Origin of the sequence: Pseudomonas cannabina (assembly GCF_900100365.1) — a bacterium.
GTDB lineage: Bacteria > Pseudomonadota > Gammaproteobacteria > Pseudomonadales > Pseudomonadaceae > Aquipseudomonas > Aquipseudomonas cannabina.
On the sequence record NZ_FNKU01000001.1, the window covers coordinates 4,777,501 to 4,835,171 of the forward strand.

The 57,671-nt window shown below is 59.4% G+C and carries 39 protein-coding genes, 3 rRNA genes and 3 pseudogenes (1 of these 45 running past the window's edge); 20 read left to right on the forward strand and 25 right to left on the reverse strand.

What is annotated here, in order from left to right:
* From BLT55_RS22655 to rrf (BLT55_RS22665), 3 genes are all read left to right on the forward strand, one after another.
* A 23S ribosomal RNA gene (locus BLT55_RS22655) occupies window positions 1–2,157 on the forward strand (it extends 736 nt beyond the left edge of the window).
* A gap of 162 nt (window positions 2,158–2,319) precedes the next feature.
* Window positions 2,320–2,435, forward strand: a 5S ribosomal RNA gene (gene rrf, locus BLT55_RS22660).
* Window positions 2,436–2,542: 107 nt separating this feature from the next.
* A 5S ribosomal RNA gene (gene rrf / locus BLT55_RS22665) occupies window positions 2,543–2,658 on the forward strand.
* Between the two features lie 94 nt (window positions 2,659–2,752).
* Here the strand turns inward: rrf (BLT55_RS22665) and BLT55_RS22670 are convergent.
* The 7 genes from BLT55_RS22670 to BLT55_RS22705 form a co-directional block, all read right to left on the reverse strand.
* The gene (locus BLT55_RS22670; RefSeq protein WP_055002020.1) at window positions 2,753–3,229 is read right to left on the reverse strand and encodes an SRPBCC family protein; all 477 of its coding nucleotides are present in this window, start codon (window positions 3,227–3,229) and stop codon (window positions 2,753–2,755) included.
* 34 nt (window positions 3,230–3,263) lie between these two features.
* Window positions 3,264–6,713 (reverse strand): non-ribosomal peptide synthetase, encoded by a 3,450-nt coding sequence (locus BLT55_RS22675; protein ID WP_055002021.1) that lies wholly within the window; start codon window positions 6,711–6,713, stop codon window positions 3,264–3,266.
* Entirely contained in the window at window positions 6,710–7,657 is a 948-nt protein-coding gene (locus BLT55_RS22680; RefSeq protein ID WP_055002022.1) for a diiron oxygenase, read from the reverse strand. The genes BLT55_RS22675 and BLT55_RS22680 overlap by 4 nt, the downstream gene beginning before the upstream one ends.
* Before the next feature lie 40 nt (window positions 7,658–7,697).
* The gene (locus BLT55_RS22685; protein WP_055002023.1) at window positions 7,698–8,474 is read right to left on the reverse strand and encodes a DUF3050 domain-containing protein; all 777 of its coding nucleotides are present in this window, start codon (window positions 8,472–8,474) and stop codon (window positions 7,698–7,700) included.
* 793 nt (window positions 8,475–9,267) lie between these two features.
* Complete coding sequence (locus tag BLT55_RS22690) at window positions 9,268–10,005, reverse strand: GntR family transcriptional regulator (protein WP_055002024.1); 738 nt, start codon at window positions 10,003–10,005, stop codon at window positions 9,268–9,270.
* Window positions 10,006–10,320: 315 nt separating this feature from the next.
* Window positions 10,321–11,328: an aldo/keto reductase gene (locus BLT55_RS22700; RefSeq protein WP_055002025.1), complete on the reverse strand. Its 1,008-nt coding sequence runs from the start codon at window positions 11,326–11,328 to the stop codon at window positions 10,321–10,323.
* A gap of 20 nt (window positions 11,329–11,348) precedes the next feature.
* Window positions 11,349–12,038 carry an HAD-IA family hydrolase gene (locus tag BLT55_RS22705; RefSeq protein WP_055002026.1) on the reverse strand — a complete coding sequence of 230 codons (690 nt, stop codon included), beginning with the start codon at window positions 12,036–12,038 and terminating at the stop codon, window positions 11,349–11,351.
* 277 nt (window positions 12,039–12,315) lie between these two features.
* Here BLT55_RS22705 and BLT55_RS22710 point away from each other — a divergent pair, with 277 nt between their 5' ends.
* Window positions 12,316–13,797, forward strand: a complete 1,482-nt coding sequence (locus BLT55_RS22710; protein WP_055002027.1) for a YdgA family protein — start codon at window positions 12,316–12,318, stop codon at window positions 13,795–13,797.
* Window positions 13,798–13,851: 54 nt separating this feature from the next.
* Here the strand turns inward: BLT55_RS22710 and BLT55_RS34900 are convergent.
* The 3 genes and pseudogenes from BLT55_RS34900 to BLT55_RS22720 all read right to left on the reverse strand — a co-directional run.
* Window positions 13,852–14,208, reverse strand: a pseudogene (locus tag BLT55_RS34900) (methyl-accepting chemotaxis protein); the annotation flags it as partial.
* Window positions 14,209–14,763: 555 nt separating this feature from the next.
* Window positions 14,764–15,870, reverse strand: a pseudogene (locus BLT55_RS34905) (FIST signal transduction protein); the annotation flags it as partial.
* A gap of 114 nt (window positions 15,871–15,984) precedes the next feature.
* Window positions 15,985–16,785 carry a mechanosensitive ion channel family protein gene (locus BLT55_RS22720; protein ID WP_054999737.1) on the reverse strand — a complete coding sequence of 267 codons (801 nt, stop codon included), beginning with the start codon at window positions 16,783–16,785 and terminating at the stop codon, window positions 15,985–15,987.
* 299 nt (window positions 16,786–17,084) lie between these two features.
* Here BLT55_RS22720 and BLT55_RS22725 point away from each other — a divergent pair, with 299 nt between their 5' ends.
* Together BLT55_RS22725 and BLT55_RS22730 are read left to right on the forward strand one after the other, a co-directional pair.
* The gene (locus tag BLT55_RS22725; RefSeq protein WP_054999475.1) at window positions 17,085–17,531 is read left to right on the forward strand and encodes a hypothetical protein; all 447 of its coding nucleotides are present in this window, start codon (window positions 17,085–17,087) and stop codon (window positions 17,529–17,531) included.
* Window positions 17,532–17,725: 194 nt separating this feature from the next.
* Entirely contained in the window at window positions 17,726–18,703 is a 978-nt protein-coding gene (locus BLT55_RS22730; RefSeq protein ID WP_007247761.1) for an IS5 family transposase, read from the forward strand.
* 134 nt (window positions 18,704–18,837) lie between these two features.
* Here the strand turns inward: BLT55_RS22730 and BLT55_RS22735 are convergent, their stop codons facing one another.
* The 15 genes and pseudogenes from BLT55_RS22735 to tssA form a co-directional block, all read right to left on the reverse strand.
* Window positions 18,838–19,440 carry an Imm43 family immunity protein gene (locus tag BLT55_RS22735; protein ID WP_054998911.1) on the reverse strand — a complete coding sequence of 201 codons (603 nt, stop codon included), beginning with the start codon at window positions 19,438–19,440 and terminating at the stop codon, window positions 18,838–18,840.
* Between the two features lie 159 nt (window positions 19,441–19,599).
* A complete protein-coding gene (locus BLT55_RS22740; protein WP_007247761.1) occupies window positions 19,600–20,577 on the reverse strand; it encodes an IS5 family transposase in 978 nt (325 codons plus the stop codon).
* Between the two features lie 39 nt (window positions 20,578–20,616).
* Window positions 20,617–25,146 carry an RHS repeat-associated core domain-containing protein gene (locus BLT55_RS22745; protein ID WP_074800917.1) on the reverse strand — a complete coding sequence of 1,510 codons (4,530 nt, stop codon included), beginning with the start codon at window positions 25,144–25,146 and terminating at the stop codon, window positions 20,617–20,619.
* Between the two features lie 12 nt (window positions 25,147–25,158).
* On the reverse strand, window positions 25,159–25,584 hold the full coding sequence (locus BLT55_RS22750; protein WP_055002067.1) for a DcrB-related protein: 426 nt from the start codon (window positions 25,582–25,584) through the stop codon (window positions 25,159–25,161).
* A 15-nt stretch (window positions 25,585–25,599) separates the two neighbouring features.
* Window positions 25,600–27,534: a type VI secretion system Vgr family protein gene (locus BLT55_RS22755; RefSeq protein ID WP_055002068.1), complete on the reverse strand. Its 1,935-nt coding sequence runs from the start codon at window positions 27,532–27,534 to the stop codon at window positions 25,600–25,602.
* A 45-nt stretch (window positions 27,535–27,579) separates the two neighbouring features.
* Window positions 27,580–30,267 carry a type VI secretion system ATPase TssH gene (gene tssH / locus BLT55_RS22760; RefSeq protein WP_055002069.1) on the reverse strand — a complete coding sequence of 896 codons (2,688 nt, stop codon included), beginning with the start codon at window positions 30,265–30,267 and terminating at the stop codon, window positions 27,580–27,582.
* Window positions 30,260–31,312, reverse strand: coding sequence for a type VI secretion system baseplate subunit TssG (tssG, locus tag BLT55_RS22765; RefSeq protein ID WP_055002070.1), 1,053 nt, complete (start codon window positions 31,310–31,312; stop codon window positions 30,260–30,262). The genes tssH and tssG overlap by 8 nt, the downstream gene beginning before the upstream one ends.
* Complete coding sequence (gene tssF, locus BLT55_RS22770) at window positions 31,276–33,135, reverse strand: type VI secretion system baseplate subunit TssF (protein ID WP_055002071.1); 1,860 nt, start codon at window positions 33,133–33,135, stop codon at window positions 31,276–31,278. The genes tssG and tssF overlap by 37 nt, the downstream gene beginning before the upstream one ends.
* Complete coding sequence (gene tssE, locus BLT55_RS22775) at window positions 33,132–33,644, reverse strand: type VI secretion system baseplate subunit TssE (protein WP_375233509.1); 513 nt, start codon at window positions 33,642–33,644, stop codon at window positions 33,132–33,134. Before tssE ends, tssF begins: the two co-directional genes overlap by 4 nt.
* Window positions 33,641–34,078 carry a hypothetical protein gene (locus BLT55_RS22780; protein ID WP_055002072.1) on the reverse strand — a complete coding sequence of 146 codons (438 nt, stop codon included), beginning with the start codon at window positions 34,076–34,078 and terminating at the stop codon, window positions 33,641–33,643. Before BLT55_RS22780 ends, tssE begins: the two co-directional genes overlap by 4 nt.
* A pseudogene (locus BLT55_RS22785) lies at window positions 34,078–34,522 on the reverse strand (T6SS effector amidase Tae4 family protein). Before BLT55_RS22785 ends, BLT55_RS22780 begins: the two are co-directional and overlap by 1 nt.
* A 78-nt stretch (window positions 34,523–34,600) precedes the next feature.
* Window positions 34,601–35,089 (reverse strand): Hcp family type VI secretion system effector, encoded by a 489-nt coding sequence (locus BLT55_RS22790; RefSeq protein ID WP_007252917.1) that lies wholly within the window; start codon window positions 35,087–35,089, stop codon window positions 34,601–34,603.
* Between the two features lie 114 nt (window positions 35,090–35,203).
* Entirely contained in the window at window positions 35,204–36,700 is a 1,497-nt protein-coding gene (gene tssC, locus BLT55_RS22795; protein ID WP_055002073.1) for a type VI secretion system contractile sheath large subunit, read from the reverse strand.
* A gap of 15 nt (window positions 36,701–36,715) precedes the next feature.
* On the reverse strand, window positions 36,716–37,231 hold the full coding sequence (gene tssB / locus BLT55_RS22800) for a type VI secretion system contractile sheath small subunit (RefSeq protein WP_007252919.1): 516 nt from the start codon (window positions 37,229–37,231) through the stop codon (window positions 36,716–36,718).
* A gap of 95 nt (window positions 37,232–37,326) precedes the next feature.
* Window positions 37,327–38,334, reverse strand: a complete 1,008-nt coding sequence (gene tssA, locus BLT55_RS22805) for a type VI secretion system protein TssA (protein WP_055002077.1) — start codon at window positions 38,332–38,334, stop codon at window positions 37,327–37,329.
* Window positions 38,335–38,728: 394 nt separating this feature from the next.
* On the opposite strand from tssA, the gene tagH reads away from it, so the two are divergent.
* The 14 genes from tagH to BLT55_RS22875 all read left to right on the forward strand — a co-directional run bounded on the left by tagH (window position 38,729) and on the right by BLT55_RS22875 (window position 57,445).
* Window positions 38,729–40,165 (forward strand): type VI secretion system-associated FHA domain protein TagH, encoded by a 1,437-nt coding sequence (gene tagH, locus BLT55_RS22810; protein ID WP_055002074.1) that lies wholly within the window; start codon window positions 38,729–38,731, stop codon window positions 40,163–40,165.
* A 43-nt stretch (window positions 40,166–40,208) separates the two neighbouring features.
* Window positions 40,209–40,712: a type VI secretion system lipoprotein TssJ gene (gene tssJ, locus BLT55_RS22815; RefSeq protein ID WP_055002075.1), complete on the forward strand. Its 504-nt coding sequence runs from the start codon at window positions 40,209–40,211 to the stop codon at window positions 40,710–40,712.
* 14 nt (window positions 40,713–40,726) lie between these two features.
* Entirely contained in the window at window positions 40,727–42,061 is a 1,335-nt protein-coding gene (gene tssK / locus BLT55_RS22820) for a type VI secretion system baseplate subunit TssK (RefSeq protein WP_074800920.1), read from the forward strand.
* Window positions 42,062–42,067: 6 nt separating this feature from the next.
* Complete coding sequence (locus BLT55_RS22825; protein WP_074800923.1) at window positions 42,068–43,381, forward strand: DotU family type VI secretion system protein; 1,314 nt, start codon at window positions 42,068–42,070, stop codon at window positions 43,379–43,381.
* Window positions 43,378–46,881: a type VI secretion system membrane subunit TssM gene (tssM, locus tag BLT55_RS22830; protein ID WP_055000406.1), complete on the forward strand. Its 3,504-nt coding sequence runs from the start codon at window positions 43,378–43,380 to the stop codon at window positions 46,879–46,881. The genes BLT55_RS22825 and tssM overlap by 4 nt, the downstream gene beginning before the upstream one ends.
* Entirely contained in the window at window positions 46,878–47,531 is a 654-nt protein-coding gene (gene tagF, locus BLT55_RS22835) for a type VI secretion system-associated protein TagF (protein ID WP_055000407.1), read from the forward strand. Before tssM ends, tagF begins: the two co-directional genes overlap by 4 nt.
* Window positions 47,532–48,260: a PP2C family protein-serine/threonine phosphatase gene (locus BLT55_RS22840; RefSeq protein ID WP_042914251.1), complete on the forward strand. Its 729-nt coding sequence runs from the start codon at window positions 47,532–47,534 to the stop codon at window positions 48,258–48,260.
* A gap of 11 nt (window positions 48,261–48,271) precedes the next feature.
* On the forward strand, window positions 48,272–51,310 hold the full coding sequence (locus tag BLT55_RS22845) for a serine/threonine-protein kinase (RefSeq protein WP_055000408.1): 3,039 nt from the start codon (window positions 48,272–48,274) through the stop codon (window positions 51,308–51,310).
* A complete protein-coding gene (locus BLT55_RS22850; RefSeq protein WP_055000409.1) occupies window positions 51,310–52,026 on the forward strand; it encodes an ABC transporter ATP-binding protein in 717 nt (238 codons plus the stop codon). Before BLT55_RS22845 ends, BLT55_RS22850 begins: the two co-directional genes overlap by 1 nt.
* Window positions 52,026–53,219: an ABC transporter permease gene (locus tag BLT55_RS22855; protein WP_055000410.1), complete on the forward strand. Its 1,194-nt coding sequence runs from the start codon at window positions 52,026–52,028 to the stop codon at window positions 53,217–53,219. Before BLT55_RS22850 ends, BLT55_RS22855 begins: the two co-directional genes overlap by 1 nt.
* Window positions 53,212–54,936 (forward strand): formylglycine-generating enzyme family protein, encoded by a 1,725-nt coding sequence (locus BLT55_RS22860; RefSeq protein WP_074800926.1) that lies wholly within the window; start codon window positions 53,212–53,214, stop codon window positions 54,934–54,936. The genes BLT55_RS22855 and BLT55_RS22860 overlap by 8 nt, the downstream gene beginning before the upstream one ends.
* A gap of 86 nt (window positions 54,937–55,022) precedes the next feature.
* On the forward strand, window positions 55,023–55,964 hold the full coding sequence (gene tagQ / locus BLT55_RS22865) for a type VI secretion system-associated lipoprotein TagQ (protein ID WP_007252932.1): 942 nt from the start codon (window positions 55,023–55,025) through the stop codon (window positions 55,962–55,964).
* Window positions 55,965–56,036: 72 nt separating this feature from the next.
* Window positions 56,037–56,942 carry an Ssp4 family T6SS effector gene (locus BLT55_RS22870; protein WP_074800929.1) on the forward strand — a complete coding sequence of 302 codons (906 nt, stop codon included), beginning with the start codon at window positions 56,037–56,039 and terminating at the stop codon, window positions 56,940–56,942.
* The gene (locus BLT55_RS22875; RefSeq protein WP_054998929.1) at window positions 56,939–57,445 is read left to right on the forward strand and encodes a hypothetical protein; all 507 of its coding nucleotides are present in this window, start codon (window positions 56,939–56,941) and stop codon (window positions 57,443–57,445) included. Before BLT55_RS22870 ends, BLT55_RS22875 begins: the two co-directional genes overlap by 4 nt.
* Window positions 57,446–57,671: the final 226 nt, after the last annotated feature.

Here is a 57,671-nt window from a genome sequence, read left to right on the forward strand (position 1 = left end):
TTGAAAAGTTAGCGGATGACCTGTGGATCGGAGTGAAAGGCTAATCAAGCTCGGAGATAGCTGGTTCTCCTCGAAAGCTATTTAGGTAGCGCCTCATGTATCACTGTAGGGGGTAGAGCACTGTTTCGGCTAGGGGGTCATCCCGACTTACCAAACCGATGCAAACTCCGAATACCTACAAGTGCCGAGCATGGGAGACACACGGCGGGTGCTAACGTCCGTCGTGAAAAGGGAAACAACCCAGACCGTCAGCTAAGGTCCCAAAGTCATGGTTAAGTGGGAAACGATGTGGGAAGGCTTAGACAGCTAGGAGGTTGGCTTAGAAGCAGCCACCCTTTAAAGAAAGCGTAATAGCTCACTAGTCGAGTCGGCCTGCGCGGAAGATGTAACGGGGCTCAAACCATGCACCGAAGCTACGGGTATCACCTTTGGTGATGCGGTAGAGGAGCGTTCTGTAAGCCTGTGAAGGTGAGTTGAGAAGCTTGCTGGAGGTATCAGAAGTGCGAATGCTGACATGAGTAACGACAATGGGTGTGAAAAACACCCACGCCGAAAGACCAAGGTTTCCTGCGCAACGTTAATCGACGCAGGGTTAGTCGGTCCCTAAGGCGAGGCTGAAAAGCGTAGTCGATGGAAAACAGGTTAATATTCCTGTACTTCTGGTTATTGCGATGGAGGGACGGAGAAGGCTAGGCCAGCCTGGCGTTGGTAGTCCAGGTTTAAGGTGGTAGGCTGAGATCTTAGGTAAATCCGGGATCTCAAGGCCGAGAGCTGATGACGAGTGTTCTTTTAGAACACGAAGTGGTTGATGCCATGCTTCCAAGAAAAGCTTCTAAGCTTCAGGTAACCAGGAACCGTACCCCAAACCGACACAGGTGGTTGGGTAGAGAATACCAAGGCGCTTGAGAGAACTCGGGTGAAGGAACTAGGCAAAATGGCACCGTAACTTCGGGAGAAGGTGCGCCGGTGAGGGTGAAGCATTTACTGCGTAAGCTCATGCCGGTCGAAGATACCAGGCCGCTGCGACTGTTTATTAAAAACACAGCACTCTGCAAACACGAAAGTGGACGTATAGGGTGTGACGCCTGCCCGGTGCCGGAAGGTTAATTGATGGGGTTAGCGCAAGCGAAGCTCTTGATCGAAGCCCCGGTAAACGGCGGCCGTAACTATAACGGTCCTAAGGTAGCGAAATTCCTTGTCGGGTAAGTTCCGACCTGCACGAATGGCGTAACGATGGCGGCGCTGTCTCCACCCGAGACTCAGTGAAATTGAAATCGCTGTGAAGATGCAGTGTATCCGCGGCTAGACGGAAAGACCCCGTGAACCTTTACTATAGCTTTGCACTGGACTTTGAATTTGCTTGTGTAGGATAGGTGGGAGGCTTTGAAGCGTGGACGCCAGTCTGCGTGGAGCCAACCTTGAAATACCACCCTGGCAACTTTGAGGTTCTAACTCAGGTCCGTTATCCGGATCGAGGACAGTGTATGGTGGGTAGTTTGACTGGGGCGGTCTCCTCCTAAAGAGTAACGGAGGAGTACGAAGGTGCGCTCAGACCGGTCGGAAATCGGTCGTAGAGTATAAAGGCAAAAGCGCGCTTGACTGCGAGACAGACACGTCGAGCAGGTACGAAAGTAGGTCTTAGTGATCCGGTGGTTCTGTATGGAAGGGCCATCGCTCAACGGATAAAAGGTACTCCGGGGATAACAGGCTGATACCGCCCAAGAGTTCATATCGACGGCGGTGTTTGGCACCTCGATGTCGGCTCATCACATCCTGGGGCTGAAGCCGGTCCCAAGGGTATGGCTGTTCGCCATTTAAAGTGGTACGCGAGCTGGGTTTAGAACGTCGTGAGACAGTTCGGTCCCTATCTGCCGTGGACGTTTGAGATTTGAGAGGGGCTGCTCCTAGTACGAGAGGACCGGAGTGGACGAACCTCTGGTGTTCCGGTTGTCACGCCAGTGGCATTGCCGGGTAGCTATGTTCGGAAAAGATAACCGCTGAAAGCATCTAAGCGGGAAACTTGCCTCAAGATGAGATCTCACTGGAACCTTGAGTTCCCTGAAGGGCCGTCGAAGACTACGACGTTGATAGGTTGGGTGTGTAAGCGCTGTGAGGCGTTGAGCTAACCAATACTAATTGCCCGTGAGGCTTGACCATATAACACCCAAGCAATTTGCGACTCCCCTAAGGAGCATCAGATTGCGGTGACTGTGGAGATGACACGAACCGAAGGTTTGCGTCACGAACGACACCAATGCTTGCTATCACATACCCGATTTGCTGAAGCGCGCCGCAAGGCGCGACTCGGTACCCGAATTTCTTGACGACCATAGAACATTGGAACCACCTGATCCCATCCCGAACTCAGTAGTGAAACGATGTATCGCCGATGGTAGTGTGGGGTTTCCCCATGTGAGAGTAGGTCATCGTCAAGATTAAATTCCAAAAACCCTCATCGCTTACGCGTTGAGGGTTTTTGTTTAAGTAGAAGTCACCAAAATTCGCTGACACGTTACCTTGTAACGGATCGGCAACAGAATTTCTTGACGACCATAGAGCATTGGAACCACCTGATCCCATCCCGAACTCAGTAGTGAAACGATGTATCGCCGATGGTAGTGTGGGGTTTCCCCATGTGAGAGTAGGTCATCGTCAAGATCAAATTCCGAAACCCCTCATCGCTAACGCGATGAGGGGTTTTGTCGTTATGGCTTTCAACATGGTCACCGAGCAGTGCTGTCAGACCATGACATCAGGCAAACAGACTGTGCACATTGCTCATGGCACCGTCAGCAAAGCCCTGAAGAAACGCTTCGAATGCAGCTCCCTCAGGCCCGCCCGCAACGGAGTCCGCTACGATCGTCCAGCTGGCAATGCAAGCTTGTTCGCTGATCGCTTCAACAGTCATCGCCGCCCATAAATTGCTGACAGGCAAACTTGTGTGGATCAGCGACCAGGTCATGTACAACGCCTGATCATCACGCGAGTTCAACTGCTCGATGGCCACGTTGCCGTCCTTGAACAGCTTCTTGCGAACCGAGCCTGCACCTGTGCCGGTAACCTCAGTGCTTTCCAGTGCCGTAATGAAAGCCTGAAAGCCGCCAAAGTTACCTACGACAGCCCAAACACTGTCGGCATCACCGGGGATTTCCACCGCTGAAACCACTCGGCATTGCTCAGGGTTTTTAATCAGGGTGTCTGGCTTCAAATTGCTGTGAAGTGTGTTCATGTGTTTCTCCATTTACGTCAGTAGAGGTGTCGACTCAGATGAAGTCGATGTCCTTCAGGTAATCGCAGCCCTTGCGCAGCAGCGCCGGGGTTTTCTGCGGGTACTGCGCGCCCATGTGGCGGATGCCGGCCAGGGTGTTCTGGTACTCGATCATCGAGATATCGCTGATGTCCTCTTCGAATCCATCGAGGTAAAAGCCCAATACGCCGAACAGTGCGTTTTGGCTGTCGACCCGACTGAGCTGCGTCTGCCATTGCGCCACGCTGACCAGTTCGAATTGGCGCCCGGCCTCGCGGAAGGCCTCCACGTAGCTGTTCCAGCTCAATGGCTCCGGGTTATGCAGATTGAACACCGCACGCTCGGGCTGATAACGGCTGGTATGAAAGCCGATGAAGCGCGCCAGAAAGTCCACCGGCATAAGGTCGAAGGTGATGTCGAACTTCGGGACCTGACCTAACTGCAAGGACCCCTTCAGCATCAGCATCAGACGGTTTTTTTGCGGCTGGCAGACGCCGCTGACACTGTTGAAGGCAATGTTCCCAGGACGATAGATATTTACCCACGCGCCCTGATCCCTCGCACGCTGCAGGACGCGCTCAGCAACCCATTTGGACAGGTTGTAACCATTCTTGATGTAGATCGGCGGGGTCTCGGCAGCCGGCTGCTCAAGCACATGCCCGGTCGCATCGATAGCGCTGGAGGCAGAGAGCGTCGAGACGAAGTTGAAGACCTTCTTGCTGCGCCCTTCACACAGTTTCAGGCACTCGAACACCGGTACGACGTTATCCCGGGCGAGGGTTTCGTAGTCCTGAACGTGGTTCACATTGGCCGCGTTGTGCACCAGTGCACCGAACTCCCGATCAAGCTTTTCATAAACGGCATCGCTCAGCCCCAGCCTGGGCTTTGTGACATCGGCCGAATAGACCTTCACCCTACTCAGGTCCAGATGATCCAGCCGGTTCTCCCGCAGTGCATGCTCGAAGCGCTGCTGTGCGCTTTGCCCCGATCCTTCACGAACCAGACAGGCGATCTCGGTTGCGCCCCAATTCAGTAGCGCTTCCACGATGTGCACACCGAGAAAACCGTTGGCACCGGTGACAATGACCTTGTGAACATCTCCCAGCTTGCCGATAGGCAACGTCGCAAGCTGGAACTGCGCACTGGCATCCCGCAGCGCCTGTGGACTGATGGTGTGGGCTGATGTGCCGTCGCTATCGATCAGGCTGGCCAATGTCAGAACAGTAGGGGCTTCGATGAAGCGGTTGATCGGAATGCTGCGCCCGAACCGTTCCCGAATGCCCAGTAGCAAGCGCGACAGCAGAATCGAATGGCCGCCCAGATTGAAAAAGCTTTCGTCGGTCGAGATATCTCCCGGCGGCAGTTCCAACAACCCTGCCCATAACTCCACCAGTGCCTGTTCCTGTCCGGTCGCAGGTAAACGGCGGTCGTGTTGTTCGGTAAAGCTCAGTGGTATGTCCAGCAGCGCCTTGCGGTCGATCTTGCCGTTACTGGCAAATGGCATGCCGGGCAGCAGCGTACAAACGGCAGGGTGCATGTAGTCCGGCAGCATACGCTGCACGTGAGCCCTCAGCGCCTGTTCGTCATGAGAGCCATGCGGGTGCGCGAGAAACGCAAGAATCCGCCGCTGGCTGTCCACCACCACGGCCACCTGTCGATACAACTGACTGGCACGCAGGCAATGTTCGATCTCTTCAGGCTCGACCCTGAAACCGCGAATCTTCACCTGATTGTCGCGACGACCGATCAACTCGACACCGTCAGCCGTCCACTTCGCGATATCCCCGGTGCGATAGGCGCGCAGAGACTGCCCGTCCGGCGTGGGCAGCCGTACATAGCGCTCGGCTGTCAGCTCGGGATTGTTGATATAGCCCAGGCAAACGCCGGGACCGACGATGTACAGCTCCCCCGGCGTCTGTTCGGCGACCGGTTGCAATTGCTCATCCAGAATCCAGACCTGGCTGTTGGCAATCGGATGCCCGAGTGTGCGGTTGCTGCCGGATGACGAAAACTCGCAGGCGGTGACCAGCACCGTCGCTTCGGTGGGTCCATAGAGGTTGTGGAAATGACACTGCCCGGCCAGTTGCGCGATGACGTGCGGTTCACAGACGTCGCCGCCGGTCATCACGTGTTCCAGCCCCAGCGGCTGATCCAGCGGCAGAATGCTCAATAGCGCGGGCGGCAAAAACGCGTGGGTGATGCCTTGTTGCAGCACACCCAGCAGTTGCAACGGATCACGTCGCTGATCGTCATCGGGCACCACCAGTTCAGCACCACTGAGCCAGGTCGGGAAGATATCAATGATCGAAGAGTCGAAACTCAGCGTTGAAAACTGCAGCACCCGGCTGCGTTCGTTCAGGCTGACGTACTCGGCGTACCAGGCGGTGAAGTGGCTGAGGTTGCGCTGGCTGAGCGACACGCCTTTCGGCTGCCCGGTCGTGCCCGATGTGTACAGCGCCATGCACGGCGCATCCTGGTCGGGCCGAACCGGCATCAGGTCCGCAGACATTTCCAGCACGGTCATCGCACTGATGTTCAATGCCGGAAATTCGGCAGCCGCCAACGGGTGTGTTCCGTCGTGCAGCAACAGCATTGCCCCGGCGTTTTCCAGGATGTACTGCTGACGCTGCAATGGCTGACCGGGATCGAGCGGCAGATACACCGCGCCGCAGCGCAGAATCGCCAGAATGCCTGCATACAGCTCAACCGACCTGGTCAGACAAATCCCGATCACTGGCGGGGTGTCAGCCGCCCGGTGCTCGATCAGCAACGGCAGCACATGGAGTTGGATGGCGATGCTGTGCGCATGCAGTTCGCGATAACTGAACGAATGTCCGTGGACGGACAGCGCCGGGCGTTCGGCGAAGGTCAGCAGCGCCTGCTCCAGTCGTGTACTGATTGGCGTTTCGGCGATGTTCAGCAGGTGTGGTTGTGCGGTATGGTTCAAGCGATGTTCGAACAGCAACCGATCCACCGCCTGCAAACCGTCCTGCCGGTCACTCTGCGCAGGCTCGGTAGTGGTCAGACTCTCGAAATAGCGGTCATCCCTGGAAAAGCGGCTGACGTGCAACGCCGCAAGCTCCACCAGTCTGGCGACCGCCTCGTCACGCAGCATGCGCCCGTTGCCTGACTCATCTGCGGTCAGCCACTCCCGGGTGATTAGCCGTTGAGTGCTGACAGACCCATGCCAGCACAGTAATTCCAGCCGGGACAGCCCCGACGCCTGCGCAGGGCTGAAACCGACACGCAGACCAAGCTGCACACAGTGCCCGGATATTTCTGGCAGGGCTTCATTCAGGTCCAGGCTGCCATCTTCGATCAGCAGCGCGCCTGCAATGCCCGACCACGCTTGCAGAGCGTGCTGGTCAGGCAAGTGATGCACCGCATGTCCGTGTGCCTGCAACTCGGCACTCAGTTCACTCAGGGTCGGGCTGTGACCCATGAGCACAATCTCCAGGCGCTTCATTGCAGCGATCCCTGAGCCGGTAGATAGGCTGCCAGCTCACGCTGCACACAGGGATCGTCCAGCATTGAACTGCTCTTGAAGAAACGCACGATATTGCCGATCAGCGGGTGATGGCGGTTGACGGGGAAGCTCATGGCCAGGGTTTCGGCTTTGAGCGCCTGCTTGACCGGATCGGGCACCTGCAAGTGCTCGATCAGCGTGAAGTCGAAGCTGCTCTGGATATCGTTGGTCAGGTATTGAGCGATGAACACCGGCATGATGCGCGCGATACAGTCACGGTCCGGGCCGGGTGCCGTGTGCCAGTAGATTCTGACCAGCCGGGCCCAGAATCCGGAATGCCGGCCTTCGTCCAGCAAGTGATCGGCCATCAGCCCCTTCACCGACTGCTTGACCGAGTCATCCCTGGCGAACGCTGCAACATCGCTGGTTACCGTATTCTCCGCGATGGCGACGCAGATCAGTTCCACGGCACTGCGCAGATGGGCGGGCGCCAGTGCGAGCGCTGCGGGTATCGCCCTGCTCAGTTCGATTTCGTCGGGTAACATGATCGCCTCGATGCCGGTAAGGGCTATGGTTTGCTGCATGAAGTCCATCGCCACCAGCGCGTGGTAATCCTCGTCGACCACCACGGTCATCGCGTCATAACGGCAGGCGAACGGAAAGCGAATCGCGAAGTTGTCCTTGGCGATACTGCGTGCGGTCTTGTCGACTATTTCGGTTTCAAAAATCACCACGTCATTGATGAACTTGTAGAGGCTCTGCACCAGCGCGTAATCACGCAGATGCGCGCATTCGCGGGTGAACGTGTCGCTGAGCACCAGCGGCTGGCGGCTGAGGGGATAGATCAGTTTTTCATCGTTCTCGACGATCCTGCGCGGACGAGTGCGAATGGTCGCGCGGCCCTCCCACGCATCGATGAACGACCGGTAGTCTTCTGCTTTCATGATGGCTTCCTTGTAAGAGCTTCTGGATTGGCGACCGGCCTTACGCACTGGCCTGCATCAGCGGTGCTCGCAGGCTCATGCGCAGCGTGTCCCACAGTTGGAGCCGGCTTTCCACTGCTGCGATGGCCGCCTGATAAACCTCCTTTTCGCGCTGCGCATCGTCCGCCACCAGTCGCGCCAGCAATTGCTCTGCGGCCGGGCCGTGGTCTTCGGCGTCCACCTCGATGTGGCGCTCCAGGTAATAGCGAAAGGTTGGCGCCTGATCGGCGGTGATGCCCCAGTCATCGAGAATGCTCTGGAACATCAGCGGGATAACGCTCTCGCGGCCATGCAGGAATGCAGCAGCGACGCCGTGCGCAGGTGCATGACGCGCGGTGTCGAGTGTGTGGGTGACGAACGCGGCAGCGGCCTGGTCGGCATTGACCCGCTGCAACGCGGTTGCGTAATGCACGCCCTGTTTTTGCAGTTCGATGAAGCGCTCTATCTGCAGCGTGCTGGCGCCGATTTCACGCATGGCGTCCAGGTACAGTTCGAAATGGCTGTAATGACCGTGGCCCAATTGATCGTCGGATTCCTCACCCAGCACGATTTCATTGATCAGCCGGGCGGCTGAGGCATCGCTCGGCGGCAGCCAGGGCAATTGGGTACACGTCAGTTCCTGCTGCAGGCGCTTGGTCAGGGACATGAAATCCCAGACAGCGAATACATGCGTTTCCATAAAGCGCCGGAGGACCGGTAACGAGTTGATCTCCGCAAAAATCGGATGACGACTCAGTTCAACTTTCTTGTGGCTCAACAGTGTTTTTTCACACAGCATGGCAATACCCGCTCAGTCAGAGTTGCGATTAAGTGTTGTAGTAATCTTCGTTTTAAACAAACGCAGTTAGTGCAAATTCAACATCACGCTTTACCCGAAACTCAGGCGAGCGTCAGCCTGCCGTAAAAGACTTTTTTATCGAAAAGCCTGCAGGGTTTCTGCTGCCTGAGGTGCTTGTCAGTAAGCCCTATTCAAGGCTTTAGGCCTTGCAGGGAGAGCGATGAAGCGCTGATGGCACATGAGCTGCGTAGAAAACTTAGAGCATATCCAATCACCTGTGCAATCACTTTTTAATAATATTTAGTGGAGGGTTTTTTCGGAATATAAGTGTGCGTATAAAACTGAGCTAACATGTTTTATAAATGCGCAGGCAACCCTTCCGGCTTATTAGGCTGGAATTATAAATAATGAACGAATGCCTCGTTCAGCGTTGCCGTGATATCGAATAGTTTGGGTTTTTGAATTTTTGACGGGCGACGTTGGACATGACGTCCACTGTCTCTCTGCCCTGTTCAGCAACTCCTTATCCATTGAGTTCAGATGAACAGAGAACTGTCCCGGTCCTGCGTGGACAGTTCGGCCGTGGCCAAGATAGATCCTCCGGCTGGATTCTCTTGAGCCACGGCGGAGTTTGCCTCATTCCGGCAGCGGGGCACCCGGCGGATCAGGAAAATAGACGTAATGACACTGCGCCATGGTCTGGCCTGGCGGAGTAAGGCGAAGGGGAGGTGTGCAGCAGAGCGATCGACTGATCCACAGAGTCGACGCCCTGTGAATCAGCCGCGTCGTTGATTCAGACGGGTTCTTTCTTGCGCGGGCGTTTCTGTCGCGTGTCGTTGGCTTTTTTGTTGCTCAGGTAGTGCGTGACTGCCTGAACGCCGCGGTTAAGGTGCAGCTTGAGGGCTTCGACACACGGCTCGACGGCCTTCTGCTCGGCCAGCCGCAGCAGCTCCCAGTGGTCATCCTGAGAAAGCTTGCCCAGGCCCATGTCGGACAGGTTGAACCGTAAAAAGCGTTCTTCTTCGTTCAAGCCTTCTTCAACCAGACGCATCAGCCGTTTGTTGCGTGCCTTGGCGTACAGCGACAGGTGGAACATCCGGTTGAGCCGGCCGATCTGCGTAAAATCGGTTTCGACTTCAAGCTGCTTGATACAGCTGGCAGCCGTCGCCAGATCCTGCTCGTCCAGCAGAGGAATCGACATGCGCAATGCTTCGGATTCCAGCAGAATCCGCAGCGCGTAGGCATCCACAGCGTCTTCGGTAATGAGTGGCGCCACGACCGCGCCCTTGTGCGTCTCGACGCGCAGCAGAGACTGCGCTTCAAGCTGGCGCAGGGCCTCACGCACCGGCATGCGGCTGACGCCGAACAGCGTTGCCAGTTCCTGCTGGCGCAAGGCGGTACCGCTTGGCAGGCTGCCATCGATAATGGCGTTGCGCAGTTTTTCTTCAATCACAGCCCGGGCAAGATGCGCCGGAGGCTGTTCAGTGCCCAGTACCGAGCCCAGAAAGGCTTCTCTATCTGATTTACGCATCGGCCTACTTCTTCATCAACCTGGCTGGATGGGATCCGATTAATCGCTGGATTTCCGACAGACTAGTCAAGACTCTCCGGATAGTCGCGAAAACCAAGGCATTATTGTGCTCAGCCGTATGAAAACGGTTTGCCTGCCCTCTGGCAAGCTCATCAGCATGTGCGCGTATCTTACCGCCCATCTCGCCGATGTACCGAATATGCATTCGGCACCGACGGATTTTAACCGTGTGCTGGTGTGACGGCGCGCCCTGAAACAGGCATTCCAGAGCGCATGGCCTCACCTTTGCGGCATAAGGCCGCAGGCCGTGCCACCTCAGCGAAGCAGACGGCCCGAGACGAAATGCTGAACATCATTGAAGCCAGGCGTCGATGCATGCCCGGGCGTTACCAGTGAGTCGATGAACGCCTCGTCCTCAGCCGTCACATTGACCTGGAGTGCCTTGGTGTAGCTGTCCCACTGCTGCTCGGTTCTCGGCCCGACGATGGCTGACGTTACCGCCTTGTTGTTGAGAACCCAGGCAATTGCGAACTCGACGATGCCGACCCCTTTGTCCTGCACGTACGCCTGAATTCGCTGGGCGATACGCAACGATTCCATGCGCCATTCGGTTTCCAGCAGTCGCTTGTCCTGACGTCCGGCGCGGCTCTCGCTGTCTGGGGCGATATCCGGAGCATATTTGCCGCTGAGCACGCCGCGTGCGAGCGGGCTGTAAGGCACGACACCGAGGCCATAATGCGCGGCCGCCGTGATCTGCTCGACTTCAGCCTGGCGGTTGACGATGTTGTACAGCGGCTGGCTGATAACCGGTTTGTCGACGCCCAGGCGCTGCGCGACGTTGACGATTTCAGCGATCCGCCAGCCGCGAAAGTTGGACACGCCCCAGTAGCGGATCTTGCCCTGACGGATCAGATCGCCAATCGCCGAGACGGTCACCTCCAGCGGCGTATCGTGATCTTCCTTGTGCAGGTAATAAATATCCAGATAATCGGTATCCAGCCGCCGCAGGCTGTTCTCGATGGCATTGAAGATGTGCTTGCGGTTCAGACCTGCCCGGTTGGGCAAACCCTCTGCCGGGCCGATGGCGACTTTGGTGGCCAGCACCCAGTCACTGCGCTGTGCCGCGATGGCCCGGCCGACGATTTCTTCCGAGCGCCCGCCGTTGTAGACATCCGCCGTGTCGATGAAATTGATGCCCTGATCTCTGGCCTTGTCGATGATGCGCACTGATTCATCTTCAGCGGTCTGCTCGCCGAACATCATCGAGCCGAGGGTCAGAGTGGAAACCTTGAGGCCGGACTGGCCGAGGGTTCGATAATTCATGCTCAACATCTCCTTGTCATTCAATCGGGTTCAGGCAGCCCCCACGCCTTGAGCGGGAAGTCGGCCAGCGAGGCGAGCAGCAGGTCGGCATGTTTGTATTGCTCGACCGGCATGTGCGAATCCGGCACAGCCACGGCGTACATCCCGGCAGCCTTGGCGGCGGTCACGCCAAACGGCGAATCTTCGAAGACCAGGCAGTCCGCTGGCGAGACACCAAGGCGGCGGGCGGCGACCAGGAAAATGTCCGGAGCCGGCTTGGCAGCGCCGACTTCCGGGTCGTCGGCCGTCACGACGGTATCGAACAGCTCGAACCATGCCCGGTGCAGCGTCGTCTTGGCCTCGAAGTAATGCACCGAAGAACTGGTGCCCACCGCGATCGGGATATTGTGGGCGGCCAGATGGCGGACCAGCGCTTCGGCTCCGGGCATTGCCGGCGCTTTAGGGAAACGCTCGTCGAGCATCGGCTCACGAATTTCGAGAAACTCGTCGATCGACATCGGCAGTTCAAGCGCCTTGATCACGTAATCCGAGAAGTCCCGGGCGCCGCGGCCAATGGTGTGCTGCTTGATCGACCAGTCGAAGGTGCGCCCGTGACGGCTGGCAATCAGATGCGTGACTTCCGTGTAGACACCCTCGGTGTCCAGCAACAGACCGTCCATATCGAAAATGACGGCCTTGATAGGGCCTCGTTCGTTGTGCTGTTCGCTCATGTGATCCCGTCCGGTTTTCGAATTCGGTTTCAGCCTAACGTTTCCATGAATACCGTGGCTACCCTATGTTTCAGAAACCTGTGCGGAGAAATGTGGCGTACAACAAAAGGCCTCAGGCCACGCCCTTTCGCTTGCCATAATGCCGACGTGCTCACCGAAATGGCCGTGAATGCTGGGCTGTCGGGCTCCCACGGTGATAATCTCTTGCGGTTTTCAATCAGTGCTGCCGGTCCCGGTACGACTTCCTCCTCATCAGAACGGATATCTTCGAGTCATTATGAATAAAGCAGCAGGTATAGCGGTTGGCGTTATCGTCGTGGCGGGCGTATTGGTCACGGCGGGTGCCTGGTACACCGGCACTAAACTGGAGGGCGCGCTGAACGATTCGATCAGCAACGCGAATCAGGAACTCGCCAAATCGTTCAAGGGCGGTGAAACCAGCGTGACGCTGAAACTGGTCTCGCTGGACAAGCATTTTTTCAGCAGCACCGCGCATTACAGCGTCGACATCCAGAACCTCGCGGACAGCACGCAGAACAGCCAGTTTCTGCTGGTCGATCAGATCGAACACGGTCCGATCCCGTTGTCCCGCCTGAAAACCCTGAACCTGTTGCCGGTCATGGCCCTGAGCAATTTCCAGCTGGAAAAGAGCCCGAGTTCCGAAAAGTGGTTTGCCATGAGCAAAGACGTCACGCCACTCAAAGGGCAGGCCAGCATCGGTTACAACCGCGCCACCAAAGGCTGGCTGCAGATGGCACCGCTGGAAATGACCGACGTGGACGGCACGTTCAAGTTCTCTGGTCTTGATCTGAAAACCGACCTGTCAGCCGACGCCGAGAAATACAGCGCTGTCGGTAACATGGATAACCTGCAGCTCAACGTCGCTTCGCCGGACGGTCCGGTCAACGTCGAAATCAAAGGCATGACCTTTGACACCGGCGGCACCAAGGGCAAGTCCGGTTTCTATCTGGGGCATACCAACCTCAAAGCCCAAGGCTTCAACTTTCAGGTGGTTGGCAAGCCACAGGTGCAGATCAAGGATCTGGCCGCCGTCAACCTGACTCAGGAAGACGCGGGCAATCTGGCTGCTCAGGTCAGCTACGATGCCGGAATAATTGCCTACGGCGGCAAGGACGTCGGTGCCGCCCACATGGGCTTCAAATTCGCCAACGTCGACGCTGCGGCCAGCCAGGCGCTGGGCCAGTTCTATCAAGACAAGATCCTGCCACAGCAGCAAGCGGCAGCGGCGCAGAAGCAGCCTTTCCGACTGGAACTGAGCCCGGCCGATCAGGAACTGATGAACACCCAGTTGAAAAAGCTCTTCGCGGCCAAACCGCATGTCGAGCTGGAAAAACTGTCGCTCAAAACCAGCAACGGTGAGAGCCATGTGCGCATTGCCGTAGACCTGGCTGATCCAGGCCCGCTCGATCAACCCGCCAATGCCTTGGTGCTGAAAGCGCTGGGCGAGATCAACGCCAAGGTTGTTCTCTCCAAACCGATGATCCGCGATCTCGCCACTCAGCAGGCCATCCGTGAAGGTCAGACCGACCTCAAGGTGATTGCAGAGCAGGCCAAGGCTGCCAGCGACATGGCCAGCGTCATGGCCGAGATGATGCAGCTGGCCAAAGTGGATGGCGACAACATCGTTTCCGATCTGCACTACGCCAATGACATGGTCGATTTCAACGGCCAGAAGATGACTGTTCAACAGTTCATGAGCAACATTCTGGGCCGAATCGGCGCGCTGGGTCAGCAGTAAGCTGCCGGGCGTGTGATCGGGACGCCTGCAAGGGTGTCCCGAGCCCGGCGCAGGTTACTTCGTCAGCCCTACCAGCGTATCCGCCAGCTGCCGGGTACGTTGCGAGGTGCCTGCTGTCATGCCACTAGATCCTTCCAGCTCGGACAGCAAGCCGGTGAGCGTTCCGACTTCCAGGGACTGCTCCTCGATGTACTGCGCCACCTTGCGAATCTCTTCGGCAAGACGCTCGATATCGGTACCGATGTCGTTCGCGTTCTGCGAGGTTTTCTGCGCCAGCTGGCGCACTTCATCGGCTACCACGGCAAAGCCCCGACCCATTTCACCGGCCCGTGCAGCCTCGATGGCGGCGTTCAGCGCGAGCAGATTGGTTTGCCCGGCAATCTGCTGGATCGTTTGCACCACCGATTGAATGCGCAGGCTGGACTTGGCCAGCTCCCGCGAGCCGAGTACCACCTCGTCCGCCTGGCTGACCAGGCTTTTGACGGTGTTGCCTGCCTTGTCGATGACCGTTTCCTGCTGCGTGATGGTCTGCGATAACTCATCCATCGACACATGCAATTCGCCGGAGTAGTGGCGCAATTGACCGGCAATTTCTTCCTGATCGTGATGAGCCTTGACCAGCACGTCACCCAGATCACTCAGCCCGCTGAACACCGGACGAATCTGTTCATCGAGCCCGGTCGGATCAATGGACTGGACGAAATTGCGCTGCTTGAACTGGTTGATCTGTTTGACCACCACATGGCTCAGGCCGGCCAGCTTCTTGATCTGGCGCCGCAGAAAGAACGCCTTGAACTCGCCGTAGTAGGCAATGAAGTTGTCGATGTAATCATCGCGGAACGGATGGCCTTCCGGCACTTTGAAGAAAAATACGGCGGTGAGGGTCTGATTGAGGTTCAGGCCGAGGATCTCCCCGAACGTCGAAAAGCCCACTACCGGTGTTTCGCCGAACACGCCATTCATACGCCCCAGTTCGCTGCCGTTATTCAGACGGCGCAGAATGCAGTCGCTCAACAGACCGAGCAATGGCTTGCCGGATTTGCCCTGAAGGAAGCGCGCGAAGTCGTTGCGCGTGGTGTCGATCATCGACGTCCGCTTGACCATGACCAGCTCTTCGCCCGGCGCGACATCGCAAAACAGATGGACGCGCTCGCTTTCGTAATCAATACGCGCAATCGAACGTACGAATAGCTCTTCGCCCACCCGGATGGCGAACGAATAATGCGCCAGCTTGCCTTCCAGCTCGTGTCGCTCGCACTTCAGCGCGTCACACAGCGCCGCCACCATGGTGGCGATCTCGCCTCGGGCGTTGACCACCTGACTGATGTAACGCTCTTCCAGCGAGGCTGTCAGGACACTCAGGCTCAGTGGCGTAGCCTCGAAGTTCTGGCTTTTGAACACGCCGAAACGCACGTTCTTCGCGCTCTTGAGAAACACCACTTGCGCATGGTTTTCGTAGCTGCGTTTGCCGTCATGGATCAAGGTCTTCTTGAAGTCGCCCTTGCCGCCGGCCGAGCCGCCTACGAACAGGCAGGGGAAGCGGCCTGATTCATACAGCGCTTCCATGAAGAACGACTCGGACGCGGACAAACCGTCGAACGTGACGTAGGCCAGCGTATCCCGATGGTCGATAGGCGTGCTGACCTGCGTGCGCTTGATCGAGTCGGTCAACCGCGCAATCCGCTCACGCATCGACAGACGCTTGCCCGTGCCACGAATGTCTTCGCTGTGCAGCGGAATATGCACTATTTCCGCGCTCTGGATCACACTGGCGTCAAACAGTGCCAGCACAATGCGGTCCCACTGATTATCTGCGGCGCAATACAGCGAATCATTGCTGGAGCAGAGTTCGCCCGACGTCGTGCACAGGCTGATTTTCGCAGTGGGAAAGCGTGCTGCGACCGAGCGCGCAACCTGATCGAAATCAACATGCGGCGAAACGAAACCGGTCAGGTAAACTGGGTCAAAATTCAGCGTCGACAGTGTTTTATTCAATTCCCGGGCTGACGTAATGGCACTGAGTACGCCTCCGGTCCGCGACGTGCTGGCCCGGAAGCGAGATAGAAAGCTCATGGTTGAGTCCGTTGAGTAAAAGGCAGAGGCCAGAAAACAGGGCGATACCTTTTAATCGGCTGCCGACGGGTTCGGCTTAGCCAATGGACGATGAATTTTGCCTATACAGCCCGTTCAGGCCATGTGCAGCATCAACGCCCGGATCACGGCCAGCGTCTGACGGTGCACCGAATCATAATGGTCGTTGTGGCAATAAGGCCGCACGGACAGGGTGATGGAGTCGGCCGTCGTAGATGACAGATGCACATCGACCGGAGGGCTGATCAGCACATTGGGCAGGCGGGCGACCTGTTCCTTGAGGCGCGGGATGATCGTCTGTTCGTCCGCCGTGGCGGGCAGCGTTGCGGTCAGTTCTACGCTACGGAAGTCATTGCTGGAGAAGTTGATGATCGTATCAGCGAAGATCTTGTTGTTACCCACCAGGCTCAACACGTTGTCCGCCGTGTTGACCGACGTCACGAATAGCCCGATTTCCACCACGGTCCCTGTCACACCCGCTGCCGAGATCACATCGCCGACCTTGAACGGCCGCAGCACGATGATAAAGCCGCCCGCCGCCAGGTTGGACAGCAACCCCGACCACGCCATGCCGATCGCCAGCGCAACAGCCGCCAGCAACGCCCCGAAACTGGTGGTCTCGATACCGCAGTAGCTGAGAATGGCGATCACCAGAACGATATTCAGCGTCACCGTGATGAACGAGCCCACATAGCGCAACACCGTCGGATCGAACCGCTGCCGCGTCAGCGAGCGTTGCGCCATCCTCACCACAACACCGATCAGCCAGCGCCCCACGATCCACAGCAACGCAGCGATGACAAGCTTCAGGACAATCGCGACCCCGTACTGCAGAACAATGTTGAGCAACGAATTGATTCGGTCAGTGCCAATGTTGATAACATTCAGCGCATCCATAAACGCAACTCCTGAACGTAAGGCTCGCCCGGCAGATGGCCTGCAAAGCGGAGCCGTACATTGCCCGGAAGAACGCGATGCTGACTACTGGTAGTTTTGACTGGAGGCAAAAGGCCTGCTGCCACGATAGTTCGTGGTCTTGACGGTCCCGAACTTCGTTCAGAGTCAAAGCAGCCCTGAGATAACGATGAGCGCGCCGTTGTGGCACGAGAGCCAATGACAAGGCCAGCACTTCGATGTTGCGCCCGCCAGAAAATCGCTAGACTCGGCACCTCGTTCAGATAACGCAAGGACCTGGCATGCCGCTTTCTTCCGACACTCTTCGCCGCACGCTGGTGACCTGGTTATACGCCGTTGCAGGGGGGCACGTGCTCGGCAGTCTTGTGTTCACCTGGGCCGGCTATGCCGGTTTGCTTGATGGCTACCTGACCACGCTCGAACAGGCGTTCTGGACCGAAGCCGTTCCCGCCGCTGCCCGCGCGCAACAGGTCTGGTGGATGGCCTTGTTCGGTGCCACCCTGCAAACATATTCCGTGTACATGCTGGCGCTCGTGCACCTGGGCAACCGCCTGAAAAGCCCCATGCCGTGGGGCTGGCTGATGGCCGGGCTTCTGCTCTGGGCGCCTCAGGACATACTGATTTCGGTGCACGGCGGCGTGTGGTCGCATGTGTGGCTGGATCTGGCGGCGTTGCTGGCATTGTTGCCGCCGTTGGTTTGGTTGTGTTGGTTTGATCGTCGTGTCTGAGGTGGCCTGTGAAATTTGGCGCGAGCTTTGGTACTGACTCGCGCCAGTGTTATCAGCATCTGTTTATCCGCAGTTCCTCAAGCAATCAAGCGGGCTCTATGGCACCTAGGGAGGCGCTGCAAAAATAGCCAACTGTCCCCACCCTTGGCACACTAAGTTCCTTCAACAGCTCCCTCTCCGTGAGCGTTACGCGCGTGCAGAAGACCTTCTCCGAACTCGAATATACCGGCAAGAAAAAGCAGACTCGCCGAGATCGCTTCCTGGCTGACCTTGAACAGTTGGTGCCCTGGGCCCTGCTGGAGGCGCAAGTGGCGCCGTTTTATAGCAACACCGCAGGCAAGCGCGGACGCCCTGCGATAGGGGTGTCGCGCATGTTGCGCATGTACGTCGTGCAGCAGTGTTTCGGTTTCTCCGATGAAGGTTGCGAAGATGCCGTCTACGACAGCCAGGCCATCCGCGGTTTTATGGGTATCGACCTGGGTCGCGAGTCTGCACCGGATGCCACCACCTTGCTGCGTTTTCGCCGCTTGCTGGAAGTCCATCAGCTAACCCGGCTGCTGTTTGAAACGATTAACCAGCATCTGGCCAGCCGGGGGCTGCTGCTCAAGGAAGGCACTATCGTCGACGCTACTCTGATCGCCGCGCCGCCCTCGGTCAAGAACCGAGAAGGCAAGCGTGATCCTGAGATGCATCAGGCCAGGAAAGGCAATCAATGGCACTTTGGGATGAAGGCCCACATTGGTGTAGACGCCACGTCGGGGCTGGTGCACAGCGTAGTAGGGACGGCCGCTAACGTGGCGGATGTCACCCAGGTTGGCCAGTTGCTTCACGGTGACGAAACCTATGTTTCGGGTGACGCTGGATACACCGGTGCGGCCAAGCGACCGGAGCATGCTGAACGGGACGTTATCTGGTCGATTGCAGAACGGCCAAGCAGTTACAAGCAGCACGGCGAAGGCAGCGTGCTGTATCGGGTCAAGCGCAAAATTGAATATGCCAAGGCGCAACTGCGTGCCAAGGTCGAGCACCCCTTCCAGGTAATCAAGGTGCGCTTCAATCATCGCAAGGTTCGCTACCGTGGGCTGGAAAAGAATACAGCGCAGTTGTTCAGTTTGTTTGGGTTGGCCAATCTGATGCTGGCCAAGCGGTATTTACAACAGACGGCAGGATAAATCCGTCTGAAAGGCGGGACTGGCCCGCCTTTCAGCAAAATGAGGGCAGAAATCTGCTCGAGAAACGTAAAATAAGGCCGGCAGGTTGAAAAAAACCGGCTTGGAAATGGGGACGGTGCGAACGGGTTAATTGTTCAGCGTCTCCCTAGCTTTTCAGTACTTACGATTTCGACTCCTTTTAATCCCTGTTGATTGAGCAATTCGGCTGCGGCGGGTGAAAGAAAAACTATATCCAGTAAAGTCGTTTCGTCAATTTCAAAAAAGTCCAGAGTAGCTTCGCTTGTAAGAGTGAGACTCTCAACGCTTTTGATTTCTCCTGTTTTTCTGTACGTGATGGATGACTTTTCAATGTCGATCACGCTGGCAGGCACTAGCTCTGACATTTGTTGGCGAATGAAATAATATGCTCCTTGCTCCATAGGCGCTCCTTTTGGGGAAACGATATCAAGCTTTGCTACCTCCCAACGGCCGATATTCAGTGTTTTTATCACAGACCAAAAGCGGTCGCTTACAATATGGCCTTCGAAACTAGTTCGTAAGTCAAATTCAAATTGCTTGTCTTTAGTGATAAGTACAAGGTTTTTTGGTAATGTTGCTTTAGGCTCTCCAGGATCCGCGTAATGCCAGTCCTGAGTCATTCCTTTGTTGTACGCTCCAGGAACAAAGGTCTCATGAATAACACCATCAATAAAAATTGGGCAGTTTTTTTCTTTCCTGTAAGCAAGTGTATAGTGCATAAAAACCTCTTTAAGGAGACGCTGAACAATTAACCCGTTCGCACCGTCCCCATTTCCAAGCCGGTTTTTTTCAACCTGCCGGCCTTATTTTACGTTTCTCGAGCAGATTTCTGCCCTCATTTTGCTGAAAGGCGGGCCAGTCCCGCCTTTCAGACGGATTTATCCTGCCGTCTGTTGTAAATACCGCTTGGCCAGCATCAGATTGGCCAACCCAAACAAACTGAACAACTGCGCTGTATTCTTTTCCAGCCCACGGTAGCGAACCTTGCGATGATTGAAGCGCACCTTGATTACCTGGAAGGGGTGCTCGACCTTGGCACGCAGTTGCGCCTTGGCATATTCAATTTTGCGCTTGACCCGATACAGCACGCTGCCTTCGCCGTGCTGCTTGTAACTGCTTGGCCGTTCTGCAATCGACCAGATAACGTCCCGTTCAGCATGCTCCGGTCGCTTGGCCGCACCGGTGTATCCAGCGTCACCCGAAACATAGGTTTCGTCACCGTGAAGCAACTGGCCAACCTGGGTGACATCCGCCACGTTAGCGGCCGTCCCTACTACGCTGTGCACCAGCCCCGACGTGGCGTCTACACCAATGTGGGCCTTCATCCCAAAGTGCCATTGATTGCCTTTCCTGGCCTGATGCATCTCAGGATCACGCTTGCCTTCTCGGTTCTTGACCGAGGGCGGCGCGGCGATCAGAGTAGCGTCGACGATAGTGCCTTCCTTGAGCAGCAGCCCCCGGCTGGCCAGATGCTGGTTAATCGTTTCAAACAGCAGCCGGGTTAGCTGATGGACTTCCAGCAAGCGGCGAAAACGCAGCAAGGTGGTGGCATCCGGTGCAGACTCGCGACCCAGGTCGATACCCATAAAACCGCGGATGGCCTGGCTGTCGTAGACGGCATCTTCGCAACCTTCATCGGAGAAACCGAAACACTGCTGCACGACGTACATGCGCAACATGCGCGACACCCCTATCGCAGGGCGTCCGCGCTTGCCTGCGGTGTTGCTATAAAACGGCGCCACTTGCGCCTCCAGCAGGGCCCAGGGCACCAACTGTTCAAGGTCAGCCAGGAAGCGATCTCGGCGAGTCTGCTTTTTCTTGCCGGTATATTCGAGTTCGGAGAAGGTCTTCTGCACGCGCGTAACGCTCACGGAGAGGGAGGCTGTTGAAGGAACTTAGTGTGCCAAGGGTGGGGACAGTTGGCTATTTTTGCAGCGCCTCCTTAAGCAAAGTCGACCAGTACTTGACTTGGTTCGTATTTTTCCTGATACAGTTTTCTTGCGAAGGCTGCGTTGAAGTGACTCAACCTGTTGCCTTGCTTGCGCTCGAGATATTTCTTTCCGAGAGTAACGTCTAGAGATTCTTCTCAGTTTCTCATCAACAAGATTGGAATAGTCTTTGTGCGATCCGTTGTGGTAGACCTTCTTTCCAATCGCTTTTGCTTTAGCTTCACTATCAGGCATGAGCAACCCATTGCTTGCCTTGTCACGTGTTCCATCCATTCCAATCTTGTTCATAAACCCTTCGTGGCGATTCCATACCTGCACTGGAATAACATGCTGCGCCTGCATGTTGTCCCCTACAACCCCACCCAACGATCTATCCAGCGCAGAACTCGGACTCCATCCCCACGGGTCCACCCAACCAATAGGGTTAGGCCCATAAGCATAGGTATTCAACCCCCCCGCCAACCCAATCGGGTCCGGCGTGGTAAACCGGCCGATGTCCGGATCATAAAACCTGAAGGTGTTGTAATGCAGCCCCGTTTCGCGATCGAGGTACTGGCCCTGGAATCTCAGGTTCTGTTCTTCGATGTAGTAGGGCTCACGGATTTCTTCGACGGTGTTGCCCCAGACCCGGTAGCGTGCTTGCCAGACGGTCTGGCCGTCGTTTTCGGTCAGTTGTTCGGGCAGGCCGTTGAGGTCGTTGTGGTAGTAGCGGATCTTTTGCAGTGCGCCGGTGCCATCGACGCGGGCCAGAGGTTCGTAGCCGTCGTCGGGGTATACGTAGAGGCTGGTCTGACTGTGTTTCTGTTCTTGCAGCAGGCGCATGCCGTCCCAAGTGAAGTGCGTTTCGCCGAGCGGGAAGCCGTGCTCGTCATGCTCGGTCTTGGCGATTCGTCGCCCTAGCGGGTCGTAGGCCATTCTCACCACGGTGTTGCGCGCGCCGCCGTGGTTGCGCACTTCAATCAACTGATGTTCTGCGTCGTAGATAAAGCGCTGCACCCGCTGGCTGCCGCTACGCTTTTCGATCATGCGGCCGAAGGCGTCGTAGCGGTAGCGTTTGTCCTGATAGGTCAGCAGTTTGTTATGCACCACCAGCCCCGCGCTTTTCGGCGGTCCGTCGAGGAGGTTGGCTGCGGCGTCGTAAGCGAAGGTTTCGTTCTGACCCTGAACGTTGTCCTGACTGGCGATGATGCTGCCGGTGGCGTCGTAATGCAGCAACTGGCGATGGTCGCCGCGCGGCTGCTGGTCCAGGCGGCCAATCAGGTTGTCTGCCGGGTCGAAGTCGAAGTGTTTCTGCACGGTTGCCGGGAGAATCGGTGACTGGCTTGCGAGCCTGCGTTTGCGCGAGCGCAGTCGGCCGCTGCGGTCGTATTCGCTGCGGGTAATGATCTGACCCTGCGTGCGCAGCACTTCGCGATGCAAGCGGTCGCGCTCGAAATCGCTGATGACCTGGCCGTCCAGATTGATCTGGTGTAGATGCCCGCTGCCGTAATACAACTGATTGAGCCAGCGGCCGTCAGGCAGTTGCGTCTGGAGCAGATTGCCCAACTCGTCGTAATGGTATTTCAGGCTGCCTGCCGCGCTTTGCTCTTCCAGCAACTGGCCGAGCGCGTCATAGCTGAAACTCAGGCGCTGCGCCTCGCCCGCCTGGTTTGTGAACGTCACGCCGGTCAGTTGATCAACCGGGTTGTACTGGTAAGCCGTTCTGCCGTCGTCGGTGACTTTGGCCATCAATCGCCCGACCGCATCGCGCTCCAGCGCGTGAACGATGGGCGCAACCGGGTCGTCCGGAACCACGGCCAGCCCATTGCCGAAGGGAGCGGGGATGTATTCCAGGTGTATGACGCTGGCCAGTGCGTCGTAGGTGTAGCGCCGACCGCTGCCGTCCAGATCCTGCTGCTGCGTCAGCCGGTCGCCTGCGTCCCACGCAAACCGATAGCTTTCAGCGTTCTCGTTGGTCAGTGCCAGCAGGCGGCCGTACGCGTCGTAGCTGAATTGCACCGAACGCCCAACCGCGTCCAAGCGCTGACGCACGCGTCCAAGCCGGTCATAGTGATAGCGAGTGGTGTGCCCTGCGGGGTCGATATAGCCGATGAGCTGACCGCTGCCATCGCGCTGATACTGCTCGATGCGGTCATCGGGTAACTGACAGTGCAGCAGACGGCCCTGGCGATCGTGCTCATAGAGCGTGCGCTCGCCCAGCGCATCGGTCACGACCTGCAAATAACCTTGCCGGTCGTAACTGAACCGGGTCGGGTAACCCGAGCAGTCAATGTGCTCGATCAGTTGCCCGAGATCGTTCCATTCAAGGGTTTTGTGCTTGCCGGTGGCATCAATGATCTCGATGGTCTGGCCGCGTTCGTCGTAGCGGTATTGTGTTGCCTGACCCAGCGGGTCTGCCTCGGCAATGCAGTTGCCACGCTGGTCGTAGCGATAGCTCCACTGGTTGCCGGCCGCATCGGTTTCCACCAGCGGCAGTGACCAGAGTTCCAGCCACAGAACCGATTCGCGACGGCCGAGCGGGTCAAGCGTTTCGCTCAGATTGCCCGCTTCGTCGTAACTGTACTGATACTGCCCGCCCACGGGATCGATGGCGCTCAGCAGCTGGCGCTCGTCACTCCAGCTGAAGCGCCAGGTGTTGCCCAGCGCGTCGGTGTAGTCGGTGATCTGGTGCTGCGCATCCCAGTGGCGCACGCTGATACGTTGCAGGCCGTCGATGACGCGGGTGATGCCGTTGCGCAAATCGTAATCGAAGGTGTAGCTGTCGCCTTCGTCGGTCCAGTGCCGGACCACGCGCCACTCGACACCGTCCACCTGCGCCCACTCATAAAAACAGCGCAGGCCGGTGGGCAACTGGTGCTCGACCATGCGCTGACCCACGTCATAGGTGAAGCGTCGCTGGACCTGGCCCAGCGCATCGCGAACTTCGGCCAGATGGCCAAGACCGTCGTAGTCGTAGCTGACCAATACATCACGCTGCTGATCGGCAAACAGCCGTTCAACGCGCTGCACGCGGTCGGGCCATTGCGCGCTGTAGATCAGCTCAACCTGCACCAGGTCCAGCGTATCGCGCAGACGAATCAGTTTTCCTGCGGCGTCGTAATCCAGGTAAATCCGGTTGTCATTTCGGTCGCCCAGTTGGCTGAGGCGCAGGAGGGCAGAGTCTGCAAGTGTCGGTTCGAACAACCGGTATAGCCCGTCATCACTCTCGATCAGCAACTGGCCGTTGTCGTTGCGGCGCACCGCCAGCCCCTCGCCAGCGCTGAAAACCGCGCCGCCCAGAGCGATTGAGCCCATGTCGATGCGTCGGGCCTGCTCATCGGTGTAAATCAGCCGCTCGCCACCATCAGGATGCGGCTCGATCTGCACGCTGATTTCATAGGGGACGCTCCAGCCGGCACCGAGCAGGCTGTGACGTCGCTCATCGCGACTGTTGTAAAAGCGCTGCCAGTCGATGAGCAAGACGCCCGGCAGTACGAAGTCGAGTTCGTCGTCGCCCCCCAGTACCTTGGCACCTGTGGCAGCATGCACCGGATTGGGCGAGCCGGACATCGCGTTGTTCAGCGCCCCGGTGACCTGGCTGACGACATAACCGTTCACGGCCGACAGCAGCATGCAGGGCAGGTTGGCACGAAACTTACCCTTGCCGCCTTTGAGCATCATGAGGACGGTCAGCGCCAGGCCGACGCCAGGCGTCTTACCGCTGCGGATTTCCCGCACCACCACCGAATCGCCACCGATGGTCACGTTGGATGAGACCATTCCCGACGACACCACCTTAGCTTCGCAGGTGCTGCGGTCGCCGCTACGTACGGCGGGCTGGCCGTTGATGCTGACCTTTTCCGAACCTTCCGCGAGAAACTGCGGCGGCATCGGCGGATGCTTCATGCAGGTGACCAGATCCAGCGGCTTGGGCACCGCACCGGGCACCGGCTCTGCGACGGTGGGCTGCCAGAGCTGCGAGAAAAAGCCCTTGGCCATGTCCAGAAAGCCGGACTCTTCCGGCTTGCCGACGCTCATGAGGTTCGGCCCGGTGTGCGGGGCTTCTTCGTTTTCAGCGTCTTCCTGTTCGCTGTCCAGTGAGCGCAGCGGGTTCATCTGCGACGGCACGGCGCCAGCCGCGCGTGCAGCCGGAATCGAGTTGATCAGCGTGTCGGTAGAGCCGGTGAGAATCGTGGCCTGTACCGTGGGCGGGAACAGGCCATTGGCAATCGTTTCGCATAAATCAGTGAGCCCTCGGTCTGCCCCGGTCCTGCTCATCGCCAGACCGACGATCACCCCCACCACCGCACCGAGCACACAGGCACCCAGCCCGCCGGTGGCAACGGTAATGCCGGTAGCCGCCACCACCGCCATTGTGGCCAGCGACCCGATGGCGGCGTAAGCGGCGACCTCGAGCACGCCGCCCAGGATATCGGCCATCATCGAGCTGTGTTCGAGACCGTCGCCCAGTCGGGCAGCCCATAACGCGTCAGACATTCAGGGCGCTCTTCATGCGAGGGTCAGCGTCTGCTTGAGCGTCGCCCAATGGGCTGCCTCCGCATCCCCCAGCGGCTGAGCCTTGACGTAACTGAGGGCGATCATCTTGCGGGTGCCCGGCAGCACCAGCGCCAGCTGGAACTGAAAGACTTTTTCAGCGCCCTTGCTGAACTGGCTGCGCAGCTCGATCGCTTCAATCGACTGATCGGCACCCAGGCGTGTGCTTTGCACCGGTTGATAGCGCAGGTCCTGAACCTGCTGCTCCAGGCGCTTCAGTTGCGCGTCCAAGTTGCTGTGCAGGGTTTCGCCGTCGGCCAGTTGACTGCGGCTGACAATCAACGACGTTCCCAGCGCCGGAAACTTGAGAATGTTGATCGATGCGTCCAGCAGTTCGCTCTCGGGCAGTTGCAGCTGAAACTCATTGAGGCGGTAAACCATGGGGCTGACATCTCGTTATTGGGGCTTGGGAAAGGCGCTGGCGATATTCGCGTCGATGGTGGCTTTGATGCCCTGACCGTCAGGCGCGGCATCGGCACCCTTGCCATTGTTCAGGTGCAGCACGCCACCGGTATTGAATTGCGCGTCGCCGCTGGCGTGCAGGCTGATCTGCACACCGCAGATATTGATCTGGCCGCTGGCGTTGAGCTCCAGCACGCTTTTGCCGCATACCAGCCGCAGGTTTTCCCCCACTTCAATGATGTAGCTCTGGCTGACGCTGTCGGTCTTGCTCGATCCGACGGCCAACACATCGTCCTGTTTGACGATGCGGACGCGGTTGTTGCCGATCAATACGGTCTCGTCATGACCGATACTCTTGAACCGGTCGTGGCCCACCGAGTGGCTTTCATCCACCTCGACGATCACGTCCTGATTGCGCTCCGCATGAATGTACAACTGCTCTGCACCTTTCTTGTCCTCCATGCGAATCTCGTTGAAATTCGCAGGCGTGCCGCCCTTGCTGGAGCGGCTTTTCATGCCGCTCTGGGTGGCATTGGCGGGCAGGTCGTAAGGCACGGTCTGTTCGGCGTTGTACACACGGCCAGTGATGATCGGGCGGTCGGGATCGCCTTCCAGAAAACTGACGATCACTTCCTGGCCGATGCGCGGGATCTGCATCGATCCCCAGTTTTTGCCGGCCCAGGCTTGCGAAACGCGAATCCAGCACGAGCTGTTTTCGTTGGACTGATCGTGGCGGTCCCAGTGGAAATGCACCTTCACCCGGCCGAACTGGTCGGTCCAGATTTCTTCGCCAGCGGGACCTACCACCACGGCGGTCTGCGGGCCTTTGACGATCGGGCGCTGGGTCGTGGCCAGTGGCCGAAAGCTCTGCTGGGCATCAATGCAGCTCAGGCCGAGTTCAAATTGCACGCCGCCCCCGGAAGCGCCGCTTTCCAGGCTTTCCTGCGCCAGGTAATAGCGCGCGCCGACGATCAGGTATTCGCGATTCTGATCCTGACGGCCGAAACCGGTCAGGCTGAACAGGTGCCCGGCACCCAGCCCCCGCGCGTTGCCGCTGAGTTCGACCCGTTCGTGCAGGCTTTGCAGCGCTTCCAGGCGAGTGCGTGCGTAGTGCTCGCCATCCTGGCTCTGCACGTAAGTGCCGGGGTAGTCGTAAAGCGGATAATCGCCCGCGGTGTGCGGACGCGGCATGGCCGAGCGCACGTCGATGCTCGCGCTCGGTCGCTGGAAGTCGTAGTCATTCAGTTCCAGCGAGCCCGGCTGCACTTCCTGAGCCAGACGCCAGTCATTGATATGATCACGCTCACGATGCTGGCCGTCGGGTGGAAAGTAGGGTACCGACTCGTAACCGGCCGCCGGTTGATGAGCGCCGTAGGCATCGGCCAGCACCAGTACGTGACGATCCTTTTCGTGACGGAAAAAGTAATAAATCCCTTCCTGCTCCATCAAGCGGCTGACGAAATCGAAACTGCTCTCGCGATACTGCACACAGTATTCCCACTCGCGATACGGTTTGCTCAGGGCGTCCTCGAAGTCGGAAAAACCCAAGTCGCGGAACACCTGTTTGATGATCTGCGGGATGGTCAGGTTCTGGAAAATCCGGCAGTCGGATGTGCGGGTCAACAGCCACAGCCATGGGCGCAGCGTGACCTGATAACTGGCGAACTGATCGCGGGTCACGTTCTGGCTGCAGCGCGCCGCAATGCCATGAAAATAACGCGGTGCACCGCCCGCCAGTTGCACGGACAGGCTCATCGGCTTGCCCAGCAACTGGTTGAGGTCCAGCGCGCCGTCGACCGAGGTCAGTTGCAGGTCGTAACTGAACAGCCGCCCCAGCTCATCGCCGCCGCTCATTTCCTTGAGCAGCAGCACATCCGGGCCGAGTGGGCTGCTGACTTGTGCCAGACGCGTGAGTTGCTTGAAGTTCATGGGTTGTCCCGTTCAGCGTTCAACGGCTGCAGCGCGCCGAGCGTGTCAGGCCGTTGCATCACTGAACTCATAATGCAGTTCGTTATCGCGCTGGCTGATGCGAACGCCGGCAAGCGCCTTGCCTTCCAGCATGCGGGTCAGGAACTCGCGGCTCATGTCCGGCAGCAGCGTGTTGGTCAGAATCGTGTCGATCATGCGCCCGCCGCTTTCGGTTTTGGTGCAGCGCGATACGATCAGGTCGATTACGTCATCGTCGTAATCGAACGCAACCTTGTGGGTGCTCTCGACACGCTTTTTGATACGGTCAAGCTGCAAGCGAGTGATGGCCTTGAGCATGCTGTCGCTGAGCGGGTAATACGGGATGGTCACCAGTCGACCGAGCAGCGCGGGCGGGAAGATCTCCAGCAGTGGTTGACGCAGCGCCTTGGCGATGGCTTCCGGGTCCGGGACGTTCAGCACGTCTTTGCACAGGTGCGAGATCAGTTCGGTGCCAGCGTTGGTGGTCAGCAGAATCAGGGTGTTCTTGAAGTCGATCACCCGACCTTCGCCGTCCTCCATCACGCCTTTGTCGAACACCTGAAAGAAAATTTCGTGCACGTCCGGGTGGGCTTTTTCGACTTCATCCAGTAGCACCACGCTGTAGGGTTTGCGGCGAACTGCTTCGGTCAGCACACCGCCTTCGCCATAACCGACGTAGCCCGGCGGCGCACCCTTGAGCGTTGATACGGTGTGTGCTTCCTGAAACTCGCTCATGTTGATGGTGATGACGTTCTGCTCGCCACCGTACATGGCCTCGGCCAGCGCCAGCGCTGTTTCGGTCTTGCCCACGCCGGACGTACCGGCCAGCATGAACACGCCAATCGGCTTGCTCGGGTTGTCCAGCCCGGCGCGCGAGGTCTGGATACGCTTGGCGATCATTTGCAGGGCGTGGTCCTGGCCGATGATGCGCTTCTTCAGGTGCTGATCCAGATTGAGCACGGTTTCCAGCTCGTTGCGCGCCATACGGCCCACCGGGATGCCGGTCCAGTCAGCAACCACCGAAGCCACCGCCTGATAGTCTACGGTCGGCAGAATCAGCGGGTTTTCGCCTTGCAACGCGCTCAGACGCTGCTGCAAATCGACCAGCTGTTCGCGCAGCGCCTTTTGCTCGTGGTTATCCGGATCGGCAATCACATCCACGATCCCGGCGCTGTCACGCAACTGCGCACGCAGCGCCAGCAACTCGTCGACCAGCGTCTTTTCATCGGCCCAGCGGGTTTCCAGCACTGCCAGGCGTTCGCGCTCGGCGTTGAGCAAGGTTTCGCTGTGGCTCTGGCGGGTCGCTGTGACAATGCCGATGGCGTGTTCACGGGCGATGATCTGCAACTCAGTTTCCAGTGCTTCGATGCGGCGACGGCTGTCGTCCACTTCGGCCGGAACTGCATGCAGGCTGATCGCAACGCGCGCACAGGCGGTGTCCAGCAGGCTGACGGACTTGTCCGGCAACTGACGCGCCGGGATATACCGGTGGGACAGTTTCACCGACGCTTCCAGCGCCTCATCGAGGATTTGCACCTGATGGTGCTGCTCCATGGTCGAAGCCACACCGCGCATCATCAGCAGCGCCTTGTCTTCCGACGGCTCGGCGACCTGCACGACCTGAAAGCGGCGAGTCAGGGCCGGGTCTTTTTCAATGTGTTTCTTGTACTCGGCCCATGTAGTCGCCGCGACGGTTCGCAATGTGCCGCGTGCGAGTGCCGGTTTGAGCAGGTTGGCAGCATCGCCCGTACCTGCTGCGCCGCCCGCACCGACCAGCGTGTGGGCTTCGTCGATGAACAGAATGATCGGTCTGGGCGAGGCCTGAACATCTTCGATGACCTGATGCAGACGCTGTTCGAATTCGCCTTTCATGCTGGCGCCGGCCTGCAGCAGGCCGACATCCAGACTGCGCAGCTCGACATCCTTGAGCGCAGGCGGCACATCACCGGCAACGATGCGCAGGGCGAAACCTTCCACGACGGCGGTCTTGCCGACACCGGCTTCACCGGTCAGGATCGGGTTGTTCTGGCGGCGGCGCATCAGGATGTCGACCATCTGACGAATCTCTTCATCACGACCGACAATGGGGTCCAGCTTGCCGCTGCGCGCCTGCTCGGTCAGGTCGACGGTAAATTTGTTCAGTGCTTCCTGCTTGCCCAGCGCGCTGGGTGACATGGCGCCGCTGGCTTCACCCGGAACGGCACCTGCATTGAAACCGTCGCTGGCGCTCAAGGCGTTTTCCGGGGAGTCACCAATGTACTCGTCAAAACGTTCGCTCAGGGCTTCGACCTTGATCTTGTCGAATTCTGCCGACAGGCCCAACAGGGCATGGCGCAGGCTTGGCGTCTTGAGGATACCGATCACCAGATAGCCGGTGCGCACCTGACTTTCACCAAACATCAGGCTGCCGTACACCCAGCCGCGCTCGACCGCTTCTTCGACGTGGGAAGACAGATCGGTGATTGATGTCGAACCGCGTGGCAGGCGATCCAGCGCTTCGGTCAGGTCGCGGGCCAGGCGCGCCGGTTCTACGTTGAACTGACGGATGATGCGGTGCAGGTCCGAGTCCTGAAGCTGCAATAACTGATGAAACCAGTGCGCCAGTTCGACATACGGGTTGCCACGTAATTTGCAGAACACCGTCGCCGCCTCGATGGCTTTGTAGGCGACGCTGTTGAGTTTGCCGAACAACGCGGCGCGACTGATTTCACCCATGTTTCCTGCTCCTTGAAAGGTGTGCTGACGTTGCCTGGTCGGCGTAGTGCCGAGCCAGAATCAAATCCCTGGCGTCCTCTTCGGGCGTGCCGAGCCAAGTGTTGAAACCCAGCCGCTGACGCCCGTTGAGTTGAAAAGCCGGGACCTCGGGCTGTTCCAGGATCAGGTTCAGATCCCAGTCCAGTTCGTGGCCCAGATACTCCGCAACCCAGGCCACCAGCTCCTTGAACGGCTGGCCATCAGGCAACATGCCCATGTAGTCAGCGAACTTGAGCGGCCCGAGCCGTATACGAAACTTGTGCTGACGATCCCAGACGTGGCTGCCCAGACAAAAGTCCACCCCCAGTTGATTCGAACGGACACCGGCGCGGCTGCGCTCAGGCAGTTCAAGCCACTGGCCGACGTATTCTTCGATCTCTACCGGCAGGCCGAAGTACTCGGACAGAATCGCGCGCAGGCCATCCGGGTAGCGGGTCTGCGCCGCCAGATGGCCGCTGAAATGCAATTTGGCCGTGTCCGGAATCAGGCCCTGTTCAAGCAGGCTCTGCATGCCGCGTCCGCTGAGTGCGGCGAGCCGTGCCGACCAGTAATCATCGTCCGGGCGGTCATGGCTGACGGTCGGACGGGCTTCCGCCCAGGCGCGGTAGAACAGGCTCAGCAACCGATGATGGAACACGTCCAGAAAGCGTTTGCTGGTGCTGTCGGCGTTGTTGCGCTGACGTTCGCGCACGTACTCGGTGATGTGCAGCGGCAGCGCGCCGTTAGGGCCGCCGAGGCCGAAAAAGAACTGCTCCAGGCGTGCCGGGCTGTTTTCGCTCGCCGGCGTCATGGAGGCCAGTGTCGACGGGGCGAACGCGCTGTCCGGTTGTTGACCCATCCGTAACGGGTCGTCGGCCAGCCGCACGGAATGGCCGATTCTGGGCAAATCCGGCGATTCGCACTCGATACGCCGTAGCGCCTGGAAGAAATCGAATTCCCAGGGCTGCTCGTGCATGGCCGTCACAGTATTCAAAGGGTCGGACGGCGTCCGGGTCGGGCTTTCCATCGCATGATCTCGCCGCGTTCGGTGGTACGTAACACCGTCTCGGTAAAGCTGTTGATCGACACGTAACGTGCCAGGAAACGCTCGAACACCGTGCCGAGCAAAAACACTCCGGTGCCGCGAAAGGCGTTCTCGTCAAACTCCAGGGTAATTTCCAGACCCCGGCCAAATACGATCGGGCCCGGCATCGGCAGGCGGCGGGTGCAGGGTTTGCTGCTGACCTCGCGCAGGCCTTCGATCTGCAATTGCAGGGCAACGTCGTTGTCGTCGCCGTATAACCGGAGCAGTTCGCGCAATGCCGCTGCGCCCTGACCCTGTTCGCTCAATGACAGGTAATTCAGCGACAGCTGGCTGATCAGGCGCCAGGCCTTGTTGTCGTGGGCATGGCTGGCGCGCGGGCGGCTCGGGCCGGCCAGGCAGCGCACGGCGGACACCGGCGCGCTGTCGGCCAGTGTGAAGTCGGTCTTGCCGCTGCCGACGCTCATGAACAGGGGCAGATCACGATTGGTGCACAATGCAGTCAGGCCCAATTGGCGCAAATCATGTCCGTAAGGTGCCTGCTGGCTGTCGACCAGGCTGATGAACGTCTCGCTGCCCACATAGTTCGAGCGTGTTCCATTGCGTCGCTGCTCGCTGGACAACACCCGCGGCTCCCGGCGCAGCACGTAATACGCCTTGTCACGGCCGTAACGCGACGGGTCGCGCACCGTATAAAACGGCAGGAATGGCTGATCTGGCCCGGTGCCGTGCCCGGTCAAGCTCTTGAGCGAATGAATCTCGAAATCCATCGGTCGCGTACGGTCGGCAATTGCATGGTGCTCATGGACGCGATCGGTCAGGTGAATGCGGTCAAGACGGCGCGGGAACAGGTTGATGGCGGGTGTGCAGAACGGTACGAATTGCTCGGCGCCGATGCTGCTTTCCAGGCTTTGCTCGAAACTGTTGAACAGCACGATCAGTTCCAGCTCCTGCCCGGAGCAACGCTGCACGGCACGGGTCAGTTGGCTGAAATCGACAAACAGAAAGCGTTGCGGCAGGGCAAAATATTCCTGCAACAGGCGGTAGCCCTGAAAGGCTTGGGGTACCACGGGCAATGCCGCTTCACGGTCATCGAACCCGCAGGGGCGCAAGGCGTCGGCCGACAGGCGCTCCACCCAGTCGCCGCCGGGCTGGCGGGCAAACACGGCACAGGCGTTGCCGAGCAGTTGCTCATAAAGGCGAAAGGGTTGTTCGTCTGCGCCATGCAGAAACAACGGCAGGTTATCCAGCGCCAGCTTGTCAAAGGTCAGCTCTGCGCCCGTGCGCAAGGTAATGCGCAGCCCCGCCTTGGCTTTGGGTTCGCTGGCGGCCAGGCGTCCGAGCACGGCTGCCGGATTGCCGAAGTACTCCGCCTGGGTCACCTGCAATGGCCACAACGTCACGTCATGCGCGCTTCGATACTCACAGGGTGTTTGCGAGTCGCGACCCAGTGCGGCACGCATCACGCTGTCGCGGGGCAGGGTAAAGCCGCTGCTCAACGAACCCTCGTTCGGGTCCGTCTGCAGCTGCACGACGGTCATCGAGGGTGTGGGCGCCAGGTAGTGCGGATAGGCGATTTCCAGCAGATTATGGGTGAAGGTCGGGTATTCGGCGTCCAGTTTGAGTTGTACGCGAGCGGTCAGGTAAGCGAACCCTTCCAGCAGGCGCTCGACATACGGATCTGCGCAATCGAGGCCCGACAAGGTCAGACGCCCGGCGATTTTCGGGTATTCGCTGGCGAACTCGGCGGCGCTTTCGCGGATGTGCTGCAATTCCTGGTTGTACAGGCCCAACAGGCGCGGATTCATGAGCGCCTCCGCTGTTCGGCAGGCATCACGTAGACATGGCCGGATTCCAGATCCAGTTCGGTGCGCAGCAGCAAGGGCAGGGCGACCGGTTGAGCCCACAGGTCGCCCTGGATTTCGAAGCTCAATGCGTTGTGATTCATTTCGTCACGCCCCACTCGGGCCCTCACTTGCAGCGTCTGGGGCAGAATGCGCGGCTCGTACGTCACAATCGCACGGTGAATCAGGCTTTCCAGTTGGCTGACATCGATGCTCGACGCACTGTTGCCTGCCAGCGCCGGCAATCCGTAATTGACGACCGAAGTACCGGCCGGAGTGTGCAGCGTGGCATCGGCGTCCAGCAATGACGTAGTGTTCAGCAGCCAGGCCAGATCACGCAGTACCGAGGCCTTGAGCTGACTGAGAGACAACACGCGCTTGTCCGCACTTTCCTGCGGATTGCTCGGGTCTTCGTCGGTCAGCCGATCGAGCAGCGACGGCTGCAGGCGCTCGCGCAGAGTGATGTCGTTCACCAGTCGAACTGCCAGACGAACGCTTTCTGATCCCAGTGGGCTGGTCCGCACGCGGCGACCTGGCTGACGGGCGATGCCTCAAGCTTGCCGTTGAACAGGCGCACTGGCTGAAGATCAGTGACGCAGTTCTTGCTTGGCGCGGGCAACGGATCACTGCGCTCGACCATAACGATAAGAGCCTTGCGATACGTTTCTACGCGCACTTTTTTTTGCAGGTCCTCGCTGAAGCGGCAGGGCCACTGCATTTCCAGCGTCAGGGGCGCGTTTTCCGCGCGGTTCAGGGTACAACGTCCCTGCTCGTTGCTCAGGCTGAGTGGCTGGCCGCCGACTTCGGCCTGGATCAGGCCATTGGGGGGCGGGTCTGTTTGTTCGGCACACGCGTTGAGGCTGATCAGCATGGCAGTCAGCACGGGAATCACGACCGATTTACGCATCACGTCAGCTCCCAGAACCAGACAGCCTTGGCCCGGGCCGGTCTGGGTCTGGCCGCGATTCCACAGGTCGATATGGTCGCCGGTGGGATGGCCCTCTGCATCGTTCGGCTGTGCGTAGAAATCCTTGTAGAAGATAACGCCTGTCTTGTCGATCAGGCTGTTCCGGTCTGCCGAACTGTTGCTGTAGATTTTCGGCGCGCCGAGTTGTTTCTTTTTCCACAGCCAGTTGGCCAGAGATTCGGCACCTCGGGCATGCCCGTGAGCACAACGAGGCTCGCTGTAGGTAGAACTGTTAACCGCAAGCGAACGCTCATTGCACAGCGCTATGCTCAGGCGGATCGCACACTGATTGTCCCAAGGACCATCGCAGGGCTTGCCGCTGGGCGAAGTCCCCATCATGTCGTTGTACGCTTTCCACAAATTGATAAAAGCTGGCTTGGCCATCATTCAATCTCGAAACGGCATGGATCGGAGCTTCCGGATACCGATGGCCCCGGCATCTGCTGACGGGGCCGCATGCACTCAGCGCTTGGTGTTGGAGCGGATGTTCCAGCCGTATTTGACTGGGCCGCCTTCCTTGGTGCCGTCAGCTTTCTGTGGCTGATAGTCCACCAGCACCTGGGCGAAATTGAGGGTGACGTTTTCGATCAGGCGATCATCGCTGCCCGAGCCGCCGGTGCTCAATGAAGTGATGAGCACTTCTTCCAGATTGATGATCAGGTACTCGACCTGGCTTTCACCGCCAGCCTTGCGCACGGTCAGCTTGACCTTGTCGATGTGCTTGCCGCTGGAGCAATGCATCATCAGGTTCGGCGTGGATTTGTCGACGTACTTGGTAATCGACAGGTCCTGAATATTGACCTTGCCTGCACCACCGCCTGTGCCGGTGTGCATGTTGCCGGTCTGGGACATGCCCCAGCTCCAGTTCAACACATCGATCTCTTCCTTGTGGGCCTTGTCCATGGACTCGCCCTTGATGTCACCGATCTTGATAAAGATATCGACTGCCATGTTCTCTCCTGATGTGGCGTGGACCACTCATGTGTTGATTGGCTGCACACCGGTCTGGACGTGCAGCCTGTTCGCATTGCGCAAAACCGCTCGCAGCCCTGGCTGCGGACGTGGTCAGGCACCCTTGGCCGAGGGCAGCTTGGAAACCAGACGCAGTGATACGGTCAGGCCCTCGAGCTGATAGTGCGGGCGCAGGTAGAACCTGGAGTTGTAGTACCCCGGATTGCCTTCGACGTCTTCGACCACCACCTCTGCTGCCGCCAGCGGATGCTGGGCCTTGGTGGTTTCTGTGGAGTGCGCCGGGTCGCCGTCGACGTAGTTGAGAATCCAGTCCTGCAACCAGCGCTGCATTTCGTCCTTCTCTTTGAACGAGCCGATCTTGTCGCGCACGATGCATTTGAGGTAGTGCGCGAAGCGGCAGGTGGCGAACAGGTACGGCAGGCGTGCGGCCAGGTTGGCGTTGGCGGTGGCGTCCGGGTCATCGTATTCGGAAGGCTTCTGCAAGGACTGCGCGCCGATGAACGCTGCAAAATCAGTGTTCTTCTTGTGCAGCAGCGGCATGAATCCGTTCTTGGCCAGCTCGGCTTCACGGCGGTCCGAAATAGCGATTTCGGTCGGGCATTTCATGTCCACCCCGCCATCGTCGGTCGGGAAGGTGTGAGCAGGCAGATTTTCCACTTCGCCGCCCGATTCGACACCGCGAATCCGCGAGCACCAGCCGTAATGCTTGAACGAACGGTTGATGTTTACTGCCATGGCGTAGGCCGCGTTGGCCCAGGTGTACTTGGCGCTGTCGGCGCCGTCGGTGTTCTCTTCGAACGCGAACGCTTCCACCGGATCAGTCTTTGCCCCGTAAGGTAGGCGAGCCAGGAAGCGCGGCATGGTCAGGCCGATGTAACGTGCGTCTTCCGATTCACGCAGCGAACGCCAGCCTGCGTATTCCGGGGTAGTGAAGATTTTGGTCAGGTCGCGCGGGTTGGACAGCTCCTGCCAGGAACCCATGCCCATCACGGTGGGCGAGGCCGCCGCAATGAACGGCGCATGCATGGCGGCACAGACCTTGGACAGCTCGCCGAGCAGTTCGACGTCCGGTGGCGACTGGTCGAAGTAGTAGTCGCCAACCAGGCAGCCGTAAGGCTCGCCGCCGAACTGGCCGTATTCTTCTTCGTACATCTTCTTGAAAATCGGGCTCTGGTCCCACGCCGTGCCCTTGAATTTCTTCAAGGTCTTGTGCAGCTCCGGCTTGGAGATGTTCAGGACACGAATCTTCAGTTGCTCGTCGCTTTCGGTGTTGCTGACCAGATAGTGCAGGCCACGCCAGGCGCTTTCCACTTGCTGGAAATCCGGATGGTGGATGATCTGATTGACTTGCGCCGTCAGCTTGGCGTCGATCGCTGCAATGATCGACTCGATCGACTTGATGGCGTCGTTGGACACCAGATCGGTTTGCGCCAATGCCTGTTCAGCGAGGGTGCGTACGGCAGTTTCGACCGCTTCGCGGGCACGCTCGGTCTTGGGTTTGAACTCTTGCAGCAGCAACGACGCAAACTCGCTGGTCTGCTGGTTGGCAACGGCGGCTTGTGGCTGATTTTCGCGACTCGATTCGGTCATGATGTCTGGTCCTGATTACGCGTTGGGCTCGGAGTCCTGAGGCTTTGGCGCACTCGCCAGGGCCTGGAGCAACGCAGGATCCTTGATAGCCTTCATGATGATTTCTTCAGCGCCGGTCTTGCCGTCCATGTAGGTCAGCAGGTTTGCCAGCTGCGTCCGCGCTTCGAGGAGTTTTTTTAGTGAATCGACATTGCGCGCAACCGCCGCAGGGCTGAAGTCATCCATGCTCTCGAACGTGATATCCAGGCTCAGGTTGCCTTCGCCCGTCAGCTCGTTGGGCACGTTGAACGCGACACGTGGCTGCATGGCCTTGAGGCGTGAGTCGAAATTGTCGACATCAATTTCCAGAAACTTGCGATCGGCCACCGCTGCCAGAGGCTCTGCCGGTTTGCCGGCAAGGTCTGCCATGACCCCCATGACGAAGGGCAACTGGACCTTTTTCTCGGCGCCATAAAGCTCCACGTCGTATTCGATCTGAACTCGCGGCGCGCGATTGCGCGCAATGAATTTCTGAGAACTGGTTTTCGCCACGTTGCTCCTCCTGGTCGCTGCTGCGACGGTGTTGGCGTCATCGGTCGTTGCCGGTAACGGGATTGCGTGATCCGGACACAGACCCCATCAGGGAGTCAGTCAGCCTCGGGTCCGCGCAAGTTTTCGAACTGCGACATACCGTCTGGAATCAGGTTACGCACGATGGCTTCGAAATCGGCGTGCACCAGATTCTTTGCTCGGTTCAACAGCACCGGCAGCGGGCTCGAAGGCTCGTGGCGGGTGTAATAACTCAGAATTCGATCAAGGCTGCGCAGTACATCGTCGCGAGTGGCAATGTCGCCGGACGCGCTTGGCGTGATGGAGGCGGGCGCTTGCGCGGCAGACTCTGGCGCTTCGTCGACAGGCTCGCTGTCAGCACTGGCGACGCTCTGTTCGCCCAGAATCTGCATGGCTTGCCTGAGCAGCTGTTTCAGCGGGGAAAGGTCGACACCCTGTGCCGAACCGACCTGCTCGGACACGAAACGCTCGATAAATTCGGCGGCCGAGCGTGCTTCGCTCAGCGCGCTTCGGGTGGCGTCCAGTTGCTCGGGATCACTGTCGCGCAGAGCGGCAGACAAGGTATCGGCGGTCAGCGTCTCATCGGCAAAGCTCTGCAGGCCGCTGGCACTGAGCGCGGCGCGCAGGCTGACAGTGCCGAAAGCCCGGGAACGAATCAGAACGCTTTCGCGCAACAGGCGGATATTGGTGTCGCAGGTCAGACCTGACAGCGCATTAATGCGCACGGTGGGGTCGTTGTCGTCATCTGCATCAAGCTGCGGGTAGATATCGGCCCAGTATTGCTTGAGAAGCTCGCTGATGAGCGTGAGCACGTTGCCCAGGCCGGCAACGCCGTCGAGCGCCAGGGCACTTTGCAGAAGGAAATGGGTGATGCGCAGGTCTTTGCTGCGCTGCAGCAGCGCAACGCTCGATTGCTCGATGGCGCGCCATTGGGGGGGCTCGGCAGGTTGTATCGAGTCACCCATGACGCGTTCAGGACGGCCCTGGGCATCGCGCTCCAATTGCAGAAAATCCGGGTCGTATTCCAGATCATCGCCGCAAGGAAAGTTGGCGGAAACTGCAGCGAGCAGCAACGGTATATCCACCAAGATCGATCTCCTTATCAAATCAGTTGTTGTCGCGCGGCTCGTCAGGACGTTTCCTGAACAACTTCCATGAATGGCTGTTACTCGCCTGCGGTGATATCACTATGAAATCACCGGAGCTTGGGCGTTGTGCATTTTTGGTGTAGTACAGATGGCTTGTCAAGGTTAAGCTATGTCGGCTTTGCGCAGGTGTGACGGGGGTGGCAACCGAAATGTTGTTTTGCCGTCGCCTGTGTCACTGTCATGGAATTGTGTATAAAGTCGCGTGCTTTCATGTTCACCAATAATTTTTAAAATCGTTCTTTGAGCTTTTTTGCCTCATTCAGGCCGCTGCGCTCATCGTTTCAGGTTTTTCGTTATTGTTGTTCATGCGCGTTGTAAGCAAGGAGGCGCAATGACGCTGTGTCTGACGATCACCAGTTATCACAAGATAACCCCTGGCCAATGTCCTGAAAAATCAATGGACAATGGGGTGATGGCGATCGGTCGTGGTCCGGAGAATGACTGGGTGCTGCCTGATCCCGAGCGCCTGGTTTCCCAGAAGCATTGCGTCGTCCAGTACAAAGATGGCCGTTACTACCTCACCGACTACAGCACCAATGGTGTCGAGCTGATCAATGCCGGTATTCGTCTGCGGCGCGGCAACAGCGAACCGCTTCAGGATGGCGAAATCATCCGCATTGGTGAATATGAAATACAGGCACGCATCGACGCGGGTCTGAATTTTGCGGATGTCATGCCAGCGAGCTGGATCGACTCTCCTAACAGTTTCGAAGCGCTGATGGGGCGCCAGAGCGGTGCAGCGCAAACCGGTGCTGCGCCGGTAGGCAGCGCGCCGGCTACCGCTCATTTTCAGGGCGGATCAGCACACGATACCTTTCCTGATCTGTTCGACTTTCTGGCGCCGTCGAGCATCGCGCCGCCGACACAGCCTGATCATGTTCCTGCCGAGCAACATGACTTTCGAGCCCCGGTGCCCTCGATACCGATCCCCGCGCTGAAAATGCCTGAGCCCGCGCCCGCTGTCGGACTCATTCCCGAAGACTGGGACCTGTTAGCCGATACGCCCGCCCCGACACCGATACCGACACAACCGCGGCCCGATACTCTGCCTGAGCCTGAACTGACGAGGCCTGAAGCCGCGCCGCTCACGGCGCCCGCGCCCGCCGCCATCCCAGTCGCTCCAGCCGTAGCGTCAGTCGCTGCGCCGTTGCCAGCCGAAGCTGCCTCCGCTCATACGCCCGATCTGCTTCAAGCCTTTCTGCGCGGTGCAGGCCTTGATCAGCTACGTATCGACACTGCCCAGGCCGAGGCCCAGATGGAGGCGATAGGGCGCAGTTATCGGCTGATGGTTGAAGGGCTGATCGACGTATTGCGGGCGCGCACCAGCCTCAAGGGCGAGTTCCGCATGCAGCAGACCGTGATCGGCCCGGTGGAAAACAACCCGTTGAAATTCGCCCCGAATGCCGATGAGGCCCTGTTGCTGCTGCTGCGTCACGGCAATCAGGCGTTCATGGCTCCGGAGCAGGCGGTGACCGACAGTTTTGATGATTTACGCGCTCACCAGTTGGCTGTGATGGCCGGTGTGCAGGCAGCGATCAAACATCTGCTCAAACGCTTTGAACCTGCCGAGCTTGAGGCGCGCATGAGCGCACCGTCAGGTGCTTTATCGAGCCTGCTGGGCGGTTCCCGGCAAGCCCGTTACTGGCAGCAGTTCACCGAGCTCTACAGCAATATTTCGCGTGAAGCGGAAGACGATTTTCAGGAGCTTTTCGGGCGTGAGTTCAGCCGCGCCTATGAGGAGCACAGCGCCCGTTTGCGCCGCCCCTGAGTTGCAGGATCAACCACCACTAGCCAGAACTTAAGGATCAAGGATGTTTCGCAGCGTTGTTTCGGCCGCTCTCACCGTATTGCTGCTGGGTGCCTGTGCCAAGGATGTGCAAACTCCGAAGGATGCGTCTGTATCCTCTTCGGAAGCTTCCGTCACGCTCGACTTTCAAGCTGCCGCAGGGCTCAACCCCGGCGCGACCGGTCAGGCTGCGCCCGTTCGGGTGCGCCTCTACGAATTGAAAAACACAGCGTCTTTCCTGCGTGCGGACTATTTCGCCCTGGCCGAGCGCGCGCGCGCCACGCTGGGCCCCGATCTGCTCGATCAGGATGAAGTGCTGGTCCAGCCCGGTGCGCAGCAACGTGTTGTTCGCCATCTTGATCCGGCGACCCGTCATATCGGCCTGGTGGTCGGCTATCGCGCAATAGATCGCGCGCAGTGGCGTGCCGTCATCGACGTCTCGCCGCGACAGTCCAGCGAACACCGCATCAGCCTCGATGTGCAGGCCGTACGCACTGACGTCGCCACCCCAACCCGCCCGGCTCAATAGCAAACGGAGTACCCATGTCCTGGAACAATCGAGTGGTCTGGTCGGAAGGCATGTTCATCGGAACTCAGCACTTTCAGCAGCATGACCGATACCTGGAAAACCTGATCGATGCCCGCAATCGGCCACTGTCGGTAGGCGCGTGGGGGTTTTCCGAGCTGTTGATCGATCAGGGTCTGTTGGCCCAGGGCAAGCTGGCAATCATTTCGGCCCGGGGTTTGCTGCCCGACGGCACGCCTTTCAGCATTCCGCAGGATGATCTGGCGCCCAGCCCGTTGAGCATCGATGACAACCTGCGTGACGGCGTGGTGTACCTGGCCTTGCCGCTCAAGCGCGCCGGTGCACGCGATACCGTGGACGAAGGCGAAGCGTTGGGCGGCGCGCGTTACCTCAGCCAAGTGCGCGAGGTGCGTGATGACAACGCTCCGTTCGAAAACCGCGCGCCAGTGGCCGTCGGCTCCAGAGCCCTGCGCCTGCTGACGGCTGAGGACGGCTTGGGCGATTACGCTGCCATTGGCGTGGTGCGTATCAAGGAAAAGCGCGCCGACCGCGCGCTGGTGCTGGATGACAGCTACATCCCGCCGGTGCTCGACGTTACTGCAAGCCGGCCGCTGTCGGCGTTTCGCAGCGAGCTGCATGGCCTGTTGCGCCAACGTGGCGAAGCGCTGGCCGGGCGGGTTGTGGCGTCTGGCGCGGGCGGCGCTTCGGAAATCGCTGATTTCATGTTGCTGCAACTAGTCAATCGCGCCGAGCCGCTGATCAACCACCTGAGTCAGTTGAGCCCTGTGCACCCCGAGCGTTTCTACAGCGTACTGGTCGCGCTGGCCGGGGAGTTTGCGACCTTCTCGTCGAGCAGCCGTCGCCCTGAGGATTTACCGCGTTATCAGCATGACGATCTGACATTGAGTTTTACGCCGGTCATGCACGCGCTGCGCGAGGCGCTGTCGATGCTGATCGACAGCAAGGCCACGCCTATTCCAATCGTTGAAAAAGCCTACGGCGTGCATGTCGCGATGCTGGCAGACAAGACCCTGATCGACACCGCAAGCTTCATCCTTGTGGTGCGTGCTGATATTCCGAGCGAAACCCTGCGCGGGCGTTTCAGTCAGCAGAGCAAAATCGGCTCGGTGGAGCACATCCGTGATCTGGTCAACCTGCAATTGCCCGGCATTGGCCTGTTGCCACTTCCCGTGGCGCCGCGACAGATTCCGTACCACGCGGGCTCGACTTACTACGAGCTGGACCGTGGCAGCGAGCACTGGAAACAGCTGATGCACTCCGGTGGCTTTGCCTTTCATGTCGCGGGTGAATTCCCGGGGCTGAACCTGGCCTTCTGGGCCATTCGAGGATAAACCGCGATGCATTCCAACGACGACGGTTCATCCCCGCCCGCCAGCGACCGCACCCAGTTCATGCCGCGTCCGGGCGGTCGCAGCGGGTCCAGTGGCGCTCCGGAGCCCGCTCCGCCGCTCAATGTGCCAGCGGCGCCGCTGGCAACCGGTCAGGCGCAGGGGCTCAATCCGCTGGAAAGTGCCGCAGGTCCGCTGCTGGCCTTGCTGGCCCGTCTGCGCAGCACCATCGCCCACCCGGCACCGGCCAGCCTGCGGGCGCAATTGCTGGCCTGGCTGCGCCAGTTCGAGGAGCGCGCCGAAGCGGCCGGGGTCGCTCGCAACGATGTGCTGCTGGGGCGCTACGTACTTTGCACCGCGCTTGATGAAGCGGTCATGAGTACACCGTGGGGCAGCACCAGCGAATGGGGCAAACAAAGCCTGCTGATCACGGTGCACAATGAAGCCTGGGGAGGTGAAAAGGTTTTCCAGTTGCTCGACCACTGCCTGCAAAGCCCGCGCGAGCGGTTGTACCTGCTGGAGCTTTTGTACCTGTGCATGTGCCTGGGCTTCGAGGGCCGCTATCGGGTGATGAACAACGGTCGCAGCGAACTTGAAGCCCTTCGCGAGCGGACCAGTGCAGCGATCCGCAGCGCCCGCGGCGAGCATGAGCGTGAGCTCTCGCCACACTGGCGCGGCCTGACCCTCGCCCGTGATCGCTTGACCCAGTTCATGCCGCCGTGGGTCGGTGTCGCCATCGGGCTGGCGCTGTTGCTGCTGTTGCTGTTGGTGCTGAGACTGAAACTGGCGTCTGACGCCGAGCCGGTATTCAAGAATATTCATGCACTGGGCGAGATTCCGGTGCAGTCCATCGACCGTCCCGTGGCGCAGCCGAAACTGATCGAACGCCCGCGTCTTGCAGGCTTTCTGGCCGACGACATCAAGGCCGGCAAGGTGGCGGTTGAAGACGCCGTGGATCGCTCGGTGGTGACTATTCGCGGTGACGAGCTTTTTGCGTCGGGCAGCGCCACCATCGTGGACGACTTCCAGCCACTGATGCTGCGCATTGCCGATGCCATCCGCAAGGTCAAGGGTGACGTGCGTATCACCGGGCACAGCGACAACCGTCCCATCGCGACCCTGCGCTTTCCGTCCAACTGGGCGCTGTCGCAGGCGCGTGCCGAGCAAGTGTTGCAAATCCTCGCCGCCAAGACTGGCCAGCCGCAGCGTTTCACCGCTGAAGGGCGCAGCGATACCGAGCCGCTGGGTTCCAACGCGACCGCTGAAGGCCGAGCGAAGAATCGCCGGGTTGAAATCACTGTATTGGCGGAGGGGGTCGAGTGAAGGTTTTTTTCGGTTTTGTCATTCGCTGGCTCGTCCCGCTGCTGGGCTTGATCGCGCTCAGCCTGATCATCTGGTTTGTTGGTCCGCTGCTGGACATCCTGGTCCCGGAAGGTCGCCGCTGGGCGTTGATCACTCTATTGTTCGCGATCTGGATCGGTTACCGGGTGTTTCGCATCATTCAGGCCCGTCGCCAGGCGGCAGCCGTCATGCATAGCCTGGCCGCCGAGACCGCGCCGGACCCTGCCAGCGTCGCCACCGCCGAGGAACTGGCGACCTTGCGGCAGCGTATGGACGAAGCGCTTACCCTGCTGAAAAAGGCCCGTCTGGGCGGTGATCAGCGGCGTAATCTTTATGAGCTGCCGTGGTACGTGATCATCGGCCCGCCCGGTTCGGGCAAGACCACCGCGCTGGTCAACTCGGGTCTGCATTTTCCACTCGCAGCCCAGCTTGGCGCGGGTGCCGTTCGTGGCGTGGGGGGAACACGCAACTGCGACTGGTGGTTCACCGATCAGGCGGTGCTGCTCGACACCGCAGGTCGCTACACCACTCAGGACAGCCACGCGCAAGTCGACAAGGCCGCATGGCTGGGCTTTCTCGATCTGCTCAAGACCCAGCGTGCGCGTCGGCCCATCGACGGCGCGTTCATTGCCATCAGCCTTTCCGATCTGTTGCTTGGCAGCGATACCGAGCGAGCTGATCATGCCGCCGCGATTCGCCTGCGTATTCAGGAACTGCACACTCGACTGGGCGTGCGTTTCCCGATCTATCTGATGCTGACCAAGCTCGATCTGGTGCCGGGCTTCATGGAGTTCTTCGATGCGCTGAGCAAGGAAGAGCGCGCTCAAGTCTGGGGCATGACGTTTGCGCTGGACGACGGCAAGAGTGCCGAAGGGCCGCTGCAGGACTTCCAGAAAGAGTTTTCGGCGCTGGAGCAGCGTCTCAATGAACGGCTGGTGGAGCGCTTGCAGCAAGAGCGTGACCCGGCGCGGCGCGACCTGATTTATGGCTTCCCGCAGCAGTTCGCTGCGCTCAGGCAAACGCTGCAAGGCTTTCTCGACGGCGTCTTCAAGCCCAATGCGTTCGAGGAGCGCGCGCTACTGCGTGGCGTGTATTTTACCAGCGGCACGCAGGAAGGCAGCCCGATCGATCGTCTGATCGGCAGCATGGCCCAGAGCATGAACCTGGATCGACAGCACCTGGCGCGGCAAACCGGTACCGGACGCAGTTATTTCATTGAGCGATTGTTCACCGCCGTGGCGTTTGCCGAACAGGGGTTGATGGGGGTCGACCCCAAAGTGGAGCGCCGCCGCAAGTGGATCGCCCGCGCTGTGCTGGCTGCAACGGTTGCGGTGGTATTGCTGGTCGGCGCACTGTGGCTGATCAGTTACAACGCCAACCAGCGCTACATCGCGCAGGTCGATCAGAAAGTCGCGCCACTTGGCCAGACCGTCCAGAACCTCAGCCCCGCTCAGCGTGATGTATTGGCGGTACTGCCGCTGCTCAACGCGGTCCGCCATCTGGCCAGTGAACCGCCGGACTGGGCGCAAGGTTTGGGCCTGTATCAGGGCGACATGCTCGAGGCCGAGTCGTCCAGCGTCTACCGCAAGCTGCTGATCGCCGTGTTCGCGCCGCGCCTGGTGACACGGCTGGAAGAGCAATTGCACAACGGGGGTTCTTCGGACTTTCTGTACGAGGGCCTGAAGGCTTATCTGATGCTTGCCGACACGGAGCATTACGACCCGGATTTCATCAAAGCCTGGATTGCTCTGGACTGGGACAGCAGCCTGCCCCGCGATCTGCCGCCGGAACAGCGGCTGGCACTGGGCGAGCACTTGCAGGCGCTGTTCGAGCGGCACCCGCCCAAAGCCCGTCTGGATCAGCGCCTGATCGATGACCTGCGCCGCCAATTGCAGCAATTGCCGGTGGCGCAGCGCGTCTATGACCGGGTCAAACGGCAGAAACTGCCTGACGGCGTGCCGGATTTTCGCTTAAGCGAAGCCGGTGGCCGTGACGCGGCACTGGTGTTCAGTCGCAAGAGTGGCAAGCCTCTGACTGAGCCGCTCAGTGGCCTGTTCACCGCCAAGGGTTATCGCGAGGGCTTTCTGCTGAGCAGCCTCAACCAGGCTTCAACGCTGGCAGAAGAACAGTGGGTACTGGGCCGTGATCAGGCTGAACAACTGGATGTGGCCAGCCTGGCTGCCGAAGTGCGTCGCTTGTACTTCCAGGATTACGTGCGCCAGTGGGATGCGTTACTGGCGGACATCGACTTTGTGCCGATTACCAGCGTGGCGCAGGCTGCCGATGTGCTGCGGGTTATCTCGGGGCCGGCTTCGCCCTTGAAAAAACTGCTGTCGGCAGTGGCCAGAGAAACCGACTTGCAGGAAGAGGAGAAACTCCTCGCGGCACAAGGCAAGAAGGTCGATGGCAACGTTGACCAGCTCAAGCAGCGCCTCGGTTCGTTGTTGGGCCAGCAGCAGGCGGCCGCCAGTACTGCGCCGGTGGCAGTGGAGGACCCGGTGAGCGCGCATTTTGCCGATCTCAAGGGTCTGGTCAGTAAAGGCGAAGGTGAGCCTGCGGCAATCGATGCGTTGCTTTCCGACATGAACGCGCTTTATGTGCAGGTCAGCGCTATGGTCGGGGCCAGTGGCGATGCGTTGCTCGGTGAGGCGAAAAATCAGGCCACCGCCGCTGCCGCACGGGTCAGCCTCACCGCGGAGCGTCAGCCGCCTCTGGTGCAGGGGCTGGTCAAATCGGTTGTCAGCTCCACGACCAACACGATGATGGGCGGGGTGCGCAATCAGCTCAATGCTGCCTGGGTCAGCGAGGTGGTGAACGTCTATCGCCAGTCACTCAGCGGCCGCTATCCGATGTCCCCCGGCAGCACGCGTGACGCGACGCTGGACGATTTCGGTCAGTTCTTCGGTGTCGGTGGCGTGATGGACAGCTATTTCCGCAAATACCTGCAGCCTTATGTCGACACATCTGCCAGCACCTGGCGCTGGCAGCCCGGTGCTGCGCAAAAGCTGGGGATCAATGCGGGCGTGCTGCAAACATTCCAGCGTGCAAGTGCGATTCGCGAGGCGTTCTTTCGCTCCGGAGGCACTCAGCCGACGGTTCGTTTCGAGCTGAAACCGATCGCCATGGACGCCTCCATCACCCAGTTTCTGCTGGATCTGGATGGTCAGCAGATCAGTTATGACCACGGCCCCAGCCGTCCGGTCGCCATGCAGTGGCCGAATCCGGGCAGTATCGGCGTCGTGCGGCTGTCGATTTCGCCACCGTCTGCCAGTGGCCGTTCAGGTGTAACGCTCGATGGGCCCTGGGCCTGGTTTCGCCTGCTGGAACAGTCAGACCTGACGGCAGGCAATGCGCCAGATCGTTTCAATCTGCGACTGCGCGTTGACGGCGCCAGTATCTCTTACGAACTTCGCGCCAACAGCGCATTCAACCCGTTCAAAAGTCGCGTGTTGAGCGGCTTCAGTCTGCCGGAGCGGTTATGACAGCGGTGGGCTTCTACGGAAAACTGGCCAGCCGTGGCGATTTCGTCAGCCGCGATTTGCCGCAGAGCTTTATTCAGCCGTGGGATGCCTGGCTGGCGGCCGGCTTGCTCGCGAGCCAGAAACAGCTCGGCGGTGCCTGGCTCGATGCCTACCTGATCAGCCCGCTGTGGCGGTTCGTGCTGGCCTCGGGCGTATGTGGCCCACAGGCGGTCACCGGCGTATTGATGCCGAGCATTGATCGGGTCGGTCGCTACTTTCCGATGACAGTCGCGGTGCCCATCGAAGCCGGACAGGCACCGGGTTCACTGCTCAGTGGCGCGGATGGCTGGTTCGAGCAAGCGGAAGAGCTGCTGCTGGCGACGCTTGAACCGCAGGCGACGTTCGAGTCGTTCGAAGCCGGGCTGCAGGCGCTGGGCGCGCCGCTACTGGCGCAACGTCAGCCGGTGCACGCTTTTGCCGGGCTGCAACGCTTTTCTGCCGTTACACCTCAGGAGCGGAGTACCGCGCTGGTCGAGCGCGCCTGCGAAGGTGCCAGCGTCTGGTGGGGCAACGGGTCGCAAAGCATTGCACCGGGCATGCTGCGTTGTGAAGGGCTACCGGCTGCGGCGGATTTCGGCAGTTTCCTGTTGGGCAAGGGGGCGGAGGTCTAGATGAGCGCACCCTCAAGCATGACTTACACGTCGGCCAGCTACAGCCATGTCGGTATGGTCCGTCAGATCAACGAAGACGCCTTTCTGGAGAGGTCCGCCGACGGCTTGTGGGTCGTGGCGGATGGCATGGGCGGGCACGCGGCGGGCGACTACGTGAGCAGCCTGATCGTCGATACCCTGCGCAATTCGCCTTCTGCCTCCGCGCTGGATGCCTGCGCCGAGTTGTTGCGCGAACGCCTGGATGAAGTGAACGCGGCAGTGCGCAAGGAAACCCATCAACGCAATGTGAGCATGATGGGCAGCACGGTGGTATTGCTGGCGGTGCGTGGAAATCAGGGCATTTGCCTGTGGGCCGGTGACAGCCGCCTGTATCGCCTGCGCGACGGCGAGCTGCAAGGTATTTCACGCGATCACAGCTATGTGCAGGACTTGATGGACAGCGGCTTGCTCAACGAAGCGCAAGCGCGAGTGCATCCGCGCTCTAACATCGTCACCCGGGCAATCGGGGTTCAGGACCGGCTCGAACTGTCGCAGGCGCAACTCCAGATCCTGCCCGGCGACACCTACCTGCTGTGCAGCGACGGTTTGAACAAGACCGCCGAAGACCATGAGATTCGTGACGTACTGAGTCACAAGGACCCGTACGAAATCGTACGCAGCTTGGTGCACCTCGGGCTGACACGGGGCGCACCCGACAACATTACTGCCATCGTCGTCAAAGCCGGTTGAAGAACATACACATGGACATACGGATTCCTGGATTTGACATAGAAGGCGAGATTGGCGAAGGCGCCATGGCGACGGTCTACCTGGCCACCCAGCGCTCGCTCGAACGCAAGGTGGCGCTCAAGGTGATGGCCGCCACGCTGGCCGCCGATCCGAGCTTCTGCGAGCGCTTCCTGCGTGAAGGCCGCACGCTGGCGCGTCTCTCACACCCGCACACCGTGACTATCCACGACATCGGCAATGTCGACGACCTGTATTACATGGCCATGGAGTTCCTGCCCAACGGCACGCTCAAAGAGCGCATTGCGTCTGGCCTGAGTGCCGAGCAGGGTTTGCTGTACATCCGGCAGATCGCCTCTGCGCTGGGTTACGCCCATGATCAGGGGCTGGTGCACCGGGACGTCAAGCCGGCCAACATTCTGTTTCGCGCTGATGGCAACGCTGTACTGTCTGACTTCGGCATCGCCAAGTCGCTGGATGATCGCACGCAATTCACGCAGGCCGGTTTCGCGGTCGGTACGCCCAGTTACATGAGCCCGGAGCAGGCTCGCGGTCAGGATATCGATGGGCGTGCGGACCTGTATGCGCTGGGCGTCGTGTTGTATGAAATTCTGGTCGGCAAGCTGCCGTACAACGGTGTCGATGCGCTTTCCACGGCGCTGGCGCATCTCACCGAACCGTTGCCCGAGCTGCCGGTGCATCACGGCCGCTATCAGGACATTCTCACGCGTCTGCTGGCCAAGAACCCGGCCGAGCGCTTTCCCGACGCCAGAGCCTTGCTGGCCGCCCTGGACACGCTCGGGCTCGACGATACCGAGCGCACGGTGTTTCAGCCCTTCCTCAAGCCCGAAGCGCCGCGTGACGAGCTTGCCGGCATGACACCGGTGTCCATCGATATCCCGAGCGGCCCGCCGCCGGTGAGCGCGCCGCTTTCGACGCCGCCACCCGAGCCGACCCTGAGTAAAGTCGCGCCGCCTGAGAAACGTAGGGTGCTGCCGCTGGCCTTGCTCGCCGTGGCCATTGCTGCGGCGATTGGCGCCAGTGGTTACTGGTTTTTGCGGGGCGACGTGCATGATGCTGACGTTCGTAACAGCGATGCGCGCGACGCCAAGGCGCAGACCACGCCACCGGAGACTGCTCCAGCACCGGTTGCGGCGCAGACACAGCCTTCCGACGTATTGTCCGACAGCGACGGTGGCCAGCGCCCGTTGCTGATGCCAGGCAAGAAAACCCTGTTTCAGCGTGTCCTGAGCAAGCCTGGCGCGCGCTATGCCAGTGAACCCGGTGCTACCGCCGGAGAGGAACTGCCCGCATTTTCCGTGCTGTACGTTTATCAACGCCAGACGGTCAATGGCCGCCCGTGGCTAAGGGTCGGCGCTGCCAGCGACGGGCGCAGCGAGGGCTGGTTGCCTGCCGAGCAGGTCAGTGACTGGAAACAGAGCCTGGTCTTGAAATTCACCGAACGCTCCGGACGCGCGCCGGTGATGTTCGTGCGCCAGCCCGAGCAACTGGAAAAACTGATTGCTGATCCTGCGGCAGCCAAAAAGCTGCTGCTCGATGCTCAGAAGCATGCCGAAGACAATACTCAGGTGTTGGCCTTGGAGCCTGCCGCCAGCGCGGTGCCTCAGGATCAGTTTTACCTGCTGCCGATTTTTGAGTCGCAAGAGAGCTTCGATGAAAACGGCCAGCCGGTTCAACTGTTGAACGTGGCCTCGATCGATCCTGGCAACCTGCCGCAAAAGACGGCGGGCAATGACGTCAGGGTCGCGCAAAGTGCCGATGCCTTTCGCACAGCGGTGGTGCTGGTCGTGGACACTTCGGTGTCGATGCAGCCCTACATCGATCAGGTCCGCGAGGTGGTGCATGGCTTGCAGGAAAAAATCGCCCAGCGCGGCGAGCTGGACAGCGTCAGTTTCGGTTTGGTGGGTTTTCGTAACAACATCAGTAAAACCCCGGGTCTCGAATATCTGACCAAAACCCTGGTCACGCTGGATCAGGGCCGTGACCCACAGCGTTTCATGGAACTGGCCGGGCAGGTCAAGGCCACGTCAGTCTCCAGCCATGCGTTCAACGAGGACTCCTTTGCCGGGGTGATGCAGGCGGTCAACGAGATGGACTGGTCGGGCTATGGCGGCCGGCTGATCCTGTTGGTCAGCGATGCCGGATCGCTGCGCAAAAGCGATCCGCTGAGCAGTACCCAGATGAACGAAGCCGAGGTGCGCCAGGCAGCACTTGGCAAGCAGATCAAGATTTTTGCCCTGCATCTGCGTACCGATGCGGGCAAGAAAAATCATGCCTCGGCCGAGCAGCAATACCGCACGCTGACGGCCGATGCGAACCCGCAGATCGGCAACCTTTACATCCCGGTGGCGGGCGGCGATGTCCGCCAGTTTGGGGCGCGCGTCGACGAGATCGGTTCGGTGTTTGCCGACCTTGTGCATCAGGTCCGCAGTAATCCGTCGCAAGCCGTGCCGGTCCTGACCGCAGCACCGAGTATTGCCGAAAAAACTGCGGCCGTCGGTTATGCCATGCACATGGATTTTCTGGGCCGCAAGTCGGCCAGCCAGGCCCCCCAGCTGGTCAGCGCCTGGACGGCCGACCGCGACGTCACCAACCTGAAGCTTCCGGCGTTTCAGGTGTGTGTGATGCTGACCAAATTGCAGCTCAACGACTTGCAGCAGTCGCTCAAGCTGATCGTGGACGCTGCCCGCAAGACCAAAACCTCGCCTAAAGACTTCTTTCAGGAAATCGCCAGCGCCAGTGCCTACATGAGTCGTGATCCGTCGGCCTTGCGCAAGGGCGGGAATCTGACTGAAGGCGGCGTTCTGGGCGAATATCTGGAGGGGCTGCCGTACCGCAGCAAATCGCTGAACATGACCCAGGACCTGTGGCTGTCCCTGAGCGTGGCCGAGCAGGAAGATTTCATCGATGAGCTGGATTCGAAAATTCGCCTCTATGAAACCTTCCATAACGATCTGGCCAACTGGGTACGCTTCGGCGATGCCGAGCCGGGTGATGCGTTGTACCGCGTTCCATTGTCGACGCTGCCGTGATGCTGAGTCTACGCGAGGTACACAAGGCCCGAGGGCATGGCAGTCAGCGCTACAGCCTGGTGATACCGCGTCTGGAACTGCGTGCCGGACAGCAATATGCACTGGTCGGGCCGAGCGGCTGTGGCAAAAGTACCCTGCTGGATATTCTGGCGCTGGTGTCGGTCCCCGACCGGGTGCAGCGCTTCGATTTTGCGACCTCTGCAGGCGAGTACGACATCGCTGAGTTGTGGTGCGAAGGTCTGCAGAAGCAGCTGGCGGATTTGCGCAGTCGACACCTTGGCTACGTGCTGCAAACGGGCGGGCTGCTGGGTTATCTGGATGTGCGGAGCAACATCGGCCTGTCGCGCAGGCTGCTGGGGCTGGCCGACGACGGCACGGTCGGGCAACTGGCCGAGCAGTTGGAAATCGGCGATCAACTGCGCAAGAAACCGGCTGCCCTTTCAATCGGGCAACGCCAGCGGGTCAGTTGTGCGAGGGCGCTCGCGCATTCGCCGCAGCTGCTGCTGGCTGACGAGCCCACCGCAGCGCTGGACCCGCTCAATGCCGGCCGGGTTATGCAATTACTGCTCACCCAGGCAAAGAAACAGAACGCCTGCTGCCTGATTGCAACCCACGATGAGGCGCTTGCCCGCAGCGCCGGGCTTGCAGTGTTGCGCATTGAGTGCCGGCGTGATGCCGATGGTGGCGTGACCGCAACGCTGGGAGAGCCGAACTGATGCGCGTGCCTCTCATCGCCAGTCTGGCCTGGCAGGACTATCGCAGCGAAAGTCGACTGTCCGCCTGTAACGTATTGGCTTTGGTCGCGGTGATCGCACCTTTGCTAGTGTTGTTCGGCCTCAAGTTCGGCCTGATCGGCAGCCTCACCGAACGTCTGGAGCAAGACCCGGCCGTGCGCGAGGTCATTCCGTTGGGCGGTGGTCGTTTCACCGCGCAATTCATCGACAGCCTGGCCGTGCGCCCGGACGTCAGCTTTGCACTGCCCAGAACCCGGCAGATCGCCGCAACCGCTGATCTGTCGCTGAATAACCAGTTGCTCAACGTCGAAATGATTCCGACTGCACAGGGCGACCCGCTGTTGAGTGGCCTGCTTCCGCCTCCGGGGCTGGACAGCGTCGTGCTGAGCAGAACCGCCGCAGAAAAACTCAATGCACGGGCCGGCGACTGGCTTGATGCCGCGTTCACCCGTCAGGTGTCAGGCGTGCTTCAGACGCAACGTACTCGGCTGCGTGTCTCGGCGGTGCTGCCCCTGGAAGCATTTCAGCGTGATGCGCTGTTTGCGTCGTTGGGGCTGTTGCAGGCCGCTGAAGATTATCGCGACGGCCGCGCTGTGCCCGCACTGGGCTGGCCGGGCGAGTCAGCGCCTGAAGCGCAGCGCATCTATCCGGCCTTCCGGTTGTATGCGCGCAACTTGAGTGATGTCGAAACGTTGCGCCGCTACTTCGCCGACAACGGCCTGCTGGTGTCGACTCAGTCGCAAGCCATCGCTCAGGTTCAGTCGCTGAGCCGCAACCTTTCAATCGTGTTCTGGATCATCGCCGGTCTGGCGCTGTGTGGCGCCTGCGCAGCAATCTTTGCGGGGGCTCTGGCTTCGGTTGAGCGCAAACGCCGTGAGCTGTCAGTGCTGCGCCTGCTGGGTTTCAGTACCGGCGCATTACTGTTGTTCGTGGTCTTGCAGGCGATCTACAGCGGCGCATTGGCTGCTCTGACCTCCGCTGCCTTGTACAGCGTGGCCGAGCTGGGCCTGAATCGTCTGTTCGTGCAGGTGTCCGGCGAATACGCCAGTCATCTGCTCGCTCGTCATTACCTCGTAGCTCTGTTGGCCGTGCTGGGTGCCAGCGCTGTTGCTGCGGCGCTGGGCGGCCTGCGCGTGGCCCGAATCGAAGCTTCTGAAGGAATCAGAGATGTTTGAGTTGCGCAGAGCTGCCCTGAGGCTGGTGATCGCTTCGCTGTGCGTGTCGTCGTTCAGCGCTTTTGCGGATGACAACGGCACGCTGGATAACCCCAAGCCCTTGGCGGATGACATCAGCCTGCCGCTGCCGTGTGACGGCGAAATGGTGTTTCGTTACGTGTACGTGCTGGCTCAGGGCAGCCTGGACGACCGCGAGATCAACCTTGGCTATCCGTTCAGCGAAGGCGAGGCGGGTTATAAGCAGTCGTTCATTTCCGGTTATCGCCGCGACTTCATCAACGGCCAGTTCACGCTGAAGGATTTGCCCGATGACTGGCGCAAGGTGATCGGCCCGCTGCTGCCGAAAACCGATGCCGGAACACCGCTCGAACCGATGATGTATTTCATTGGCAAATACGAGGTCACCGCGCGGCAGTATGCGCAGGTCATGTCGCAGGCGCAGTCCCTCGCCAGCGGCGAAGCAGCACCCGCCTGTGACGCGCCGACCGGCATGGCAGGGCGCTTGCCCAAGGTCAAGTTGTCGCGTTTCGAGGCCGAGCGTTTTGGCGCGGTATACAGCGCCTGGCTGTTGAAAAATCACCGGGATTTGCTGCCGGTCAGCGGGCGCGGTAGCGACGCAGAAGACGGCGGCGTCGGCTTTGTTCGTCTGCCGACCGAGGTCGAGTGGGAGTTTGCCGCACGCGGAGCGCAAGCCGTCAGTCGTCAGGACATGGACGGGCGCCTGTTTCCACGGCGCATCGAGGGCAGCGAGGGCGACGGTCCTCTGGCCGATTGGGCGGTGTTCAACCAGGTTGCCGGCGGCACCGGGCAGGCGGCGCGGCTGATGCCAGTCGGTACGAAGCTGCCCAACCCCATCGGCATGTTCGACGTGATAGGCAATGCGGCGGAAATGGTCCAGGAGTCATTCCAGCTGGTGCATGCCGGGCGTCGTCAGGGGGCCTATGGCGGTTTTGTGGCCAAGGGCGGGAATTACCTGGAGGGCGAGGGCACGCTGTTTACCGGCATGCGTCGCGAGTACCCGCTGTTCGCCGCCGACGGTACCGAGCAGAACAACGAAACCACCGGCTTTCGGGTCGCCATCGGGGCACTGTCCGCGCCGCGCTCGCGCTACAAGGAACTGTTCGATCAATGGCAGAAGGAAGGCCGTCTGGCGGCGCTGACCGATGACATCACGGACACTGATGATCCGACCAAACGCCTGGACAGCATCATTGCCGCCAGTGCCGATCCTCGTCTGCAAGCCGAATTGGGGCTGGTCAACGAAGAACTGAAACGCAACGTCTCGCTCATCGCCCGGCAGCGCGAGGAAGCCGCTGGCAACCTGATCCAGTCCGCTGCGCTGGTGGCCGAGACCATCAGTAACTACAACATTCGCCTGACCAATCTGAAGAAAAGCCAGCAACAGGCCGCTGCGGCCAAGGACGAAACCGGCGCCAGGCTCTATGCCATCGCAATCGACAATGGCCGCAGCGCGCTGGACGGTGCGGTGGCGATCTACATCGACAACCTGGCGACCGGTACGCGTTACACCGATGCGGTGATTCAGGCGCAGTTTCAGCGGATCAAAGAAGAGCTCAATCGCAAACCGGTCATCGGCAGGAGTCTGGTGTCCAGGGCAACGTTGTTCGTTCGCCATATCGGTGAGTACCGCCAGCAAAAGCGGGCCGACCCGGAAACGATCTTGAAGCAGTTGCTTGCGTCGGCCAGTCAGCAATGACCGGCCGGGGTGTGGGAAGCAAAGAAGGGACTCGGGTGGCATCAAGCTGCGCCGGGCTAGTCAATACCAACGAAGAGAATGCCAATATGCTTTTGTCCCGTAAACCGTTTGTCTCGGCCTCCAAAAGCCGTTCGCTGCTGCTGGCCACTGCCGGTTTCAGTGCTGTTCTGCTGACCGGTTGCGCGAGTTCGCCGGTATCCAGAGTCGGCGCGACCACCAAGGTCGAGTACTACCCTTCTTGCTACGAGCCGGTGCAGCATCTGCGTCAGACAGACTCGGACACGACCAAATCGGTTGCTACCGGCGCCGCATTGGGCGCAGTCGGTGGTGCGCTTGCCGGTGCGTTGACGGGTGACTCGGACAAGCGCGCACGGAATGTGGCGATTGGCGCAGCAGGCGGTGCTCTGGTGGGCGGCGCAGCGGGTTACTACACCGAGCGTCAGAAGCAGATCACCGATGACAAGGCGCGCATCGCTTCCTACTCCACCGACATCAGCAAAAGCGCTGCCGATATCGACCGCAGCACCGCTTATGCCAAGGCTTCGCAGACCTGCTACCAGCGTGAGTTCAGCAACCTGATTTCGGGTCGCAAATCGAACAAGATCAACGCTGACGAAGGCCGCAAGCGCCTGGCTGAAATCGTGGCCGGGCTCAAAGAGTCCAACGATCTGATCGCCGCCGTCAACGGACGCGCCACCGAAGACCTGAGCAGCTACACCCAGGCTTACGAGAAAGACCTGCAGCAGGTTGGTGTGAAACGCAATGACGTCGTCGTTGTTGCCAATGCCGAGACTGCGCCGGTTGCCGCCACTTCGACCAAAAAGAACGGCAAAGCCAAGCAACCGGCCAAGGTGAAACTGCCAGCCGTGCCGAAAGAAGCGGTGGGTACCGAGAAAGAACTGCAACAGGCCAAGGTCAAACAGGCTGAAAGCCAGCAGGTCGTTACCGCCGGTAAGAGCGAAGTCGAAAAAATGTGCAAAAGCCCTGATGTAAGCGACTGGGCTCCAGTGCCTTGCCCTAACGTCTGAGTGTTTTGACGTATGGATTCGCCGATCTCCCGCGGGAGGTCGGTGAAGTTTTCCGGGATTCAAGGAAGATCAATGTCTCAAGCAATGATCGGGCTGACCAACAGCCCTTCGCAGGTGCTGGCCCGCCAGCAGATTGCGGGAAAAATCAATATTCAGCGGCTGTTCGCCGCCATCGATTCAGACCCTGGCATCGTCGGTGCCGGTGTTGTCTACATCGACGCCGACTTCAACGTGGTAACCCTTCGAGAATTCACGCCGATCTGCAGCATCAAACCCAAGCGGGTTATTTTGCGGGAGGCGAAAAAATACATAGCACCCCAGCAGTTCGCCAGAGATGTGCAGACCAACCCTCGTGAATCGCGTCTGCTTTACGAGGCGTTCAGCGCCACGATGTCCTGTGGCGGCGCGATTCTGGGTTGGATCGCGGTGTTTGGCAGTGGGGCTGCCGTACCGTTTACAGGCGGCACCAGTCTGGTCATCACGGCCATCGGCTATGCCTCCACCGCAGCCAGTACGGCACAATGCGGCATAGGTCTGGCGAGAACCATCAACGAAATACAAAACCCCGAAGCGAATGACCGGCTAAGCGATTCCGAGTTGTACAACAACATCAGCTCGGTGCTGGATATTGCGTCCCTGGCAGGTGTTGGCGCCACCGGCCTGACGACGTACAAACTGATGCAAGCGAAGAAGGCTGCAACGGGACGCAGTTGGTACGACCTCACTAAAGAGCTCAATCGGCAGCAGCGCAAACAGCTGACCGACGAGTTGCTGACACTTCAAAATCCGAAGTTGACTGCCAGGCTACTGAAACTCAAACAACGAAGTGGCGAATTGCCTGCGCGTTTGACGTCAACCCAGCTTAAAGCCGCTACCGTCATTCAGTTTCAGGATGTCTTGAGCATGGGTGTCGGGTTGGTCGGAAGCAATTATGTGCAAACCTTCGCGGTGGGTCTGTATGAGGAAATCACCGAATGACCGACCGCCACAATTACTACGCCTTTCGCGCGCGCTACTTTCCGTCTTTTCTGGGCTCGATGTTCCTGACTCTTTTTGCGGTGGTCATCGCCACTTCGCAGGTCAGCCATGTCTGGTTTGGCGACGTTGCCGACATTGGCATGTATCAGGTCGTGTTTCTGATTGGCGCATCAATGCTGCTCGCGCTCGCAGGCTTGTTGATCAGTCGTGGACGTAGTTGGGGCGTTTGGGGGCTGGTGGCGATTATGGTGGCGAGTCTGTTGGCGGTACTGACTGCGTATCCGTCGAATGGTCCGGGGGTTCTCGTGTTCATCTACGTGCTGGGTCTGATTTTTCCGCTGTTGGGTCTGTTGCTGCTCAACAGCAAGTTGCACAGGGAAATGCGCGCGGAGTTCGTGGCTTTGCGGTTCGAACGCAAGGAAAGCAGTGTTGAAGCGCGTCGTCAGGCAAGGCTGGAAAAGAACCGTGAGAGGCTGCGCAAGAACAAGGCGCGACACAAGTAGGCAATTTCCCGACTTTCCCGCAGCCAACAAAAAAACCGCCGAAGCGGGTTTTTCCAAGACCATCCCGACTCCCTGTCGGCCGCCTCCCAAGCGATGGTCGATCATCCTTGATCGTGATGAACTCCTGTTCACCACTTGATGGATCCATTATTACGACGTGTGCACCGGCTCAGAAATAGCCAACTGACTCCAGTGCGTGTAAGCCTTTCGCTATACCTGACTTTTT

What these genes read in the sequence shown, in the direction of transcription:
- BLT55_RS22670 (WP_055002020.1), bottom strand. Translation starts at nt 3,229, where the DNA reads ATGAACACACTTCACAGCAATTTGAAGCCAGACACCCTGATTAAAAAC.
- BLT55_RS22675 (WP_055002021.1), bottom strand. Translation starts at nt 6,713, where the DNA reads ATGAAGCGCCTGGAGATTGTGCTCATGGGTCACAGCCCGACCCTGAGT.
- BLT55_RS22680 (WP_055002022.1), bottom strand. Translation starts at nt 7,657, where the DNA reads ATGAAAGCAGAAGACTACCGGTCGTTCATCGATGCGTGGGAGGGCCGC.
- BLT55_RS22685 (WP_055002023.1), bottom strand. Translation starts at nt 8,474, where the DNA reads ATGCTGTGTGAAAAAACACTGTTGAGCCACAAGAAAGTTGAACTGAGT.
- BLT55_RS22690 (WP_055002024.1), bottom strand. Translation starts at nt 10,005, where the DNA reads ATGCGTAAATCAGATAGAGAAGCCTTTCTGGGCTCGGTACTGGGCACT.
- BLT55_RS22700 (WP_055002025.1), bottom strand. Translation starts at nt 11,328, where the DNA reads ATGAATTATCGAACCCTCGGCCAGTCCGGCCTCAAGGTTTCCACTCTG.
- BLT55_RS22705 (WP_055002026.1), bottom strand. Translation starts at nt 12,038, where the DNA reads ATGAGCGAACAGCACAACGAACGAGGCCCTATCAAGGCCGTCATTTTC.
- BLT55_RS22710 (WP_055002027.1), top strand. Translation starts at nt 12,316, where the DNA reads ATGAATAAAGCAGCAGGTATAGCGGTTGGCGTTATCGTCGTGGCGGGC.
- BLT55_RS22720 (WP_054999737.1), bottom strand. Translation starts at nt 16,785, where the DNA reads ATGGATGCGCTGAATGTTATCAACATTGGCACTGACCGAATCAATTCG.
- BLT55_RS22725 (WP_054999475.1), top strand. Translation starts at nt 17,085, where the DNA reads ATGCCGCTTTCTTCCGACACTCTTCGCCGCACGCTGGTGACCTGGTTA.
- BLT55_RS22735 (WP_054998911.1), bottom strand. Translation starts at nt 19,440, where the DNA reads ATGCACTATACACTTGCTTACAGGAAAGAAAAAAACTGCCCAATTTTT.
- BLT55_RS22745 (WP_074800917.1), bottom strand. Translation starts at nt 25,146, where the DNA reads ATGTCTGACGCGTTATGGGCTGCCCGACTGGGCGACGGTCTCGAACAC.
- BLT55_RS22750 (WP_055002067.1), bottom strand. Translation starts at nt 25,584, where the DNA reads ATGGTTTACCGCCTCAATGAGTTTCAGCTGCAACTGCCCGAGAGCGAA.
- BLT55_RS22755 (WP_055002068.1), bottom strand. Translation starts at nt 27,534, where the DNA reads ATGAACTTCAAGCAACTCACGCGTCTGGCACAAGTCAGCAGCCCACTC.
- tssH (WP_055002069.1), bottom strand. Translation starts at nt 30,267, where the DNA reads ATGGGTGAAATCAGTCGCGCCGCGTTGTTCGGCAAACTCAACAGCGTC.
- tssG (WP_055002070.1), bottom strand. Translation starts at nt 31,312, where the DNA reads ATGGAAAGCCCGACCCGGACGCCGTCCGACCCTTTGAATACTGTGACG.
- tssF (WP_055002071.1), bottom strand. Translation starts at nt 33,135, where the DNA reads ATGAATCCGCGCCTGTTGGGCCTGTACAACCAGGAATTGCAGCACATC.
- BLT55_RS22780 (WP_055002072.1), bottom strand. Translation starts at nt 34,078, where the DNA reads ATGCGTAAATCGGTCGTGATTCCCGTGCTGACTGCCATGCTGATCAGC.
- BLT55_RS22790 (WP_007252917.1), bottom strand. Translation starts at nt 35,089, where the DNA reads ATGGCAGTCGATATCTTTATCAAGATCGGTGACATCAAGGGCGAGTCC.
- tssC (WP_055002073.1), bottom strand. Translation starts at nt 36,700, where the DNA reads ATGACCGAATCGAGTCGCGAAAATCAGCCACAAGCCGCCGTTGCCAAC.
- tagH (WP_055002074.1), top strand. Translation starts at nt 38,729, where the DNA reads ATGACGCTGTGTCTGACGATCACCAGTTATCACAAGATAACCCCTGGC.
- tssJ (WP_055002075.1), top strand. Translation starts at nt 40,209, where the DNA reads ATGTTTCGCAGCGTTGTTTCGGCCGCTCTCACCGTATTGCTGCTGGGT.
- tssK (WP_074800920.1), top strand. Translation starts at nt 40,727, where the DNA reads ATGTCCTGGAACAATCGAGTGGTCTGGTCGGAAGGCATGTTCATCGGA.
- BLT55_RS22825 (WP_074800923.1), top strand. Translation starts at nt 42,068, where the DNA reads ATGCATTCCAACGACGACGGTTCATCCCCGCCCGCCAGCGACCGCACC.
- tagF (WP_055000407.1), top strand. Translation starts at nt 46,878, where the DNA reads ATGACAGCGGTGGGCTTCTACGGAAAACTGGCCAGCCGTGGCGATTTC.
- BLT55_RS22840 (WP_042914251.1), top strand. Translation starts at nt 47,532, where the DNA reads ATGAGCGCACCCTCAAGCATGACTTACACGTCGGCCAGCTACAGCCAT.
- BLT55_RS22845 (WP_055000408.1), top strand. Translation starts at nt 48,272, where the DNA reads ATGGACATACGGATTCCTGGATTTGACATAGAAGGCGAGATTGGCGAA.
- BLT55_RS22850 (WP_055000409.1), top strand. Translation starts at nt 51,310, where the DNA reads ATGCTGAGTCTACGCGAGGTACACAAGGCCCGAGGGCATGGCAGTCAG.
- BLT55_RS22855 (WP_055000410.1), top strand. Translation starts at nt 52,026, where the DNA reads ATGCGCGTGCCTCTCATCGCCAGTCTGGCCTGGCAGGACTATCGCAGC.
- BLT55_RS22860 (WP_074800926.1), top strand. Translation starts at nt 53,212, where the DNA reads ATGTTTGAGTTGCGCAGAGCTGCCCTGAGGCTGGTGATCGCTTCGCTG.
- tagQ (WP_007252932.1), top strand. Translation starts at nt 55,023, where the DNA reads ATGCTTTTGTCCCGTAAACCGTTTGTCTCGGCCTCCAAAAGCCGTTCG.
- BLT55_RS22870 (WP_074800929.1), top strand. Translation starts at nt 56,037, where the DNA reads ATGTCTCAAGCAATGATCGGGCTGACCAACAGCCCTTCGCAGGTGCTG.
- BLT55_RS22875 (WP_054998929.1), top strand. Translation starts at nt 56,939, where the DNA reads ATGACCGACCGCCACAATTACTACGCCTTTCGCGCGCGCTACTTTCCG.